This window comes from Paraburkholderia steynii (genome assembly GCF_900100565.1).
Taxonomy (GTDB): Bacteria; Pseudomonadota; Gammaproteobacteria; order Burkholderiales; family Burkholderiaceae; genus Paraburkholderia; species Paraburkholderia terrae.
Genome location: NZ_FNDI01000016.1, coordinates 1 through 57,671, shown reverse-complemented (window position 1 = coordinate 57,671; position 57,671 = coordinate 1). Strand labels below are relative to the sequence as shown.

Genomic DNA, 57,671 nt, shown 5'->3' with positions numbered 1-57,671 from the left:
GGTGTTAGCCGCTTTCTTTTGCCTACTTTTCTTTGCGGCGGCAAAGAAAAGTAGGTGCCGCCCCGCACAGGGGCGACGTTTGAAGCACGCTAACAAACCGCGGATGCCAGCGCAGAGGCAAAAAGACCAAACCGCTTGCGCACCAAAACACCGCAACCCAACAAAAACCCGCCGCGAGAATCGTCCGGCACGGCGTATGCTCGGAAATCTTCAATCCGCTGGTCCGCCGCATATCCAGCGAGCACCCCGCGCACCCGCTCTGCGGCGGGCTGAACAGACGAATTTGCCGACGCCGTCAATTATGTCGCGCCGGGCAGATCGTGGCGTACGCTCAATACGGGGTCGGTCAGCCAGTCGGCGGGTCAGCCTTTCCATTCTGTTCACCGGCGCGCGTCGAGTTCGAATACTCCTGCCAATGCGCCCGTCCCTTCCGCGCTGACATCCGCGTAGACCAGCCTCTCGCCGTTCCAGCAGGCAATCACCGTGTCCGTCAACTCCGCGACGGTATCCGGCCCTGCGTCGCGAAGTAGTGCCGTCAACTGCTGTTCGAAGTCTTCACGTTGCATGCTGAATGTCTCCTTTTAAGCTGTTGCGGCACATCGATTGCGGACTGCCTGTAACACAAGTGCAAAGGAGCGAGTCATGGCAGCGCAATCTGTCGAGACCGAAGAGGCTGTCGAAGGCGCCTTCTTTCCAGCAAGCGACACGCCGTCAAAAGGCAAAGACGCTTCCGATGCGGGCGCATGTTCAGCGCAATGAGCGCCCTGCAGACCTTGCTAACCGAAACGATGCGCCGGCTGCCGCCAACGGCGGCGTCGGCAGCGGCGAATCCGCATGACCGATACTACGAGCCAAACCGTGGCAAATGTACTGCTGGTCGACGACGACGCGGAGAACCTCTGGTCGCTGCAACTGGCGCTTGAAAGCGACGGTCACCACGTGAGCGTTGCTGGAGATGCCAACTGCGCACTGGATATCCTGCGTCGGGAATCGTTCCAGCTGATGATCACGGACTACGAAATGCCCGGCATCGACGGCGCCGAGTTGTGCCGTCTGGTGCATGAGCAGCCCGCTCATTCCGGGTTGCCGATCGTGCTGTTGTCGGCTGCGGCAGAGCCGCAAAGCTTTCCGCAATCGTGGACGCGGTTTTTCCGCAAACCGGCGCGCATCCAGGATCTGACGGCCACGCTCGACGCCCACCTCGCTGCGCACCAGCCGGCCATGAGGCCGCTGCACCCGAAAGCGTCCGTGCGCGCGGCCCTGAGATGCCAGAGCCTGCCCGCATCGCGCTGGATTCCCGTCGATGCCGGCTGCTGGCCATAAGCCGTGCTCCGACGGTGGCCGCTGTCGGCGCTCGTGCAGAGATCGTTCAGCGGGAGCGTAAAATCGGCCATTGGAACCCGTCACCGGATAGTCCCAGATGAGCGACACTCACAAGACGCACCATACGGCGCGCGAGACAGCGGAGCAATTCCGCATTCTCGTACAGGGCGTCACCGACTACGCGATCTACATGCTGTCGCCCACAGGCATCGTGACGAGCTGGAACGTCGGGGCCGAGCGGATCAAAGGGTATAGCCACGCCGAAATTCTTGGCCAGCATTTCTCGTGTTTCTATACGGACGAGGATAGAGCCAACGGCGCGCCAGCCATGATTCTCGCGACGGCAGCGCGGGAAGGCCGTGCGGAACGCGAGGGATGGCGCGTGCGCAAAGATGGCAGCCGCTTCTGGGCGCACGTGGTGGTCGATGCCATTCGCGACGAACGCGGCGAGCTGGTCGGTTTTGCCAAGGTCACGCGCGACATTACCGAACGCAAGCAGTCGGCGGCTGCGCTGGAAAAGGCAAATGTCGCGCTGTTCCAGGCGCAGAAGATGGAGGCGATTGGCCGGCTCACGGGCGGCGTCGCGCACGACTTCAACAACCTGCTCGCGGTGCTGTCCAACGGCCTGCAGGTGCTGGCCACGCAGTCGCGCACGCACCTCGACATGAAGATGATCGACGGCATGCGCCGGGCTATCGATCGCGGCGCTTCGCTCACGCAGCAACTGCTGTCGTTCGCGCGCCAGCAGCCGTTGCGGCCGGAAGTGCATGATCTGAACATGCTGATCCGCGATTTCGAGCCGATGCTGGTGAAAGTCCGCGCCGATAACAGGACGAAATGCGAACTCGGCCTGGCGGGCGATCCTGCGTTCGCGCTCGTCGACGCCGCGCGGTTCGAGGCGACCCTGCTCAATCTCGTTGTCAACGCCGTGGACGCGATGCCCGACGGCGGGACTGTGACGATCGCGACGACTACCGTCGAATCGGACAGAGCGGTCACGGCCGTGTTGGCGGCTGGCCGCTACGTACGGATTTCCGTATCCGATACGGGAACGGGCATGCCTCAGAGAGTGTTGGAACAGGCTTTCGAGCCGTTCTTTACGACGAAGCCACCGGGAAAGGGCACGGGACTCGGGCTGAGCCAGGTCTACGGGTTCATTACCCAGTCGGGCGGCGATGTCGTGATATCGAGTGTCGAAGGAGAAGGCACGACCATCGATCTCTATCTGCCGATGGCGCAGCCCGTGGAGTCGGCGAGTACGTTTGTCCCTTCGAAAGTCGAAACAGTTTTACTGGTCGAAGATGAACCGGACGTGCTGGGGCTTGCGACGGAACTGTTCCGCAGCATCGGATATGAAGTCGTAGTGGCGAGCAGCGCATCCGAGGCCGTGGCGATTCTGAAGGAACGCGACGATATCGACGTCGTCTTCACGGATATCACGATGCCCCACGGCATGAGCGGCATGGACCTGGCGCATCATATTCGCGCAGGGTATCCGGCCGTCAAGGTGGTGCTGACATCGGGCTACCCGCTCGCCACCTTGCGCGACGAGTACGGTGCTTTCAACGAGTTTCCGTTTGTCTACAAGCCGTACCGGCTCGCCGATCTCGCGAAGGCGCTGAGAGCATGACGCGCCTTTGATCGAGACACCGATCATTGCTTTGCCTGTGTGTCCAGACATCGCCGCATGCGAACGCGCGGCGATGCTGCGAACAGTGCCTGAAACGGCTCGCGCTTAACGGATGTTGTAGCGGGAAGCGGGCTTGCCTGATTGCGTGGCCTCGAAGAGCTTTTCGCGAGCCGCGTCGTATTCTTCCCAGAGCCGGATGTCTTCCACCGAAGGCAGCGTGACGGCTTCGCCCTTCGCAAGACCGGCCAGTGCGGCATCGACGAGGTGATCGACGCTCATCACGCGCTCCTTGCCCAGATTCTCGACAGGCACGCCCGCGATATCCCAGATCTCCGTGTCGGTTGCGCTCGGCATGACCAGTTGCACGTTCACGTTAGTCCCTTCGACTTCCTGTTGCAGGCCGCGAGTGAAGCTCGTCACAAACGCTTTGGTGCCGCTGTACACGGTGCTGATCGGCAACGTGTGCAGTGAGAGCACCGAACCGATGTTGATGAGCACCCCGTTATCCCGTTGCTTGAACAGAGGAAGAACCGCATAGCAAAGCCGGACGAGGGCATTCACGTTGAGATCGATCATCGCTTCGTGTTTGCTGAAGTCCGTATCCGCGAAGCCCGCGAGCGTTGCCACGCCTGCGTTGTTGACGAGCATCGTGATGGACGGGTCTGCCGAAATCGCCGATACCACGGCGGCAACGCCTGCGTCCCTCGACAGGTCTTCGACAAGCGCCGTGGCGCGAATGCCGTATTGCTCCGACAGGCGCTTCGCCAGTTCATTCAGGCGCTCGGCGCGCCTTGCCACCAGAATCAGGTCGTAGCCTTGTGCAGCGAGACGATCTGCGTAGACCATGCCGATGCCAGCCGATGCGCCCGTGACGACCGCAGTACCTTTGATTGCCGCGTTGCTATTCATAGAGTTCACTCGATCAAGACGTCTGCCAGACGGCTGTCTGACAGGGTTCAAAAAGTGCGCAGGCCTTGTTTGTGTTCCCGGCTTCGCGCCGAAGACCTCGCGGTTGTCGCCATCAAACACGACGTTCAGTCCGTGTGATGCGAGTAATGATGGCGATCGCAATCAATAAAGTCAAGAGAAAACCGGCGGATACCGTTCAGGGAAGGTGCGTTTATGAAACCGGCGTGCGGACGTGAAACGCGCCGGCGTGTCTGCATCGGGCTAATAGAAGGCTTGCAATGGACCGCCGACGATGTCGTACCATGCATGAACCCTCGCTCGCGAACGACGCCCGTCCGACATCATGTACGACACGTTCCTGCTCGCTTTGCGCAATACGCTCGGCGCGTTCCGGGCGGAGCTTTCGCGGCGCACGTTCCGCGCGCGAATGCGGCGTTGCACGGAGGCGGTGCTCGCGACGCTCATTGCCGTGTGCGCAAGCCGCTATGTCGGCCTGCCGGAAATCTGGTGGGCCGCCATTTGCGCGTTTTCGCTGACGGGTCTCGCGCTGGGCGCCGCGCTCGATCTCGGCGTGCAGCAGATCATCGGCACGTTCGGCGGGACCGTCATCGGCCTGCTGCTGTCGCGCTTTGCGGCCGACGACGTTGCGCAATTCGTGATGCTGATGGCGCTTCTATCCGCGGCCGGACTGTATCTCGCGACGAAGCGATCGGCGGGGTACATGTGGATTCTTTCTACTGCGCTCGCCATTTTCATCGTGACGACCATGCACGCCGAGCCGGACACCGACTTGCGAGGCGTTGCCGAGGCGCTGTGGATCAACGCTCTGATCGGCACGGCGGCCTATCTGGGCGTGACCCTGCTGGGCGCGGCCCTCATGTCGTTGCGAGACGCGCGCGTGCCAACTGCCGAAGCACCGCGCCCCGCCGTTGCACACGCGTTGACCGACCGCACGCTTGGCCGCGTGCCGCATACGATGGTCGGCACGATCACGCTGTCGGTGCTCGCGTATCTGGCATGGCGTTATCCCATCGAGGGATTCCCGCAGGCGATGACGACGGCGCTCGTCGTTCTGATGGTTCCCGTCGATGCCCAGGGCACGTGGTCGCCTTACGGCGTCGTGCAGAGGATGTGCCATCGGCTGCTGGGTTGCGCATTGGGTTGCGTGGTGGTGTTCGTCGTGCTGCCGCTGACGGCTGGCAGTATCGTGTATTGCCTGTTAGCCGTGTGCGTGTTCGTGTGGCTCTCGTGCTATCTGCGCTTTGGACATTCGGACATCAGCTATGTCGGCACGCAATTCGGCGCGGTCGTCATCCTGACGTTCGTTCACGACCGCGTGTGGCTGAGCGACGATGTCGCCGTTGCCTATCATCGGCTAGCGGGTGTTGCGGCGGGGAATGTCGCGCTCGCCGTCGTGCTGCTTCTGGTGACGGCGGGCTGCGCCGTGTGGGCGAAAAACCGGGCGAATGAGCGCGCGAAATAGCGAATGGATCGGCTGCGCGTCAGATCGCCGCCTTGCCAATCGATGCGCCACCATCGACATACAGCGTCTGCCCGGTGATGAACCCTGCCGGCTCGGAAAGGAAGAACTCCACGCTCGCCGCGAGTTCATCCGGCTTGCCGAGGCGCTTCATCGGCACGAGCGACAGGAAGCGCTTCTCGGCTTCGCTGCCGACAGGGGTGTTCTCACGGAACATCTCGGTTTCGGTCGGTCCCGGTGCCACGGAATTGACGGTGATGCCGGAGTCGGCAAGCTCGAGCGCCCATGTGCGCGTGAAGCTGATCATCGCGCTCTTGGCGGCAGCATACGTGCTTCGCTGCGCGACGCCCAGCACGACCAGGCTCGACAGATTGACGATGCGTCCCCAGCCTTTCTCCTTCATGTTCGGCAGCAACGCCTGCGCGGTTTGCACGGCGGGCGCGAGGTTCGTGCTGAACGTGCGATCCAGATCGTCGAGTTCGATCTCGCCGAGCCGTGCGAGCTTGACGAAGCCCATGTTGTTGACGACGCCGTCGAACGCGTAGCGCGAGGTCAGTTCGCGCAAGCCTTTGTCGGTGGCGTCGCGATCGGCGAGATCGATGCTCACCAGCGTGCCGGGGAAGGTCGGGTCATCCGTGCGACGTGCGATGCCGACAACCTGATGGCCTGCGCGGGCGAGCCGTTCGGACAGCGCGCGGCCAATGCCTTTGCTCGCGCCAGTGATAAGAAAAGTACGTTGCGTCATGATGCTTTCTTCAAAAGACAAAGTGGATTTGCACGGTCAGTTGGCGTTCTCGCATGAACGTTTCTCACCGCGCGACGAAAAACTCATTTGCTGCGCTTGCTGTTCTCCGCCTCCCGTAGGCGCGGCAAACCTAGCGTAGCCAGCGACACTTCCACGGCCGAGCGCAGCAATTCGACATCGGGGCCGATGCGCGCGAGCACGCGCATGCCTAGCAGCAGCGTGAGGAGATGAGCGGAGGCGTCATCGGCGCTAATGCCTTTCGGAATGTCGCGGCGCTTCTGCGCGGCAACGATACTCCGATGAAAGAAGCCCTTTATCTCAGCAAGCTCGCTTGCGATGGCTTCCTGCAAACCGTCCGCATGCTGGTCTTTTTCCAGCACGGAGTTGACCAGCATGCAGCCTCGCTGGCCGATATCCGATCCGCTGCGTTGAATGATCTCGGCAAAATAAGCGGTGACGGCGAGAGCGGGCGTGAATTCATCTTCCAGCCTTGCTAGCCGGCTTCTCAATGTGTGATCGAGGTAATGTTCGAGCGCACGGCGAAACAGCGCGCGTTTGTCGCCGAACGCGTTGTAAAGACTGGGCTGCGTCAGGCCGGTGTATTTCACCAGGTCGCGCGTGGACGTGCCTTCGTAGCCGTGCTCCCAGAACGCGTCGCGCGCCGCTTCGAGCGCGCGCTCTTCATCGAACTCTCTTGGCCTTGCCATAGTTGTGCTCCTGCTTGCACGAACGTCTCGGTGTTCGTGGATGTGGCGCATTATATATCGAGTGATACAAAACGCAACCGAGGGCATACATGTGACAAAACACTTGCGTGCGCATGTTCGAAATTCCGGCTATTCTTATCACACGTGTCAAGATTGACTTAGATGTCAATATTCCCACGGGGCCGCAGCCAGCGAGGTCATTCCGGCCTGGTGCAGGCAGCGCCTACGCAACCGTACAGAGCAGAGGCACAACTGAAATGAACCCACGAAAACCCGACGAAAATGCAATCCCCTACCAACTCCCGCAGCCGCAGGACATGACTGCGGACCTCGTCCATCTGGGCGTGCTCGACGCGTATCTGAAGGACGACAACCTGTGGGTGCCCACCACATCCACGGTTTCATTCAAGCCGCTGCTGCTGAACGCCAGTCAGGGCTATTACGTGAACCTGCTGCGCGTGCGTCAGTCAGGCGTGCTGTCGCGTCATCGTCACACGGGGCCTGTGCATGCGCTCGTGCTCAAAGGGCGCTGGTACTACCTCGAGCATGAATGGGTCGCCGAACAGGGCAGCTACGCGCATGAACCGGCGGGGGAAACACACACGCTGTACGTGCCCGAAGATGTCACGGAAATGATAACCTGGTTCCATGTGACGGGTGGTTATACGTATGTCGATCCAGAAGGCGTCGCGGTCGGCTACGAAGACGTGTTCACGAAGATCGACGCGGCGCGCAAGCACTACGAATCGATTGGTCTCGGCGCGGACTATGTGAAGCGCTTGATCCGCTAATCAATGAATGCGCAGAAAGGAGTGATTGAAATGAAACGATTGACGGTCGATGTCGCGGGCACCCAGACCAGCTACCTTGCCGCCGGTGAAAGCGGTCCCGTGATACTCATGCTTCACGGTACATATTGGAGCCGCGTCTGGCAGCCCGTGATGGACGATCTTGCGCGTGCCGGTTTTCGGGCGATTGCAGTTGATTTTCCCGGACTCGGCCGTTCGGGCGGTGAACTGACGGTTGAACAGGCCTCGATTCCCGCTCTCGCCGATTGGGTCGTCGAATTCCTGCGGGCGCTTCGTATCGACGAGCCAATTCTTCTTGCGGGACACGATATTGGCGGTGGCGTTGCGCAGCACATTCTCGTGGACGAGAAAATTCGCGTCGAGAAGCTCGCGCTCGTCAATGCGGTGATGTTCGACTCATGGCCCGTGTCGGGCGTCGCCCGGTTCAGGGATCCTGCTGTAGCAGCTGCGACGACGCATGAAGATATCCTTGCCGCGCGCCGCAAATCGGTGATCACCGCGCTTGGCCGTCCGGCAGGAGAGGACGAAATTAGCGAATACCTCGATCCCTGGCAAGACGCGCGGGTGGCGCGTTCGTGGCTTGCGCTGGCGGGCGCCGCGTACAGTCGCTATACGACCGAGCTAGTGCCACAGTTGCGCGTTTTGCAGACACCGAAGTTGCTGATATGGGGCGAAGACGATACGTTCCAGCAGGTTGAAAATGCGGAGTACTTTGTCTCGCAGATTCCGTACTCCAGGCTGGTGAGAATACCAAAGGCTGGACATATTCCGATGGAAAACGATGCTTCGGCGGTGGCGCAGGCAATGATTGAGTTCTTTGCTTGATAGTTGTGATGCAAGTGCAAGTGTTGGATACGCTTGCACTTGTTCACGATGTCGATGCGGGTGATATTCCCGTGCCGGACCTGCATACCTGTCATCCAAAGAGAAGTGACATACGACTGTGCATCGTAGTCGAGACTTGCGTGCCGGGCTTCGCGCGCCGACGCGCATGTATTTCATGCCGTTTGAATTCGAGAACAGGTGCGTCGCACGCGCTATCTGATGCCGCACAAAAATGTCTGCACGCATTTGCATCGTAAGTCTTTGATTTGGCAGGGTGGGGCAGTAACAACCTTTCGCAAGAGTTTGTACCTGGTGTTCCACGACGCGCACGAAACACGCACAAAGAGTCCGGCCTGCCTTGCCTAGCGCGGGTGGCCGGACTTCTGTATGTCACTTATCGGTGGTCGGCCGCGGATCAGGCTCGGCGCGCAACGACCGTTCGAGTCGTACGATCGCGTCTGCTGCCTGCGGTAGCAGGTACCGTGGTTGAATGTTGGCGAGACGCCGGAGGTTGAAAGCGTTCAAGGTTTCACCGCTGGAGGTCAACTCTTGAGCGGCAACTTCGAGGCAGCGGGTCTGGAACTGCTCCATCGACTCAGTCAAATCTGCCAATGCGGTTTTACATTGAGGAAGTTTATTGCGAACGTCCAGTCTGTTGACCTCAGGCAGGCGGGCTTCAGCACAAATGGCTCTTACCGTCGCTCTGACAGGCCTTCCCTTAAACGTCTTCAGCCTCGCTGCCGCCCGACGCAATTCGACGCTCCACAGATGGTCGCGCGCACTCCAGTCTCGCCTCGGTTTTGCCAGGTTCGCGTCTCGTTTGAGAGCGGACCGCGTGGCCGATGCTTTGAACCATTCACAGTCATGCAATGCTAAACGGTTGAACAGCTGGGTGTTGCGAATACGAGCGCCTTGATGGCCGGCCGAGCCTACTTTTCGAAGAAGCTCATTGAACTGCTTGCGCCATTCAAGTATCTCCCTTTTGCTGGGTATGTATTTATGGCTCCCAGTCTTTCGTTTCAGGATTCGCGCCACCTGCTTTCGCGAAATCCCCATCTCGTTCGCGATGGCATCGTTTGACATTCCGTCTGCCCTGAATTTCCTGGCGGCTCGATACCAGTCATTTCCGAATACAAGGATGCGTGAGATTTCTGGTATCTCCGTACTAGGTCGACATCCTTCGAACCAAAACTTGAGACCACATTTGCATGACGCTCGGCCTATGCGAGAGCCATCAGTCTGTTCGTGGACGGATACCTTGTCAATATTGTGAGCAGGCCCGTGCGAACCGTAAGGATTAGGGCAGAGGTACCGTGCAGAATTTGTCAATCGAACGATGTGGCCGCTTACCCGTCGTTGTTTTAGGAAATGGTCGAGAAGAATATGCTGAAGTGGCTGTGTGTATTTTTCGGATAACATCATCCGGGTTGGCCAGATCGAACTGAGGGAAGGAAGGGCTAATCCAACTTTTTTCAAATATTCCTCTTCGTACATCGCGGTCATGCCGGTACGTAAGGCTTGCACTTTCAGATAACCGTTTGGGCTTACAAATCCCGCCGCGTCAGCGTGAGATAGATAGTACTCGTGTGTCGAGGGCTTGAGGGGCTGCGGCAGTATAGTGAGAAGGTCTACCGACCGGATCATCGCTGTCAGAACGTCCGAATTGTTCATCCACGAAAATTTGTCGTTGCAATCATGCGCGATGCAATCCGTGATCACGTCCCTGGCCGCATACCATCGGGTACCGCTCTCCCGCATCAAATCGGCAGGTGGTGTTCTTAATAGGGATTTGTGTTTAAGGCAAATGAACACGCCAGGCAACTGATGAGCCCGCCTCCAGTACGGCTCACCGACACGCGCAATATCTTCTGTTGCGCATTGCGGGCAAAATCTAAACTTGGTTGGGCGATCGACTCGGGTGTAACCCGTGATGCCCAGGGACGCTGCAGACAAAGACGTTCTTCTGCTGCTGGCGACCGAAACAAGAGCTGCCTCCTTTCGCTGTTCGGGCGCAAATGCGATAAAGTACGGTAAGAACGTGTGGTATTGCGCAATCTCATAGGCTGAAAGATTCCATGTGTCGTGAGTTTGACGTGCCAGCGTATCCAACCCAAAGATCAATTCGACCTTGGGCGTCACGCTCCTTCCAAAGAGAAGGCGCGTGACCTTCGATGGCGTGTCGACGATGGTTGCTTGCATGTAGCGAGCTATAACGCTGTATAGAAGCTCATCTTCGTATGGTTGCGGCAGAGCGACTGTCATTTTGCTTTCCTCCGCTCATGAACGTTTTGCTACTGATTTTGGGAGAGGAAGGCGGATCGCGTCTTCCTCCGTGCTACCCGGTGAGCATGCGCCTGATTCGCGCGGCGCAATCGGGCAAGACACTACTACGCACGCTCAGTGCGTCCGTTGATCCTTATTCGCGCAACGAGATGTAGAGCGCCACGCCTTGCGTATAGATTCGGAAAAGTCGCTGGTTGTTCGCTCGATGAAAGACGGCCGACCAAGCGTAAGGAAGTCTCCGCCTGTTGCCGTTCGAGGAAGTGGCCGAGCAAGATATGTTGCAGAGGGTGAAACCGCTGACCCTCCCGCCTCATCATTCTCACGGCCCACCAGTCGATTGGGGCTCGCGAAGACATCGCACCGATAGCGCCCAGGTACTCCCGGCCATACATCTCCGCTATGCCATCTCGGATTGCCTCCGTATCCAAGTAGCCGCCGGGCGTGACGAAACCTCGTTTTTTGGCGAGAGAGAACCAGTGCGCTGGGGTAAGGGGAAAGGTTCTGGCGAGGCCGTTTGTGGAGAGGAGATTGAGCGACGCTCGCATTACATTCAGAACATCCTCGTTGCATGCTCTCTGAGCGGCATCGTGAATGGGTTCAGGGACGCTTGACGTAGGTCTATCTGGGGTGTCGGGAAGGCTGCGTAGCAGCCTTCCGTGTTTCTGGCAGAAGAATACCCCAGGAAGTTGATGAGAACGTCTCAAATAGGGGCGACGTCCGTTTAGAACGTCCTCCGTTGCGCATTGGTGACAGAACATCAGCGTACACGGGCTAGCGAGCGCACACGCATGAGCGCGCACGAGCATCGACGGCGCGGGCTTCCCGCCGCCAGCGATTGCCTCGTACGCGGCGGTCTGGCGCTCGTCCGTCATATACGCTAAGAAATACGGCAAAAGCGTGTGCCGTTGTGCGATCTGCAGCGCGGATAAGCCCCACGCGTTATGCGTTTGTCTGGAAAATTCTGCCAGCCCGTTTATCAGATCCATTCTGGGCTCGACACGTCGTTGGAATAGATTTTTGAGGACCGTCGAAGGAGACGAAACCTCAGTTTCCTCCATGTATCGAGCGATGTCGCTGGAGAGTAGTTCATCTTCGTAAGGTAAGGGCAGGGCAACAGACATTTCTTCTACCTCCTGCGACTGGCGTGGAGTATGTATTTTTTTTGACCGCCGTCGATCTGCTAAATACTAGCCATGAACTGAGATGCCTCTCGCGGAAGGCTTGCGCGATACGCGAGAGGGCACCTCCTCAGCGCAGAATTACTCGCCTCGGGGCTTTAGCGCGCCGTCTCCGACGACCAGGCCGGCTCGACGAAGTAGTTCAAGCGCCTCTCCGGGGCTTTTCGCATCGCGGACGATGTCCGGCAACGATTGTTGTTCCTCCGGGTCCCCCGCATAAGAGGACTCCATGGTGATGCCTGCCTTTTCGCATGCTGCTCTGACCAGAGCTTCGCCTGTGAGACTGTCATCCTCCGTCAATGCTGCGATGACTGCTGTCAGTGCCTGCGATTGCGGTACGCCCATGGTGATGAGGTCGGACACAGCAATCAACTGGACTGAGTTTTGTTGACGCTCGCGGACCGCTTCAGCGATCTTGGCGGCTGCAGCTTGCTTTTGGATTTCGTCATCCAGGCCAGCGAGTGTTTCGACAAGCAGATCGTCGTACAACTCAATGCGCCTCTTCTTCTTGCTTCTCAACGCAGCCATCATCGGTTGAACCGGTCCGAAACGGTCTTTTGCTAGCGCACGCAAGAGCGTGATGCTCAACCTTTCGCTACCATCCTGGATCGCCGCAATCTGAGCAAGTTGAAACAGTCGAACTACCAGTGCATGGATACCTTGCGTCAGTTCGTACAGCGTTGCACTGAGTCTCTTGCTGAATTTACACGGCTTGCGGATCCACTGATATTTGAACAGGTGCTTCAGGAAGAAATCCCATTCCGCATCGAATGCCATGTTTGTGAAGATTATGGCTCCCTGATCGCTGCTCCGTCGCGCAAGACGGAAGGATTTTTCGAACAGGCTTAGGGCTTTTGGGGTGCCGGCAATAAGTAGCGGGACGCCGACGAGGTTGGTAAAGGTCACAAAGAAATTCATGAAGGGATCGCCACGTCTTGCTGCCCCGCTGGCGGCGAACTGGATTTCGTCGATGACGATGATGCCGGTGTGATGGTACTTCGCAACTGCGGCAACCTTGTTCATAAGTTGATCAAGTCGGACGTTGCTCGGAAGCTCTTCGTCATAGTGCGTTCCAAGCACACGATCGTATTCAAGCAACATCCAGTGAAAAAGTTGCTTGATGCTGCCGTCCGGAGGACAGTCCACTTTGATCCAGACTACCTGGAGGTTGCTACCGCTCAGATCCGGATGTCGGACGACTTGCGGCAGGAATGACAGTATCCGATTCAATGATGTAGTCTTCCCTACACCCGACACACCGAACAGTGCCAACCCTGCCTCATGAGCTGGGCGCGCTGGAATGATCGAAATCATTTTCGATCCGTTCATACTCTCGGCATAGTGAGCGCTTACGAATTCCTGAGTTTTGTCGCGTGGGTTTCTCCATGCGTACCCGGCTGTTATCAGTCTGAATATCGACTCGATGAGCACGGGGTGACATGTCAATGGTTCCACGTATAGCCTCAGTGAGCTGATGCGGTGCACGCGCGCGTTCGCGGACTGCCGGCGGTGAGTGAGAGAGAAGGATGGAAGGCTGCGGAAGGCGACCAATACAGACTTGACGCTTACGTAGGGCGGAAGTGCGCGGATAAGTGGGTTATCTACGCCAAGATCTTCGTCCCTCGGGGAGTATATGGCGTCGACGATGGCAACGCCGGGACTCGCATCCTGCAATGCCTGAGGTTGAGAAGGGGTGAAAGAGGATTCCATTATATGCTCCTTAACAGTTTGGTGAGGTCCAGCGTTTCCGCTGTACCTCGTTGAAAAGAGCCGTTGATTTGTTTCCGTCTTTTTTGCGGCCCGGTTTCGTTGGTTTGTTGGGTTCTTTGACGAGGAGGTGATGCGCGTGTGGGACCGTTGAACAAATCGAACTCCGATCCCACCGCTCGCATCCGCTTTAGCGTCTCTTCAATGTCGGCGGCACCTCGAATGTTGTCCATCGAGAGCCTTTCGATTCCTGCGTCTTTCATCGCATGAGCTTTTTCTTCGAGAGCTTTGCTGACGAACAGCAGGGATACGATCGTCACGCGGACCGACGTTGGGCGTCGTCCCTCCCGAGCGCGCAATATTCAGTGCCGTTGCTTTCCCAGTGCCTGAACGACATAACCAGGGCAACCCCGCCGCGTATGAAGGGCATGGAGGAATGGTTTGCACTATTTGCGTTTTCGTCGCACTCCCGCGGCGAGGAGCGCTGGAGAACTGCCGATTGTTGTCGCGGGGGTTTCGGTATGCGCAATTGGCGGTTATGAGTCTAAATATCAATTCAATGAACATGGCGCGCGACAGGAACGGCTCGACGTAAAGGTCCAGCGGGCGGACTCGATGTACGCGACCATTCGCGGACAGGCGTAGATGACCGGGAGGCAACCTACGGATCCGATAAGCCACCAAGGTCGAGTCAACGCTCACGTAGCAAGGTAGCGCACGGATGAGCGGACTGTTTACGGCAGGATCCTCGTCCGTAGGAGAGCATCTTGCGTGGACGATAGCGGCGTCGGGACTTGTGTTCCGCGAGAGTCTATATCGACGTGAGATAGCATAGGTTTCCATTATGTGCTCCTTGCCTTTTTGATAAGATCAAGCGCTTTCGCCTTTCCTCGTTGCGCTATGGAGGCTGGGTTGGGTTCATCGGTTTCGTACGGACGTGGTCCGTTCGTTTGCCGGGGAGATCGGCGGGGCGAAGCTGCTGCAGCCGGACCGATGGAAAGGTCAGAGTCGGGTCCCGCTGCACCGATGCGATCGAGCGCTTTTTCACGAGCGCCTGCATCTCGGATGTCGTCTGTCGACAGCTTTTTGAGTCCAGCGATTTTTAATGCGCGGGCTTTCTCCTGCAGAGCCTTACTAACGATTTGATCGGATGCGAGAGTTACTTGCACGCGCGTGGGAAGATGTTCATCCTGCGCGCGAGAAAGGTTTTTAGTGGCCTGTTCCTGAAAGACTTCCCACTCGACGAGAGATACGCCATTCGGGTCGATATCCAGAGCGTTGGTACCCGCTCGTGTGCACTCTTCGAACATCCCTTTTTCACACAGCCAGATGAGCCCAAGATCACGTGGGTCATAGGCGACGGAGACGCGCCACCTTCTTCCCCGCGCCTTTACGAGCCAGTCGCCCTTCGCTGCAGACGGACACTGGTAAAAGTTCTTTCGAAATTCAATCCCTTTATGGGTAACCGTTGCGGTATCTCGAGGAAGGACGTACCTTCTGATCTGGCTGATTGAGTCGTTCCGGAGGTTGCCTGAGGCGGACTGAATGCCGTAGTTCCACAGTTCGACAGGAGTTGGAGCTGCGCCTTCGGCCGCCATATCTGGAGTTGAAGGGAAGTCGGAAATCGGCGCGGAGTTGTGCTGTATCACTGCGAGAATCATCAATTGAGTGAATTCATACAGCGTCAGCGCCGCGTCAAGCCGATAGTCTCGTGCTCCGCGCTCGTCGAAGTCCTTTTTTACATAGCCAGGTGCGAAAGCGGCCCATTTCCGCTGAATCGTGTTGAACCTGAGCTCAACAATTGATTTGCAATCGGGGCGACCGGAGGGCGCATTCAGGATTCGGATTCCCAGTTCGCTGCTGAGAAGCTGGCCGCCCTGGATTTTCATCATTTCGCCTTTGTCACCGAAGAGAGTGGTTGGCATGCTGTGACAGGGCCATTGATCTTCGGTGATCTCGACACCGAACTGTGCGCAGTAAGCTACTTTTGGGGTAACGACGTTGCACATAAGGATCATGGCCGCTACCCAGGAGGGCGGCTCGAAACCTACATAGATTCCGACGATGAGCCGGCTATAGATATCAATAGCCAGGTAGACGGTGGGGCGGCCAACGATGGTGGTCCTGTCGAACTGCGACAGGAGATAAATGTCCGCAATCGTTGCGTCGAGGACAACGTGTCCCGGGCAGGGAAAATGCTGGTCTGCCCTGCCATGAAATGCGCGGCCGGTGAGGTCGAAACCCTTCACACCTAGTTGTGCGCGTCTGCGTACTGCGTAAGAGTGGTCCTTGAGGACGAGATCCTGCAACTGTCGGACAGTGGGTTGCAATGCAGGATCGAGGCCTACGACGACTTGGCACCCTTGTGGGTCGATTACCTTGTGAACATTGCCGAAGGACACTGCAATCCGATCCAAGGCATCTTGGTAGGTCCTGTGTGGGCGATCGGCGAAAAGCCAGTCCGCTGCGATCCTGAGCACCTTGCGAACTGTCTCGGTGAGGGGTGCACCGGGATGTGCGTCTTTCCGACGTCGACCGTTCTTCTTGTCTGCGAATACCTTGGGCTTGCCTTTCCCGCCGCACTTGTCCATATCATCCATGAGTGCGTTACGCGACAGTCCGCGCTGCCAGTAGCGCCTCAAGACACGTGTCAGCTTCTGTCGGGTGGTCCGGTTCAGCTTCGCATGCTCGACCAGTATCGTGTTGCGATACTGCGGAAGCATGACCCGATATGCGACAGGTGGCCGGACTAGCGGCTGTATCAGCTGCCAGTCGCGTTCGAGTTTTACCTTGTCATACTTTGGCCGCGGCGGTCGCAGCAAGGGCGACCACGGATCGTCGAGCTCGACGACAAGCTTCTTTTCTGCCGGCGTTTCGGGCCGCAGGCGTTGTTGCACCGCCTCGGTGTCTCCTGCGAATGGCCAAGCGTTCTTGTCGTCGATGTCGTACAGCATCGCGTCGAAGCCTGCGCCTTCCGGCGTTACGATGCGGAACGTTCGGTTGCCGTTCGCTTCACGCAACAGCATGCCCAACGACAGTGGGACTACGGTGTAATGCTCGTTCATGATTGATCTCGAAGGATGCGAGGGGTTGATTGATCAGCTTGTTGCCTTCCAGGTTTCCGCGGAGGATGTGCGCGAAGAAGAGAAAGCGCAGTGCTGTCACGTGAGCGCCCGCGGCGGATCCATATCGCTTATCAAAGTGCCGACAGGCCGTCCCGGCGGGCTCGGGATGGGACTCGCGGACCGCAGCAAGAAGCCGCAGCACGCAGTCCATTTGGGGGCGCACGTTCCCTCGGATCAAAAGTTCGTAGTTGAACAGCCAGTCCAGATTCAGAGCACGAAAGCCATTCAAACCTTCGTTGACCACGAGATACCAGTCGACACTCAGATTCCGCCAATAGCGACGCTCAATTTCGAGCTTGGCCATGGCTCGGGCGCTAGTCAGTTGTCCAAGATCTTTGACAGCCCATGCCGTGTAGGCAACGTCGTCTCCCCGGCCCTTGGTAAGCAAGAGGTCGGTTGTCTGGTACAGAAGAATGCCGGTGTGCGGATCTTTCGGGTGCGCTACGCCCAGTTGGCCGGCGATTGTGAGGGTTCTAAAACAGGTTCAGTGGGTATTGCTCGCGGATATCCGTGACGGATTCGTCCCACCATGCTTCCAGGAAAGCGACGTACTCGTGGTCGGACAGGAAATGCATCGTTCGGCGCCCAGTCTTATCGCATGCGACGCGCCACGATCGCCCTCGAGAAGGGACGTCGGATACCATAAGCCACGGGCGATAGTTCGCACCTTCACCTTGGCCTCTCCGCTCTCGGATGAAACGTCGAAGCTTTGCCAAGGTCATTGCATATCTGAATCTGGCCATGAGTTCTCTCCTGCCGCAGTTCCCCTTGAAGTACAGGTGGCTGCTCTATTCGCGATTCGCACTTGCGCGAAGTTTCGGACGGGTTCATCGAACGACGAACCCGTCTAGCAACTACTACCGTCCCAATCACGCGTCTAAAGCGCGTCGTCTGTTTTGCGTTAAAGGCGCTGGTTCGCTGACATCAATAGGCGAGGGACACGCGTCATGTATGGTCCGCGCTCGTGAACAGGCGCGAGCGGCAAGAGCGAGCCACTAGGATGTTGCGCGCGCCAGTCTGGTCGCATTGAATGGAACCGACGCTCCTGCTCTTCGAATTCTTTGCGCGCAACGTACAATTGATAACTTGGAATCCGGCGAACCGCGTCCCGGAAGGTCTCAAAGACCTGTGGGTCGATATTCGACTTACCGGTGGTTAGGTTGAGGAAATAAAACCTTAAGAGATGGTCAACGAGATTTGACCATTCCCTGTGCAACCGCACGTTTGATCCGTTCATTTCAGGTACCTCCTATGAATCGCACGCGTGACGAAGCTCGATGCAGCGAACATCGTGAGCAGTTGACGACAACATGAGCCTCGCGCGCCTTGATGAAGGCGCGATTGGCAACGTCCGTGTATGGATCGAGAGAGGCTGGCGCCCTAGCTGTCTGCGCTGGGCGTGAGGTAGGAAGTGACGATGGGGAATGCGCTGGATAGGCGCGAGTTATGCCGTGCCAGCAAAACTTGCCAAGGCGCCCGTGAGGGGCGTGAGAGGTCTCGCATCGCCGCTAGATCACTGCCAGGTCGATGCGGTCTAACTGAAATCGAGCACATTTGTGATGGTCTCAGCGTTCGTTCAGGACACGCGAACCCTTTGACGCCGGGCGGCGCTCGTGAGAGCATTGGGTTGCTAGGCCGTGGTTTTCTCACGAGACCACCCACGTCGGTAGGTTCTGGTTTGCTCGAGCTTATCGACCCTTTTGCATTTTCGCGATGAGGCGAGGACGGGCGGTAGGCTCGGGAACTTCCGGGTCTGTCGATTCGGGGTTTTGATGCTACATCTTGGCCTCCTAGTTCCTCTGCTCCTGACCTGTTCCAATTCTACGGTCCGGATCTATTCATTTCCAGTCGGCGGAAATGCTCGATTGAGGGTCAATTGAGAATGCGTCCCAATACATCTGATAATTTAGGCGTACAGATGGAATGCCGTTTTTTCATTTTTTTGCAGGCTTGCGAATTACGATTTTCGTAGATATCGAAGTGAACAAAAAAAACTATATTAGGAAGGTGAAATCGATTCGGTGTGTAGCCGAATATGTTCGAGTTCGGTACAAGATGACGAACGACATGCTACTCGTCACTTGGATGGCTCGTTTCCAGTAGGCGTGACAATATGCCTTCAAATCTAGGTGCAAAATTGATGTTCGTCGTCTCGACCCAGATTGCTCGATCGTTGTATTCGGAAGGAATCGCACTGTGTGAAGCATCGACAATAGTTATCTGCGAGGGTGTGCGCTTGTGCACATCTTCACGTAGCATTTCTGCTCTTGCTTGGTATGCTATTGGACGGCGATGCAGTCTGTTTCCGTGCATCGTCGCGCCGATTGTTTTTTCCGCGATGCGTTGAGGAAGGATATGGATTACTTGGCGGAAACCATAGTCGGCCACGAACCAGCTATTGAGCACGATGCAGAGCTCATCGTGGCGAGCAACGACCGTTACGAGAGGTTCGAGAAGCGGAAGCGGTTCGAGAAACGATGTCGGTCGCACCGCTCGATGCGAGGAGTGGCAATGAATGTGATCGCGGAACAGGACACCTTCGATGCCGAGGTAAAGGATGGGATTCATGGCGGCCATTCTCCGAGCCGCACGGGTTTTGTAAGGCCTTGCTGGCCTTCAATGCATGGGTGCGGCGAGCGAGAAACCCCTTTCCTCTGATGTTTTGCCTTGTTTGAAAGGGCCGCGTGCGATTTAGCACACCATAAACGATAGTGCACATCTGCAAAAATGCAAGCGAAACAGATCCAGTGCATAAATTCGGATTGGGCGAATCTCGTCTCGAGAGCCATCCATCTTGTGTTGGCGCGGCAGGAAGTCGGCTACGCCCAGTTGGCGAGTGAGCTCTCTCGGAATGGCATCACTGAGTCGGCGCGTTCGGTCCAAGGAAAGGTCCAGCGAGGCACCTTTAAGTTCGCATTTTTTCTGCAGGCGATCGATGCTACGCGTTGGTCTCCTTTGCCGCCCAAATGGGAAGCGGCGCTGAGCCAGGAAGAAAGGTCCTGGGAATATCGTGCGGCCGAGCTTTTGATGGGGGAGCTTGCGTTACAGCCGTGGATCGGATGGGATAGTCTTAGCCGGCGACTTGAAGATATCGGCATTCACTTGCCGCCCGATGCGCTCGGCCTTGAGATAGAGGACGGGAGCTTTACAGCTGCTCTTTATTTCCAGTGCGCGACGGTGTGTAACTTCGACAGTAGTTCGACTTTTCTCGATATGTTGTCGGTCTACGAAGTAATCAAGGCGTGCCGGTCTGCGTCCTGAAGTGAAGCTGTTCCGTGAAGTTTCACTTGTACTTTTGGTATAGCAGACTACTGTTAACCGTGTGCTGTTCAGCACGCGCCTCGGTGAAAGCGAAAAGTAAAATTACATTCTGCTTTCGCCGCACTATTCCATCGGCCCCCAATGCAGCCACTCCTATATACGCGAGAGGATATGTGCTGGGGACCGGTTCCGCACTGAGGCAGCTATGCCAATCTGGGCCCTACCACCCATTTGCAGCGAGCCGATTGTGGGTTTGCTCAAGTGGCGTGTCTTCGAAACTCTTCCGGAAGGAACACGGCACTTCGTTGGATTGAACGCCAACGACAGAACGGGACGCGTCAGTTCTGCCATTCGGGAGGTTGATCTTAAACACTTGCGCGGCACGACTGAGTCTGGCCGCATATACGAACTCCTCGGGCCTAGTGGGACAGATCCCGACGCGCAGTTCGTGTGGGAGCGATGGTGTACGTTGAATGACGTTGCGCAATATCGAGACGTTACAAACGACCTGGCGGCGACGAGCTCGACATGACGACCCCCAACGAAAGAACGCGAGCTGTTGTCGGGGCTCGAGATCTCCTGACGATTCTCTCAGATGGGCGCGGCCCTTATTCAGGAGATCTCGTACGAACGCTCGCGATGACGCTGCTCAGACACTACCCGCTTGAGGTCGACATCTCCGTCTCCGCGGCGGCGTTGCCTGGACTCTGGGCGGACCCACTGTCTGGGCGCGAGGGCCGATGACAACGCTCGTGCCTCCTCGCGTTGAATCTCTGCCGTCGGGTGGTGTGCGATGCGCGTCATGCGGAGGTCTGTCCGGCCGCTGAGGTACAGGTAGGCATGGGCCATGGAAACGGACGGCGTCCCTGAGGATTTCCCGCTTGGCATTTCGGCCGTCGTTCCTGGCGCACAACCGAAGCTTTGCGTGGTGCGCCGCGCGGGTCTTTATGTGGCTGACCAAGAGGACGATGCCCGTCGGGAGCGCTGGCTCATGTGCGAAGACCTGGCATCTCAACTCGTCAGTGTCGCGGTGAAGGACGATCACGGACGTCCGGTCCCACATGAAGAGACGCTGCATCGGATACGGCTAGCAGTTGCGCGCAAGGGCTGGGTCTCGATGGCCGAGCTGGACTGGCTGATCAAGCGGTTGCGCGAATTGCTCGCGTGGTAAAGGGTGATTCGTTCTGAGAGGCGGCTATCGCGATAGCCGCCGCAGTCGCAGCGCAAGAGCAAGGAGGCGCCTTCCCCTACCAGAGCGCGATGCCATCGCGACTCCAAGACGCGCCGCGTCAGTGCGTGCCTCGTCTCATCGCGGAGGCTGCAGGTGGGGCTCGACGGAAAGTCGGCACACACGCGTGCGAAGCGCATCGACTAACCGCTTGGCGACAGCGGTCTTTGCTGGGCCAGGTATGTGTCTTTTGACGCCTCTCCGCTGCGCAAAGCGGTAGCTCGGCGCGTAATTCGGCCGATCGGCGACTTGTTGCAAAAAGTAGACACTCAAAAATCTCCAAGTGAATAATAGGGGATTTTAAAATCAGAAAACTATTTTAGGAATTTGCCCGTTTATTAATAGACTTTGATTCCGTCTGAATGATATAAATTCGCCAACGGGCAAGGCCTATTCGGCCTCCAGCGCTTACCTGACGGGGCTTTCGGCGTGTCGTCATGGTGGCGATTTCGCTCTATACATGATTGCATTTCTATCGACTCGCATATGGCGGCGCCGATAGGGAGTGCATTAATCAACGCACTCGAATCACGATATTCGTGTCGAGGAAACTATTCAGATGGGAAACATTATGGAAGGCATGGATAAAATTCGCGTGGGCGCAGGTCCTGTAGCACTTGGCCGGCTTGAAGAGCTTCAATCGTTCGACGAACGTCCGCGACTGGCGGCCGGACTGCCCGGCAACATTCCCGTTTTGACTTTCCCGTTGAAACCGAGTGAAGCGCAATGTCTCTCGCGAAATTATCGTGGGTATCACTTTGGATTTGGGCACGTCGAGACGGGGGACGGCATGCTGCTGACGATGAGGCTGCAACTGGAAGGAGTGCAGTTCTACTGGATCGCGCAAATGACCGATCCTGAACTGTGGGCTGCCATCGACATGTGGCGGCGCGAACAGCGGATCCCGATTGCATTGAAGATTCAAAACGGAAAGGCGTGGGACATTGCGTTCATGGTCTTGGATGTGTCGTTACCGACGCAGTTGACCGCGGAGAAGTATCGGTGCGCTCCGCGGCGCATGGTCACGCCGCATGACTGGAAGTGCATGGCGGCTTTGACGGGCGGTCTCATGCAGATTCAGGCAACGTCAGATATTCCGGGCACACCGCTGGAATATGTCTTCGCAAGTGCGCTGCTGACGCAGCAGTTCGAGGGCGTAGCCGGCAAGGAACCTCTGATAAAGATGCCTATGGTCATTAAGGCGCCTCACCAACGTCATGTCGACATGTAGTAAGGCAGAGCGTTACCACTCTCAAATGCGCGACGACTCGGTCAGTCGCGCATTTTTTTGCGGCCGTGTCGGAGCGAAGCGTGAGAGCCGCACCGCTAGTGCAGGAGCCGAGATCGCGCATCTTTTTCTCGCGTTCGCCGGGACGATGAGCGGCTCTCTGCCGTCACGTTCTGACGCGATCGCCGGATACTTCGCAAAGTCCCAACGTCAGTCAAGTCCTTCCACCTCAACCGTCCTGGCGCGCCACCCGGGCGTAATAGCTTGTGAGGGCCGAGCGGCCATCGCCGTCGTATTCGGCGACGGCGTCCAGAAGCGTGGTTAGAACTGCACGGTAGTGAAGCGACGCACCACGCTTCATGCTCAATCTACCCAGCGCGGTGAAAAGATGGGCATGCCCTCTACCATTTCGCTTACTGTCCTTCGAATGTCATCGACTGTAGTAGCGTCACAGGAATGAACCAATAGACGACCGACCAGGCGCACTATGTGTCGGAAGAAATCCATATCCGAATCGCGGGTAATCATGGCGCGAGAACCCAGCCTTAGCCCTGATGTTTCGGAGGCGGGGCGCTTCTCGCCGGGTATGACATTCCTGTTGGAGGTTACATACTCTCATCCCGCCGCGGAACGCGTTCTCGGACGATGTGGGAGCTGCTTTCGGTGCGCAGCGAAGCTACTTTACTCAGTCGGTCACATCGCTCGCTAGCCTTTTCAGACTCGTGCTTAGAGCAAACTACCGCTCTGGACGAGCCGATCGATCGTGTTCGTGTGGGGACCGTCGATACCATCGTTCGGCGTTATCTCAAAGCTAGCTTGAGCCGTGTGAGTTGGTGCCCTGGGGCAGCGGTCCGGTAACCAGCAAGACGTTGTTGACTAGGTCAGTAATCATATCTTCCGCCTGAACGGCAGTAAACGTGGCCGATGAAGGGTGAGCAGCGGAGTTTCGGCGATTTAGCCGCTCGGTCAAAATCTTGCAGATCGTCGCGCTGAAGATTCGCGCTCCCCGACATATTTCTATAACTTGCCTTTCGCCATAATCCTCGAAGTCGGTCAGCTTGGTAACTGTTGGCAACTTGGGATAAACCTTAGCCCTCTGTTGCTCAAAGTCTTGCAAATGAGCATCGAAGATGCGGCCAAGGATATGCGAATAGGCAAGATTCCATACCATCACGATCGCTGCGCGATATGCATGATGGCGAAAGCACAGAAGCGCCTCATTTAGGAAAACCTTGTGTGTGGGATTCCTGACCTTGCTTGTTAGATCGTTCAGAAGAGCCGTCGTGGCGGTAGATGTAGCTCGCTGAGGAAGTCGTAGCGCCAATTCCTTTCTGGCGTTCTGATGAAGCCTGTAACCCTTCGAATCTTTGATCAGCCGCGGTGGATTTTTTTCGCAAAGCCGCGTCAGGACGAGAGATACATTAGCCGGACGGGACATGTGCACCTCATCAAAGCACGGCCCAATATCCGACGTTTGAAAGCGGTCCTTCAGCTTAATCTCGTGCAAGTACCAAGCGAAGATTTCAACGACAAACGGGGCCGGCTTCGAGGAGAAACCGGAAATAGGATCGATGAAGCGCTCTAATGCGTTCAAGATTCAGCCTTGCTCATTTCTTGAACTCGACGTTCGCCAGCGTTGCTGATCGTAGACGTACCCGTGGTGGAACCCGGAACAAGCCATTGGCGCTTCGCGTGGCGCAAATCGCGTATTGGAATTGCGGCATTCGGAGGAAGGCTCCAACTATGCGTCATGTACGCGGTAAAAAAGTGCTCGGTAGTTAAATCTTCCAGCCCTTTGTGGTGTTTAAACCAGTACGCTATGCAGAGATATTTATTAAGATCTGTCTTTGGATTTTTCTCGTTTACAAAATCTTTAAGCGCTGGTTCAATATCATCAAAATTTAGATCTTTTATGATCTTATAGTTCGGAGCTTTCTTGGGAGACGTCGCCTTCTTCACAGGCGGATGAGTGAAGGATGCTGCGTCTTCCGTATCGGAATTGTCGTTTGTTTCCTGCGGAAACGAACCGGTTTCTCCATCTTCGAGCTCTCCGGACAACTGTTTAGCGGGCGTTGACCGAATCTGCTTGACTTCTGGGACTGCGGCAGCGAAGCCTGCCTGCGCAAGAGCAGCCCTGATCGTATCGAGGCCCTTTTGAAGACTCGCGTCCGAGCCTCGCATTGTGAATTTGACCATCGAGACCGAAATTTCGCCTTCTTGTTCTGGAGTTGCTCGCGACGTCTTACCCATCCTTTTCCCCTGAAGAATAGATCTATCAGATGCCGTCTGCGGCTTGGCATCCACACTTTAGAGACCGAGTTCGACTTATTCTACACATAACACATTACTCAATTGCATCCTAGCTGCATGTTTTGGAGGCTAAAACGTGCCGGCTGACGCCACCCAGCAAGCTTACTCATCGGTAGCGGAGCAAGCGCTTACATCGAGGGTTTTGCGCGCGCCTGACCAAAGTTATTTAACCGTTCGCCGATTGATTTGGCCCTTATAAAATGACGGTACGACTGAAAAACGGTCAGCACACTGGTTTTCGACTCGCCGCTCGCGCCGCATCGCATACTTGAAGTTGGCACGTGCCCGTTCCTGGAATACTAGGCCTTCGCATTGCTATCGCCTTGGCGAGCGCGGCCGAACGTGTGCTGGACAAAGTACGGCGGGCGCCGGCAAGCAGGGGTCCCGGATTAGAAGTTTGCGGCGGCTCGGACGCACGAAACTCCATGGTCGGCCGCTTGTTTGTAAGACCTTCAGGCGCGCGTTGCGGCTCATGGCTGCGCCGGCTGATAGGGCGCCAGTGAGATCGCTATTTCGCAACGCCACTCAAACCGTCGCGCGCGGCGACGTCTCAACGGCGTCGGTCAGCAAATTCGCGCATTGAACCATGATGTCCACCGTATAAAAACTCCCTGCGCGGCAGGCAGTTTTCAGGGGAGCGAAAAACTCCCTGCATATGAGTGAGATTTTAATGGCTGTGAAATTAGCCATTAAATAACATTAGATTTTGAAAAGACCAATTTATTATAGAAAATTGTCGAGAATTTAATGGAATTCGGTCTTCCCGAGATGGTAAAAATCATCTGTCGCTTGTTGCAGAGTAGTATTCGCTGCTGTTCTTGATCTGATCAATTGCCCGAAGTGAATTGCAGTCCATGGCCCGAAGCAATGGTCGCGTCAGGCCTGTGCGACAAGCCTTGCAGGCTGTCCGAGGAAGCATGTGCTCGTAGAATTAAACCTTATTTAAAGGTAATTCGTCCATTGCATAGATTTCGTATCAGGTCATGCTTTGCGATCGAGCTATACACATTTGCAGGCGAAATTAATCTGGAGTGAGCGAGATGAACTTCGTATTAGTTTTCCTGTGCAATCTACGTAATCGTGGCGCCAACCGCGCCAAACTAAATTTACTGGAAATAATCATGGAAGGTATGAATCGAATCCCCGCTGGTGTGGTCCCTGTCGCGCTCGGCCGACTGGAAGAACTCAAATCGTTCAAGGCGACCTTCAAACAGGCGGCCGGTCTGCCCTGTGACATTCCCGTATTGACGTTCCCGCTGCGGCAGAGTGAATTTCGATGCGTTTCGCAGCAGCAGGGCGCCGGAAATTTCGGTTTCGGCCGCGTCGAGCTTGAAGACGGCTTGCTGATGTCGATGCGCCTCCAAATGGGTGGTGTGCAGTTCTACTGGCTGGCGGAAATGACGGACCCGGAACTGTGGGCAGCGATCGACATGTGGCGACGTTATCAACGTATTCCGATCGTTCTGAAGATCGAAAAGGGCAAGAACCTTTGGGACATGGCGTTTCTCACCATGGATATCGAGGCGGAGACAATGCAGGACGAAAAGTATCGCTACGCACCGCGGCGCGTGGCGACACCGCACGATTGGGAGACCATATCCGCTCTAGTCACTGGCTTCATGCAGATGCAGGCAACTACGGACATCCCGGGAATCCCGCTTGAGCATGCTTTCGCTGCCGGGCTCCTTACGAAGCAATTCGAGGGAGTGGCAGAGCAAGAGCCGCTGGTGAAGAAGGCGGTGATCGTAAAGACGACTGATGGGGGGCGTATCCTCATCGGGTAGGCAATACGACAAAACTCTCACAAATGCGCGACTGCGACGGTCGCGCATTTTTTTCCCGAAACTTGCCCGTACTACCCCTAACCGTTTCCCGCCTGTCGGACGATGAGATATTGGGCGAGCAGGGCACGAATGTTTTCTCTGCCTACCGGGTTCGCGCTATGAACGTTGAAATGAAAGTGTGAAGGGATGTAGGTGCCGGCCGCATCAAGATCCAGTTCGATGAGTCTTTTGACGACGGGCATGGCCGTATCAGCTCCTCCCAAGTCGTGATCGAACGAAATCTCGGCCGGGCAACCCTTTGCCTCGATAATCGCGATCGCTGTGGCCGAATCCCGAGCGATAACGCAGTCGGGCGACGATGGGTCTCGTATGTCGTCAATGAAGAGCCGGTATGTCATCGAGCACGGTAATCAGGTCGTCATAGAGATAGAGCACATCGCATTGGCAGATCGACCTGGCTTTTTCGCGGAGCGCTCCGTCCGAAGTGAGGACCAGGAGCCGCGGACGGCTCCGCCCTGGAGTCCGGCATCGATCAGCGCTCGTATCATATCTGCGCCAAGTCGGACGTGGTCCTTCGTTTCGCGTAGATCGCCGCCAGCGTTGACGACCTTGGGCTGCAGTTGTTCTCGGGCTTGATAAGGCATGTTCGACTGTGCAGCAACCATCTGGTCCGTTCTCTGTGGTCAGCGCACTCGAATGCCACTGACGACCCGAAACAGGCACGCTGCGCTGAACCATGATGCTGCCGGCCGCTACGCCGTCCATCGATAAACCGAAGAGGCGACGAGCGGACTGGCCTTCTCTTTAGACTCAATTTCTATGAGAGATGTCATCAAATCGCGAAGCTCGTGCTCCATCCTGTTGCGGGGCCGCCGAGATACGCTACACCATCGACCCTGAGACCTCTGTCGTCGAGCAGAGAAAGGATGCCGCCGGCGTCGTTTATAAAGTCATTGCTCAGCTCGACGGCAAGTGGTTGGCCGGGGGCGATGGTTGTGTCGGGGATCTGGAGCGAAGAGGTCGGCGTTGTTACTGACCAGCCGGAAACATCGAGTGGCTCTGTGGACATATTCGCGATCACCAGCTTCCCGGTCCCATCGGAAAGTCGATTGAGCGAGGTGAGCTCTGCCTTGGGTGACGGGGCTGGCACTAGATTGCCAAGGCCACCGTCGGCAAAATCGTAGCGTGGTGCCTCGAAACCGGTGGTCCCAGCTAACTGCTGCCCGTGCGAGTCAGTTTGCCAGGACTGTGTCTGGAAGGCGAGGAAGATGGCCGTGACACGGTCGGTATTCGTACTCAAAAGGAAGATAGCGCCGTCACGCCATATGCCGTTTTCGTGAAGCCGTGAGTCAATGTCGGGCGGATCGCCCTGCGCCATATGCGTGTTATCGATGCCAAAGCGGGGAGTCTCTCCGAAGACAGCGTCCGTCTGGTGTCTTGAAGTTTGAAACTGGCTGCCGAAGATAACAATATCGTCATTCTGGTCTCGAGCTAGCGCAAGCAACGACGAAAGACGGTGGACCAGATCGTCTCCGCCGCGGCTTTGGCTCGGCAGCACCCGCATCTTCCGCGGATCGAACAGATTGCCTTTGATGTAGTCAAGTGCTCCATCGTTGTAGCTGCTGCGCTGGTTTTTAAGGCCGGGCTCGAGGCCACGTATGCGGTCAAGAATCGGATGGCTATAGTCCTCGTCGATAAAAAAGTCCAGATACGTCTCAGCAACTGGTGAGCCTGGTGCGTCTTTGGAAGATTGGACGTTAACCGTGGCAAAGAACGAATCCCCACCGATGTCGACGAGCATCCATAGATGAGGATTGCCCGACGGTGCAGGCTTGAATCTGTCAATCTTCCCTTTCAGATAGCTGTATTCGATGTGTCCCATCGTAAACTCCGGTATGCATGCAGGTTGCTGTCAATTGAGCGTCGCAGGCAGATCGCCCGCTAGGAGGAGTTGTGGCACCTGGGAGAGTTGCCAGATTTCGCCGATCAGATCAAACACCCAAACCACATCGAACCGACTGTCTGGCCATCCAGGAACATGGTCGCCTTGGGGGACAAGTAATCTCGCTATGCCAGGGATTCTCTTGTGTTCCCACGCGATTAGCACTGGTCCGTCCGTAGCGAGAACTTTCTGGACAAGGATCTCGAGGTCGTCTTTGCGCACAGAGTCGTCGATTGCGACCGCGAGATGCGCTGCCAGCGGTCCAATCGTTTGATAGGGACGTTTGCTGTCGTCGTCCGACGCAGGATCGTAATTCGCCGCGAACAGATACTCTGGTCGCGCAAGCGGTGCCTGAGGCTCACCTTCGATGCCCGGAGCAATGAATTGGACTAGTGCACCGGCGCGCTGCCAGCCTTGCGGCGTTAGCGATTCCTTGTCCGATTGTCCGTTCGAATCGACGCCGGTGGCAAGATGGTCAGGTTTCTCCGCATGGCGGATGATCATGATTTTCTGCGTAGTCATTTTTGCACCTAGGAAGATATCGTTGCCGGTCTTTGCCGGGTATCAGTCCACCCAGAAGCTCAGTTCTTGTGCTCGAGAGCCGTTGGGCTTCCACGCATCAAGCGGCTTGTAAATCTGATTCGGATTGCCACCTGCGTCGACATAATTGCGCCAGGAGTAATGGTCGTAGACACCGTTGATATGAATTGCGTAGGCTTGGGCCAGCCGCTTGTTTCCCCGAATGATGACGAGATTTTCATCGTTGCGTTCGGACGCGCTGAGTGAAAGGTTATGAGAGCCGGTGATGACCGCGCAGCTATCCGAAAAGGGGTCTATGACGATGGTCTTCGAATGGACGATGGCGATCATGTGCTGACTGAGCATCTCCTGCGCTGTAAACTCCGCCTCTGCCCATGAAGGCTTGTTGCGGTCCGTGACGCCTGACGGTAACAGGACATCCCGGTGAAACTCGCTTGGGTCCGCGCCGGACTTCACAACTTGACCTCCCACCTGGACGATTTCCGGGTTGCCCCGTGCTGGTTGCACACGAGAAACGACTCCACGGACATAGATCTTGTTTTCCTGTGCTCGCGCAAGTAGATCTTCAAGCAAGGGCGAGTTGCCCGGGGTGAACATCAGGAAGAGTGCGCCTTGTTGTGCGTCTTTGATCAATTGTCGTGCGGTGGCGAAGTCCTGCTGGTCTGGAGTCGCTGCAAAGATCACCGAAACATCTGTGTCAGAGGTCGGATCCGCATTTGATGCTTTGAGCGCGTCCGGCATATCGTCGCCAGCGTCTACGAGCTTTTGCCACTGATCATGAAAGCGGGCCGCAATCGTCGGCCGCGACACGATCAGGACGTTGTTCAACTGGGTACATAGACCCGTGGTGGTAAAGTTGGTGCTACCGGTTAGAACGCGAGTGGGTCTGTCGCCCGCAACTTCGACGACGAACTTATTGTGCACACTCGGGCTGGAACGACCAGCACGAGACAAGTCACGATGCCGTACGTCGACTCCCGCTGCAACGAGCTCGGGCGCAACCCAACTTTCGGTGCCGTCCCCGTTGCCGATCAGAATATGGCCGCGAGCACCGAACGGTTTCATCGCATCCACCAGCTCGCGATCTCCAATCTCGTATATCGCGGCGAAGAATTCGCTGCCGCGACGATCGGCATCCGCCAGGAACTGGAGGATCTGTGTACGGGCCTCACCTGATAGGTATCGTCGCGCCGGAAAGCCAGGCGTGTTGAGTTTCGACCGAAAATCCTTGAGCGAAGCCTCAGTGACATCGCCAACCACAAAGCGACTTACAACTTGCGACATCAAGGTTCCGCGATTGAAATAGGCTTCAAGGCCGTCGCCCACATCTTTCTGGATAGCAACTGCTTTGGTCCAGTCCGACACACCCGCAGGATCCGACGCATAGCTCTCGCCATTTTCCACGAGTGCAGTCACGCGATAGCTAACGTTATCGGTTATGGTCAATCCGTAATCGTTCCAGACGCAACGACGTATCGGGGATTGTGCGGAGGAAACGCCCTGGGCGGATACGATAGGGCCATCCGCTGTTGGTGGAATTCGATTGGCGACCGGGGTCACTGTGCCGTTGGTATCGTCGCGTCGCTCCAGCATGAAGCCGACCCAGGTGTTCGACCATGATTCGGGGCTCCAGGCGATAAGCACATCGTCATCATTGGCATACGCTTTCACGACTATCGTCACGATAATCTCCCTGAGATATGCGATACGAAGCTTGAGCCGCAACGCGACTGAAGGACTGGTAAACGGGCGCGAAAACGACGTGGAATCCGGTGTCGACATCAAATGAAGAGCTAGGGCAAATCGAAGGATAGGCACATTGGCCGACGATCCAGGCAAACGTTGGTTCGTTGTGTGCGCTTAGCCACATTCGATTTTTTGAACACAGACATGCTCAAAGAAATAGCCGTTACTGGTCTTGATGCGGGCGCGTGAGTGAGCGCACCGACTGCTGTACTGTTCGAGCAGCAATTCCCTAAAGGCGTTTGCGACCACGAAAGTATGTAAGTCAATTGCAAAGTGAGGTAATTCACTAAAGCGTACCGTGGGTGTTGCGGGAAATGTCAGCGGCCTCTCGACTGGCATGGTCAATCAAATAGAGCTTGCTATTTGGGTGGATGATTCACCTAGAATGTTTCTAGGTCAGATGTACTCGACAGTTCGCGACTTTCAATAAGGTAACTAAAATGGCTACCAGGAAGACAGGCAAGTCTGCAGTAAGTGCGTCGAACGTCATCAACGACCCGAAGCAGACATTGCAGACGTTCAGGCTTACGAATCTGGAGCAGTACACCTCCGAAGGAGCCTACTCTGCCAATGCAAGCTCGGATGTTCATCTCTTTTACGTCGGCAGAGATGATGTCCACGACATCCTCAAATACATCATTTCGCGTGTGAGCATCTCGTTGTACATCAACATGTACGGGTACGATGATAGCGAACTTAATGACATTCTGATGACTCTGGCCGTGGATCCGTCGGTCACGATGCTTGTGACGTTGGACCGATCGCAGGCCAAGGGTGTCGCTGAGGCAGGTATTCTTAACGCGGACTTCGTTAAGGATGCGGCCGATTTCAATACGCATTTTATTATTGGCGAATCACCCACACATCAGATTAGTCACACGAAGGGGTTTGTGGCCGATGGACGAGTGGCCGTGGAGGGCTCTACCAACTGGTCGACAACGGGAGAAGGAATCTTTGTGGTAGGCGCAGACGGGAAGGCCGCCGCGAGCGGGCCGAAGTTCAAAGCGCAGAACAACACAGCTTGCGTAATCACCGACCCCGACACCATCACTCGCTTCCAGACCGAATTGATCAGGGAGCACATGGCAGCACAAAGCCAACCAAACTCGTCGCCTGCCGAGTTTTTCGCCAACTTTAAAGAAAAATCGCCTGCCAAGACCAGCGCAAAGACGAGCACAAAAAAAACGACATCGTAGTCCGCCAGCGTTCATTTTTACTTCGCCTTTTCGCTGGTCGCAATAGGCGCAAAGCTACGGTCAAGGCCTTGGGGTTTTCGCAGCACCCTCAGCCTATGGCTGCCGCGCTGGGCGGGCGAGGATGTTTCTGGCAGCGCCGACGTCGCGGTCGTGGATCGTTCTGCAGGTGTGCATGTCAATCCTCGCATTTCAAGACCTGCGACAGCGACTCGATGACGATCCACGGAGGTGTAGCCTGACGTGCTCATTACCGCGAGATTTCGATTCGAACGCAGGTCCGATACTCAAGTAATTTTCCCCCAAGGATCGATGGACACTTCGATTCGAGAAAGCCTTGTTGAAGCGGTGGAGGACTATTGCCCTCTGCGAAGCTTTCGACGATGCAAACGTGCTGACTGGCAACGGTGTTGACGGTCAGATTGCATACGAGGGTCTTTCCCGTCAACGCGTCCGGCCAGTTGCGTATGCGTACTGTGGACTGTAACTACAGTCCGGACTAACGTCGTGGGTGGATCATGCCGACTATACTTTGAGGCATGTGCTCCAAATCGTATGTGATACGAAGTCCTTAGGTAACTAGGTTTGCCGATTCAAAGAGGGAGTTAGCTATGAGCACTTTTGCGCAACCAAGGATTCAAAAACGGAAGACGGTGTTTCCAGAGGAATCAGCGAAGGCTCTGATTTGTGTGGTGGTCGTTCTTTCGCTTCTTGGCATCCTCGCGTTCTGGATATGGTCTATCCGTACAGGTCAGCTTGAGACCGACTTGCTCAGGCTGACCTTCCAGTTCTTGCTGATCGTTGTAATCGGTGGTGCCTTGTCGTTTGTCTACGATGAATTCCAGTATGCGCGGGACATATCTGCGAAGCAGTTTGAGGCCGACAGCGCGGTTCGCGAAGCTCAGCGAGTATTGCAGAGGGAGTTTCTGAAGGATGTAATTCAAGCCTACAACGCTGCCAAGAAGGTGAGACGACTACTTCGAGCCAGGGCTATCCACAAGGGAATCGTCTATAAGGAAGCTTACGATGAGCACATGCAAGCTCTTATGGACATCCAGCTTGAATTCGAGGCATTCAGAATTCGTACGGAGAATCAAACGCTTTTTCCTGGACTCGAAGGAAAATTGAAATCAATCGAAGAGTATCTAGGCAATGTTCTTCGCGATTATGAGAGGTACTTTTCGTCGTTCGCCGGGCAACCACCTACGCATCCGCTGGCGCCTCTTCAAAACCTCGAGGAATTCACTGCGTCGTTTAAACCGATGACGCGCTTCAGCGAGCAGTTTAAGAAACCATTTCATGAAATAGTCGACGCTCTGCAAAACCTTATCGTCACCTGAAGGGATGATTGTCGGATACGTCCGTTTCCGAGCGGCAGTAAACGCGTGCCTTGGGCAACCGCCGTCGCGTTGGACGTGCGGCCCTTCCCGCCGCTGGAGTTCAGCCAGGCCTTCAGCCCCAATTCCGTGAGCAAGGTTCGAGCGAGGAGTGCGGCCTCGTGAACCTTGCTCCTTATCACATCTTCACCGGGGTCAAGGTCGAAGATGACCCGGTCGGGCTTGTCGAGCCTGCGGACCGTTGAGTTCCACGTATGGAATTCGACGACGTTCATTTGCGCCGCGGCGAGGAACGCGTCCACCGTATCTACCGTCAACAATGGCGGATGCTTTGGCCACAGCTCGCGGTCGTGGGCTGTCAGCCCCGGCATCCCGGTACGCCCGGCGTGCTTTTGAAAGAAGAGTTCACCGGCGATGCCAGAGGGGGGCGCGGACCATCGCCACGGGCCTGTCCTTCAGGTGAGGGAGCATCCACTCTGCGACGCTCGCGTGATAGCGAACGAGGTCGGCTTTCGCGATGCCAACCGACGCGTCAACGATCCGCTTGTTGATGCGGGCCAGGAGCCTATATCCATCCAGCTTTGTCTCCGTAATCCAGTCGCCGCCCGTCGGCAACGAGGTCGCCACGGTCGGAAGTTGCGGCTCCAGCTTTGACGGCATCGGTGCGCGCACTGCAGCGGACAGGTCGACTTCCGGTTCGGCGCCGTGTATGGGTCTGGCAATCTTCGGCTCGCGGTCTTCCACAAGTCCGAGCGGATTTGCGACCACGCTGTCAGGGAACGCCTTGATGACGTCGTATTCCGTAAGCGGGTGGGCCCATTCGTCGCGCTTCTTGAAGAACATCCACTGGTCTTGCTTGTCATCCGGCTTCGAGATGCGCACCAGTTCCCACAGGCCGGCGAGCTTTTCACCGTGAAGCCGGAGGACGAGCTTGCCGGCCTCCATGCCCTTGTCGGCGTCACCGACCGGTTCCCACGTGCCTCGGTCCCAGACGATGACGGTGCCGACGCCGTACTGTCACTTCGGAATCGTGCCTTAGCTGCATAGGTGACCGGATGGTCTTCAACGTGCAAGGCCATCCGCTTTTCTTTTGGGTCGTAGAAAGGACATTTGGGTACCGCCCAAGAGAGGAGGACGCCATTGAGCTCAAGACGGAAGTCATGATGCAGCCGGCTCGCCCAGTGCTTCTGCACAACGAATCCTGGATGTCCTGCGCTATCGGACGTGCTCGGGGTTGAAACCGGAGGTTCGAGCGTGACGAGGAAGTCCCGCTTCTTTCGGTGGCGGGACAGTGGCGGAGCCGTCGAGTCACGGGAAGAGGCCATCGTGAAAATCTTAGGAGGCGCAAAGAACGAGTGGTAAGCGTCGCGGACGCCAAAGCTATCGGACCTCCGACCAACCATTCGCAGCAAGGCATGTTCCGAGGCAGCCGGTCGTCTTTGCCAGACTATCGCTATTCGGGCCCGCGCGCAGGGGTATCTCCGCACCGCGCGGAAATGCAAGGACTGCAGGGCTGCAGCTAGTAAGAGCCCTTAACAAAATGAACGAAGGGGCTGTTTACTCTCGATGAATCCTGTTAACCTTTTCATTGTTTCGACGACGAAAAGGACATGGCTAAACCCATACTTGACGACGAACTTTGGGCACTCATCGAACCGTTGCTGCCCCCTCCCAAACCAAGGCGAAGCCGTTATCCGGGGCGCAAGCCGCTCGATGATCGTGCGCTGCTCACGGGCATCCTGTTCATCCTGCAGACGGGCCTGCGCTGGGACCTGCTGCCGCGCGAGATGGGCTGCGGCAGCGGCATGAGTTGCTGGCGCCGTCTGCGGGACTGGCAGGCGGCCGGCGTCTGGGACCGACTGCATGAAGTCCTGCTCGCAAAGCTGCGCGCGGCTGACCAGATTGACTGGTCCCGTGTCGTCGTCGACTCCTCCTCGATTCGCGCAGTGGACGCAGGTCAAAAACGGGACCGAATCCCACGGACCGCGCGCGACCCGGTTCAAAACACCATCTCATCACCGAAGCGCAGGGCATCCCGCTCGCGGTAATCCTCACTGGCGCCAATCGTAACGATGTTACCCAGCTTCACGCACTGGTTGGCGCCATCCCGCCCATTGCTGGCAAGCGCGGCCGGCCTCTTTCGAAGCCCCGCATTGTTCAGGGCGACCGGGGCTACGATCATGACAAATACCGCCGTCCACTACACACAGCCGGCATCGTGACTGAAATCGCCCGACGCGGCGAGCCACACGGCAGCGGACTGGGCAAAACACGCTGGGTTGTCGAGCGCACCATTTCATGGCTCCACAACTTTCGACGACTGCGCATCCGCTTCGAACGTCTCGCATTCATCCATGAAGCCTTCATGAAGATCGCCTGCTGCATCATCTGCTGGCGAAAACTGCAGAACTCATTTTGTTAACGCTTGTAAGCGAGCAGCCTTGGCTGAAGGCGAGCAAGTCGAGAATGTCATCCTGCAGTTCACGCCGCGCGATGGGAGCAGGATGCTTTTAGCCTGCCTCTGATCGAAATGGACGGCGCCTGATGAGCCGGGCCTGAATTCTTTTGCAGCTCTCACGGACAAACCGTCGCCGGAAGTTGCGGAAGCCGGCCACGACCGTTGCATTGTTTCCATCGGGCCGGAAAACGTAGCTGTGCGGCTTAGCCTGTTAGCTGCCGACCAACCATTAAAGGCAGCATTTGCGGTCGATCCGAGTTACATTCAGTGCATTGTAGAACAAGATCAGTCGGTCAGATTGCTGGACATTACTGATCGACTGCACCGAAAATCTCCAATCTGATGAGGTCAAGGACGTTAGTCGACACGGGACGTGCACCGTTGATCGAAATGAAAAGCTGACAGTTTTTTTTCTCGGGCATAGGCGTGTAACAGCACGCGCCTATTGCGAAAGCTGCATTGTCGTTGAGAGAGGCGGTACTCCCGCCAAACTTGCCGAGCAGTGTGCCAGGACACGAGGACGGCAGCAACAGCCGCTCAGCCGCTATCGGGAGACCTGGGTGGCCGTCCGGACCACACGCTTTTATGGCCTGTCCAAGGCAAGCCCAAGATCCGGTTGCCGCAAACCGCAGGATCGTCCAGTCACCAATGATCTCCGTAACGAAATACCACGGATATCCAATTGGAAGATCCTTTTCTTCTAGAGTACAAATGGATTCCCAGTCATCGCGGATCATTTATGGTCCTTGCCGCAGGCAGGCTTGAAGAGAAGATTTCCCGGACTCGGCTTGGCAGAGAGCACCGCTGAGAGTTTCGTTGCATCTGTCGGAGCAACCCGCACGAGTACAACGCAAAAGTTATCCTGCTGGCCTCCATTACAAAAGAGTGCAACAACTTCTGCCGGAGACAGTGCAGTACCCTCGTCGCAGATTTGCCCTTTGCTCTTCGGATCCACGTCTTTATGAGCGGCCTCTGCCGGCGTCTGCACCGCAAACCATGGATAGCTATCCGTACCAAGAAGCGGTACGGACGCGACGTCGTCCTTTTTTATCAGTTCCCCCGGGACTACATTCATCCGAAGGTACTTCGCCACCAGATCCCGACCTTGACTCTTCTTCAGATCTGATGTCTGAATCAGGTGATTCATTGGCATTTGACGTTTTGCAATAGTCTGGTCGTCTTGAGCACGCTGAAGAATAATTGCGACACCAACTACAACGACTGCAAGCCATATTCCTGCGGCAGTTAGACGCCAGTTCATTGTTTTGTATGCCTGTACAGTACCTTGTTCTCGGGAGCGGAATATAGGGCCTTCTGCAATTCACTCCACGCGGCTTGCTCTTTGGCGAGTGAACTTGGAAGTGGCAAATGAAGTGCCTGTAACAATTCGAAACGCAGACCGTCGATTGCCATAACCGTCACAGCGCCAAACGCTTGTTGCGTGGCATTAACCAACTGATAAAACAAAACGACCAGGGCTGGCCCTAGAATGGCCATCAGAAGAAAAGTCAGAACTGCTTTTCCAAAAAATATCAATGCTACGACCCACGTAAGGGTGGATACAGTGCACAGAGTGGTCATCAGTACGGCGAAGTCGAGTTGCGCGGCTGCGGTTTCGACGGCGCTAAAGACATTCTTGTCTTTTTCAATCACGAGCCGCAACCGTGGCCAAATAAAATGAAAATCAACTCCGTAGGCTACATGCGAATAATGCTCAAGTGCCGCTCGCGAGTTAGCGAGAGGCGTCGCCTTAATTGCATCCGTTACGAAGCGAAGCCGACATTTTGCATCGGCCTCCTGCATTGCCTGATAGGCTGTCTCTACCAATTCATCAAGTGTAAACAGAAAATTGAGCTGCATATGGTCGACTTTATTGAAGACGTGAAGATCGTAGCCGGGAGTCTCAGTTTTCATGGGGTAATGTTCTAGCGCAATCCGGATAGCATCCATTGCTATGTCCACCGTTTCTATCGGCGGCAGCTTTTCCTTACTTGCTTCTTTGCCTGACCGCTCCATAATCGCTTCTTGAAGCGCTTTGAATGCCTTCTCCGCTCGATCACACATGCTCATATCGTCACAATTTCGGGGGTGTGAGGAAGCGTTTCGAGCATCCCCAAGAAGGTCTCCTGCCTGACTTTGTCTGCGTCGAAGGTCACTCCAACATTCCCCGGTCTTTTTTAGGTCGTCTTGAAGTCCCTTAAAAATACGCACATGATGTCCTATGAGCCGATCACGCGTCTTTTGAGGGAGGATAATCGCGCCCTCGAGGATGGAGCGAAAGACTGGAATGAGTGGCGTCAAAATAAAGGCGACAATTGTGATTCCAACAAAACCAACTACAAAGATAGTAGTGGTGCTGGTGGAGTCACGCGACAACATTTCGGTAACAGACGATTGAAAACCATCAATACCGAGATAAGCAACCAGAAAATTCAATATCGAGAAGACGAGAACTGGAAAGAAACTTCCAAGCAAAAAGGAGCGCGAGAGCAGTGCCTGAACCTTCTCGATAACGGTCCCGAACATGGCGCTGACTCAGCTCACGATTCCACCATCTTTTGTGCGACAGTATCGTACGCCTCCAACAACCGGAAGCGCCTTAAATGCCGCCGCGGTATAGATGTGGGCCGAGTATTTGCTGCAGCAATACACGCGAAGCGCGGCGCCAAAGTCGCCCGCCACGTCGTCAGGCAAACCCGCGATTATTGCTTGTCCCTCCAGAAGTTCCAGGATTGCGCCATCGGACCCGACGGCATCTGCCTCGTCATCAACCTGAGGTAACCAGTGGCCCCCTCTAATCTCCCGCATTGGGAAGCCGGAGCGATCATCCAGTTGGACCTCTAAAATGTCGGCCCGGTAAAGGCGAGGGCCGTCCTCATGTGCAACTACTAGCGCCGATCTACCTGACGCCTTCAGCGCATCGTATGCGTCTGTCAACGAACTATCTTCGCCGACGACGGGCAACTCAACGATAGCCACGGTTTTCTCCTCGGACGAGAAACATATATGGGGCCTGCTCGTCAATAAATCGTAGGAGCATGCTGCGGACTGTCAAGGACTCGATCATTATTCTTTTGTCCGATAAATAACTATTGCGTCCGGCAATTTCCAGCGGCTTACGCAGTTCTTGCCGCTCGGATGTTCTTGCTGCGGCACATGCTGGGATACCCGTCAGCTAACATGTAGGCGCGCTAGGATCTGCAGCGAACTGACGCATACGCGAAGGTCTCGCGCTTGCCGTAGTCGACGTTTTTGAGGATTTCTTTCCGGGGCTTTCGTCGAATCCGACTGTGGTTCGCTTGCAATTGTGAAAGTTCATCTCATAGAAATAGTAAGTCGAGACTTCTGCGTCAGCAATGTGGCGAAGCTGACGCCATCTCCATCGAGCATCTGGACGGCACTTTCTCACGCTCCCGACCGACCCACACCCGACGTAACGGCGATTCCTTGACGGTGGCGCCTATGACAGCAGCTTCTGGGGTTCGCAGCGTGCAAATCTCGTCGAAGTTGCGCAACGTGCCGATCAACAGGTGCGAGTTGCTCCGTTCTCTGACTTCGTCGTCCATGAGGCCGCACGCGTCTAGCCCGCTTCAATGTCAGCAATAGCCGAGTTGCTCACATCGATCATGTGGCAGGTTGAGGAGCGAATCGGCCGTAGAAATGACGGCTTGGGGTGTTGCGTGAACGGCAACTATTGGGAGCCGTCCGTAGCCTTTTGCTGCGGTTTTCCGATTCTCTTGGGAGACGGGGTCCGGTGGTTCAGGGGCGACGCCTCTTCAAAAGGTAACGCCAGCGGGTACCGCGAGCACGAAACTGTCAGTTTTTTGAGCCGAACACAATTCAAAACACTTGACTGTCCGTGTCATAAGTGTGCGGCACGCCACATATCCAGCCAAAAAAGCCATGTCTCATCAATATACGATTTAACGTATCGGAAAAGTTTGAATGTCTTCTCGCTAGATGTCCCTAAAAGGACTTCCCTAGCGACCGGTGATCGCTAGCCTCTAGAACAGCGCAATTGAATCCTCCTCCTTGCATTCCTGCGCCATCGAAATTCTTGTACGTCGATTAAGAATTCGCGGAGGTCGCGTAACCGATAGGGAGATGCATATGCTAAGCATACTTACATTGGAACTGGTTGACGGCCAGCTATAAGGGTCGCCCTTGCTTTCCCATATATCGTTGAGAAGACGCTCGACTTAAGGCTAACTTGACTATCGGCAAACGACTGGGAGTACATCGTATGGACGATCGACGCAAAACCCAGTCAGGCACTGTCGATGTTGAGACTCGCACTGCAATTGACGAGGCCATCAGAGATTTCGATGAAATAGCACAAAAGCGCTACCAGACCAATATCAAAACCTTAGCGTACGATCCCGACAGGCGGTCCGCACGAACGCGTATGCGACAAGTCCTTGGCGTCGCCGTCAAGAAGGAGTACAGCCGAGAAATCCCGCAATACAACAGATCGGGAACCTTGATTGATTACCAATGGGAAATCGACGAAGCGCAGCTAGATTCGATGCCGGATTCGGCATGGCAGTTGACGTTGCTGCAAATGGTTGCCGGTCAGCCAATCGGGGAGTCCGGCCGCGAAGTAGCGCTCCGACTTCGGCGAGAAACTCTTCTGCAGCGAGCCTACTTCAAAGGAATTCACTTTTGGTTATGCCAGTCGCCGGAAATTCGGCGGCAAATTAAGCAAGTACTCAAGGAGTGTGGGCTTGGCGAATTTGCTGATTTCGCGGGACCCAAAGGGATGTTGAAGGTCGGAGCAGCTAAGTTGTACATCATCCTTACTGGGATATTTCACGCTACTTTGCCTGCGGCGGCAATTGCCGTCACAGCGGTTGCGGTATGCGTGATTGGCTTGAATAGCATCTGTCGGGACGCCGCAAAATCATAGATGTACGCGTAGGGGTAACTAAAAGTCCGCCGAAACGGGTGCCCGGGCGACGACGTGCTAGTCACGTCGGTCGAGCAATTGGATTTTTCCGGCTTGATGGTATCCAACAAAAGGGGCGACGTGAAATCCCCGTGGCATTTCGCTGCACGGTGAGGTGACGATCGGCTGGTCGATTTCGCTTTGTAGGTCGGGCGATTATCGCCGACATAGTCACGACGATGCGCGCCATAGACCCGCCATCGTTTAAAACGAGGACCTTTTTCGCGTCCTCTAATAGGTAACTTGCGTTAGTTTTGCCGCAGGCAGCAAAGTGCTGCTTGGCCGCAAATGCTGGGACCGGTCTCAAGGAGGCTAGCGTCTAATGGCTAACGATGATCACCCGCCTGCGCTGACTTTCGAGCGAGAGGACATCGAGCGCGTCATCCGAGATCCTGACACGCGCGTACAGGCCGCAGAGGCGTTGGAGCAGATCCGTGTCGGACGTGAAGTCGCTATTCCGAGCCCTGAGGCCTTGGACGCCAGCGCGGATACCTTGCACAAGGAACGGGCGCATTTCTGGGTGATGATGCTCGAGGACGTGCACTGCCTGGCTACCTTCGTAGCGGCATTGCGCATGCGCGGCCTAGCCACCGAGCCGGAGGAGTTCGACTACAAGCAGGTGATGTTCGACGAGACTCTGATGCCCGGCTTCATCCATAGGGCAAACACGTTTCGGTGCAAGGTCCGCGTCGCAGGCATCGTCAAAGGTTCGGGCATTCTTGTCGGTCCGAGTTCGGTCTTGACGGCGTGGCATGTGATTGCAGTGGCCGCGCCGAACGAAGTGACGCGGGTACAACCGGACGTGGACGTGGTCCTTCCGGACGGGCGCACGATTCCGGCGATCATGCTGCCCGGCGCGTCTCCCTGCGCCGATGTCGAGTGGCCACCCGAGGGCGGACGCGCGCCGACCAATGATGAAGAAGTCCTTGACCGTCATGACGTGGCGCTGCTGCGGTTAAAACAACCCGCCGGCATCCACTTGACGTTCGCAACGCTGGCGACGCCGCCGTACGCATATCGCGGCCCGGCGGCGATCGTGCTGATCTCCTACCCGGACGGTGAGTGGCGCGGTATAGAAGTCACCAAGCTGCGAAAGCTGCGCAACATGACGGCGCGATGGGGCTATGATGCCTTGGGCACTAGCGGCGGCTCGTCGGGCGGCGGATGTTTCGACACGAGCTTTTCACTGGCCGGCATTCACCAGGGGCGTGCGGAAGGCGCTGGCCGCTTGGTACCGTTGATCTGCTTCGACAGCATCGTACGGAAAGTCATCGCGGACGACGAGACGCCCGAAAACCTCTGGTCGCTTGACGGTACGCCCGAGAGCGGGCTGGTGGTCGGCCGGGACACGTTCTTCATCGGCTATCACGCTGCCATGCGGGGGCCGGTGCGCGCCCGCGGCGTGTGGGTTCGCCGTGTTGACCTCACGCACGACATGGCGGGCTTGCCCTTTTCCTTTGAAATGCTGGATAAGTTGGTGGCGCGTAGGCCAGATACCCGGCTGATCCGTGTCAGTTTCGACGCCTTGGTCCCTGACCTACCCAATGAAATCGCCCGTCGTGCCGCGGACGCGCGTATTCAAGTACAACTTCCGGAGGCCATGAGCGGTGTCGGGGCGGACCAGACGGAGCCCGAGGCTGTGGTTGCCGACCGTAGCCGCCGGTTGGCACAGTCACTAGACGAGAAGGCACGGGAGCTTGGCATTCTGCTTTGGGTATTCTTCGACCATCCGGCGGTGGTGTTTGGTGACGAGTCTCGTTGGGCGCTGACTGCATTTGTAGACCAGGCGCTTCGGCTCGAGCGCTTGCGCATAATGCTCGCGGGCTACGAGGCCATCCAGATGCCGGGTGATCAGTTCGACACGCGGGTCGACGCCGAGGGAGAGGGTTCTCCGGGACTCTTTGTCGAATATCTCACCGACGTTAATGCCCAAGACGTCCGCAACCTGATCGAAAGTGCGGCCAAAGAGATGCATTGCACGATCAGTACCGAGCGCGTTACTGAGTGGACCAACGAGGCGCTCAAGGACCTTAATCAGGTCAATGGACGCTACGACAGCGTCTATCGGACTCAAATCGCTTCCCGGCTGCAGCCGCGACTCAAGCAACTCCGTGACGAAGGAGGCAACGAATGAATCCGGACGACTCCGCCCTGGATCCAGCACGGCTATTCGCAGCGCTGTCCGGCCCTTTCGCTCCGAAACAGGCTCTGCAGCCGTTGGCATCCGCCGACAACGTAAACCGCCTCGTCATGGCGGCGACGCGTCTCGCAGAGGTCTGCGACACCAATCCGGTTGGCGGCAGCGACCGCTGGTTGATGCGCGCGCCAGCGCGGCACTCTTTGCTCAAGTCGCTAGACTCATCGCAACTCGCCGACGCCATAGAGCAGCGGCGCAAGAGTGCGCCCGACGCAGAAACCGCGGATCTATTGGCAATACTGCTCGACGAACCTCCACTCGCGCGAGCTGACATCCAGGCCATCATCGATGCCCCCAGCGACCGGGCGATGCTGGAGCGAGTCATTGTTGCCCTCGACCGCGCAGGTGATGTCGCGCCGGCCAAGGATCTGGTACAGGCTGCGCGCTCGGCTTTGGCGGAGTTCTACCGGGCGGGGAACCGTCGTCGCGTCGTCGAACGTGGCTTTTTCGGGCGTGAGAATGAGTCCGCCCAGATTGCGGACTGGCTGTCGCGTCCCGTCGACGCGGCACCTGCCACATGCCTGTTCGTGACCGGCGGACCTGGGATAGGCAAGTCAACACTGCTCGCTGAATCGGTGCGCCGCCATTACGACGCGCACCGTCCGCTAATCCTGCGGTTGGACTTTGATCGGTCGGGCCTTGACGTTCAGGATCAGCTTGGCCTCACCATGGAGGCAGCGCGCCAACTGGCGGAGCAACTGGGTGCCGCCGGCAGCGATCTGCTAGACGCACGGCTCGACGCCGGCCATGTCTATGACTTCACCGCAAAGACGCAACTCAGCCTTCGGCAGATCCTGCCTGAACAACTCGCGATGGAACTCGGCAAGACGGTGGCCGCGTCAGGCCGGCTCGTGCTTGTCGTGCTCGACACGCTTGAGGTGCTGCGTGGTCGGGGCGAGACCCATCCTGGAACCCTGTTCAGATGGCTTGACACCCTCGTGTTCAGGGGCGTGAAGCCGATGGTTGTGCTTGCGGCTGGCCGGGGAGATGCACTCGACAGCTTGCGACAGATCGGCACTTCAGGTTTCGGTAGCGCGGCGGTCGGCAACCAGCCGGAACGTGTCAAACGCCTCGAGCTTCATGGTCTGGAGGACAATGCGGCGTTGGCCTTGCTAGCCGGACTGGGCGCGCCCCCCGACCTTCGACACGAGTTGCTCGAACTTGCCCAAGGCAACCCACTCAAACTGCGCCTTGCCGCCGAGGTCGCCAGGCGGGCAGGCGTCGAACATCTGCCGAAGCGCAAGCGAGGCCGCGAGGTTGATGCGGCGTTTCTCTATCGAATGCTCCTTTCGCGCATTGAGGATCCCGACCTGAGGCGGCTTGCTCATCCTGGGCTAATCGTGCGGCGCATCAACGCCGAACTCGTCCGTAAGGTGCTGGCTCCTACACTTGGACTCGGTTCGATCACGGAGGAGCGAGCGAATGAGTTGTTGATTCAACTGGCGACCCACCACTGGCTGGTTGAGCAGGACCCTGGCGCCCCGGGATTCCTCAAGCACCGCAGCGACATGCGCATGTTGCTCTTACCGCTGCTTTACCGCTCGTCGCCGAAGCAGTCGTCGCGGATCGATGCTGCAGCCCTGCGCTGGTTTGCTGCGCTTCCTCAGCCTTGGGCGCAGATCGAGGCTGTGTACCACCAGTTGCAGCTGACTCGCGTCGGGCGTGCCGTATCGAGTGTGCCGGTCCAGATTGCCAGTCAATTTGACGACGAAACACTCGGCGAGTTGCCTTCTGCAGCAGCAGATCTCGTGCGGCTTACTCGTGGCGAACGAACCAGTCAGTTCAGAGGACCGCAGGCGATACCGAGCGCCGCCGGGGGTGGGGATGCTGGCATTGCGCGCGAACTGCTGGCGGTGATCCAACGCCAGGATTGGCGCGAAGGGGCGTATCTCGTGCGCAGCGTCATGGACACCGGGGGGCTGGACGTTCGCTCAGAGGCGGCCGATGCGATCCGCACGTTCCTGTGGCGGTCGGGTCAGTGGGCGGATGCGCGCAGCTGGTTGGACGAACGCGATCGTTTCAACGACTCCGACGAGGACTTGGCCGGACTTCCAGATTCGCTCGCGCTGGCCAGATTGGAGATGCGGGCCGAATTTGATCCCGAGGGGATGCGCCGCCGCTGGCCGGCGTGGCGACAGATGCTCCATCGGCTAGAGCCCGCGGCCGTCTCGGCTACCGACAGTTGCGCGCGCCACGGTGCGCTGGCGCTGCTCCTTGCGACCTCGCCTGAACCGTTCTATTTCTCACAGACTAATACGCGTGAGAGCAACCCGGCCGCGGCCGCTAACGAACACTGGGGCGGCGTTCCGGGCAACGAGGCGAAACGCGCCTTTGAACTGGGCCTCGAGAAGCTTCGTCGCGTGGCACCCGACGCGATGCATACTGGCACGCCCCTCTTCGGACTTGTGCTCGCGACTCACACGCCATACTCGATCTTCGCCGACAACTTGTCGGTCATGGAAGGTCATTCCGAATTGCGTGACACGGTAGCGTCGTCCGTGGAGACGATCTCAACGGCAAATGCGCTATACGGCGACCGGCAACTGACGTTCGTCCCGCCGGAGTCGGGTAGCCAGATCGGGGCGCTCGCGAGTCTTGGCGTGTTCGCCGAGTGGGTCGAGGCCTTGGCCTATGTCCGGCGGGACGACGACCTTAAACTCATCGGCCGAGCCGCCGAGCGCTGGCGGCGGACCATGGCGGGTGACTGGTCGATTGGCCGTCGGCGTGGGGAATGGCGTCGGCTGCCGTCACTCGATGAGACGCTTCGAGAACGCCTGCGTGATCTCTCGGACGAACCAAACTCTACTTACCGAGCGCGGAACCAACTCGATATCTGGGCACGAGCCCTTAGAGCCGACAATCTGATACCGCGCCTTGGCCGACGGCTGCGCGGGATGCTGTCTGAGGCGTCCAGATCCGCGGCCGAGCTCAATGCACTTGACGTCGTTACCCGGCGGCTGCTGGCGCGCGGTGTGCCGGCAGCTTTCGCACCTCCGTTGGCGGTGCTGATCGTGCACCACGAACTCTAAAGGAAGACGCAATGACTAACGAAGAGAGACTCGATGCACTGAAAAAGCGGCTCACCCCAGAAATGGAGACGGCTGTGCGCGCAGCATTCGACGCGGGCCGGCTTCCGCGCTCGCTGATGAGCGCCATGTCCAGGTCCAGCGTGGATGCGCTGAAGGCTGGACAGGCGCTGGAATCGGTCGCCGTCGCGGGAACGGCTGCGCTCGAAGGCCTTGAAGCGATTGTGCTTCTGGTCGGACGCCCACCGCTGCTCGTTCGGAACGACACGGTAGTGTTGGAGCCGATGCCGGAATTGCCGCAAGAGACTTCTGCCTTGATTCGGGGCGTCGAAAAGTGGGTCCCCTCCGTCGGCCGTATCGAGTTCCGCAATAACGACATGGCGTGGGGCGGAACCGGATGGGTGGCTGAGCAACGAAAGAAAGGCGCACTGGTGGTAACGAATCGCCATGTGGCACAGATCGTCGCCCGTCGAAAGGCGGACGGCTCCGCGGTGTTTATGCGCGCTCCTTCCGGCGCTCGCTACGGCGCCGCGATCGATTTCGGCGAAGAGGTTGAAAGCAAGGCCGACGACAACAGCCGAACAGCCGAACTGACTCGCATCGAGTACCTTGCCGACGACGCTTCGGCCGACGTGGCGCTGCTATGGATTGAGGCGGCGGACTTCAAGCTGCCCAGCCCGTTTCAACTCGTCGGCGATAAGGCAAAGGTGGCGAAGGCCGACCTGGTCGCCCTCATTGGCTACCCTGCCTACGATTCGCGCAACGACGCCGACGCGCAAGCGCGCTACTTCCGCGACCTGTACGAGGTCAAGCGCCTTGCGCCGGGCAAGATCCTGCAACCGCCGGGCAACGGCGTCCTCACTTACGACTGCACTAGCCTGGGCGGCAACTCCGGCTCGCCCCTCATCAGGCTCGAAGATGGCAAGGTCATCGGTCTGCACTTCTCGGGTGTGTACGGCAAGGCGAACACTGCGGTCAGCGCCCAGACGCTCAGCGCTCTGCTTAAGGGGGGGCGGCCCGTCTCAGTTCCGCTGCAGGCCGGACGAGAAGAGGCAAAGGACGGCAGCCACGCGGCCACGTACTTTCAGGACCGGGAGGGGTTCGGTACCAGATTCCTCACGAAGAAGACCGGTGGTCGCGCGGTGCCTACGCCCTGGCCGGGTCTTCCCGCGGACCTGGCCGCGGACCTGGCCGAGCCGAGCGACCAGCCATCGGAGCCGAACGAGCTGCGCTACACCCACTTTGGCGTCAAGTACTCGGCAAAACTCAAGCTGCCGCTTATTACCGCGGTCAACATTGACGGCGATGCAGCGGTGCGGATCAAGCGCGGTAACGACAAGTGGTTTACCGACGAGCGCATTCCAAAGTCCATTCAGTTGGGTTCGAAGAACTTTCAGGATGCCGAGATCGATCGCGGTCACATGGTACGGCGCGAGGACCCAAACTGGGGCGAAGAGGCCGAGGCGCAATTGGCCAACGACGATACGTTCCACTACGTAAACGCGGCCGCGCAACACGCCCGGCTGAACCAGGGCAAAGCCCTCTGGCAGGGCCTGGAGAACTACATCCTCGACAACGCACGTACGCATGGATTCAGGGCCTGTGTTTTCACCGGTCCAATCCTGCGCGACCCGGACGGCGAGGAGGAGGAGATCGAAATCGACGGCGCGATCGCCCCGCTCGAGTTCTGGAAATTGGTGGTAACACTGGACGTGAAGGACAAGGCGTTACACGCCACCGCCTACGTGTTAAGCCAAGGGCAACTCATTCGGAAACTGCTCGAAGCGCGATCGAGGACTGAAGCGCTCGAGGGCTTCGTTTTAGGAGCTTACCGTACGTTCCAGGTGGCAATTGCTGATCTGGCGGCTGCTACAGGCTATGACTTCAAGGCCTACATCAAGGCGGATCCACTGTTTAAGACAACCGAGGGGCAGGTGGCTCTCAAGAGCGGTGAGCCGGTATTTGTGCCGATTGATGAGGAGACGGACATCATTCTGTGAGGGGCTAACGACGCTGAAGGCGGCGGGACGATTTCGATAGAGCGGCTTCGCCTCCTTCGCAACATTTTTGATTAGATTTTAGCCACCGGGAGTCGACCTTTCGGCAAGCTCCCATGTGTCGCTGAGAGACTCCTTGGTTGGACCGATTCCGCCAAATAAGACCATCTTCTTTCGGTTGCTGTCAAAAGCCATTGCATGCCCAGAGCGTGTTTGTGGGCCGATGTTTTGACGCTGAGTCCAAAATCGACCATCCCACGACCACGTATCACCCAATGGGATCAGGGCGCCATCAGTCCTGTTAGTCTGGAATCCTCCACCGAAGAGAATGCCTTGTGTTCCATCGAAGCCTATTGCTGCGGAAGCGCGCCCGCTTGGGCCGAATCCAGAAACACGAATCCAGGTGGCTCCGCTCCACTCCCAAGTGTCGCCAAGATTGACTTCGGCGTCGGTTGCGCCCGGCCTGATGCCACCGAACAAAACAGTGCGAGGAACGATAACGCTTACGGGCTGATCTATGACCGGTCACGACGGTATGCCGAGAGTGATGAAGCCGCTACTGCTACTGCGTAGAGCCTATAAGCGCTGCCCTACGTATCTCGGTCGGCGGCCGCCGGCGCTCTTGAGGCTTGTCGCATCAACTCGGACGGACGGTAGTTGTCGGTCACAACTTGGGGGCATCGCAGACAGGCTTCTTTGCCTTCCTCTCGCCACCACCGGCAGTGAGGACGGATTGAGCAAATCGGGAGCTTTTCTTCTACTACCGGCAACCACTTTACGATCCGAGTTGCCAGGCTGCACTTGGCATCGTGAAAATTTGGACAAGCGCCGCATGCACAGGGTGCGGCAAACCGAAACACTTCGGTAGGTCGGACCGGCCCAGACAACTCCAGTAATTCTGCAGTCACAGGGATCGGCTTGTCGAGATGTCTCAAGCGTGGCTCGTCTGCGGTGCCACCGACAATTCCAAAAGTAACGCTCCCAGGCATACTCGGCTCGGCACTCGGACAAAGAAGCGGCGAATCCTCGTTGGGCACGGATGTGTTCATGTCTATCCTTGAGCGGCGCCGCCGCCGGCTATTTGGCCGCCTGAAGGAAGTTCACGAGGCCCGATAGACTGCGTAATTTCTGCCGGGAAACCGCAGCGTATGTGCACTTCCACGAAAAAGCCTTCTCCTCTTTGAGGAAGCCGCTGCCGGGCCTCCAGCGCACGCAGAACACCTTCGCTCGCCGATGTGATGACATCATCAAGCTGAATGCGGGCGCGCTCCGGTCCGGTCTTAGTATCTGTGGCCATGATCAAGTCCATCCTTCGTTGATTGGGAAGATGAGGGGTTATGAAATTAACGTTCGAATCGTGGCACACGACTTCCATTCGTAGTGGACATACTTCTCATGCACCAATCTGTACAGTGAACGATGAACTCGATTAGTTATTTTTCTATTTGCTGTTCTCCGGTCAATCAGAACAAGCGGCGAGCTTGATAAAGCTTAGTTCTCGAGTAAGAGATGTCCAAGAACTACTTTTGCAAAATACGCGACGTGCTGCAGTTCTTGGCCGAAGACAGGAACGATGAAACGGACCGAGAAACACTTGGGCTGAATGTTTCATTGGAGGAAATTGCAGGTTTGGATACACAAAAATCTTAAGGCTATGCATACCTGTTACGACAATCCGTGCGAATAATTCTCAAAGATTGTGGTCCATAGAAACGCATTCAATGGTCGACCAACTCCGTGGACGGACAGACATACGCTCATTCTTCAGTGAGCGTACCAATGTCGTTATCTTCTTCATGATTTCCCTTGCCCAAAGTCGCCCAAAAGAATCCCCAATTCACGGAGTAGGGACCAGAACCGTAGTTAACTGTATACGGCTCATATAGCACGAAGTCTCCACGGTCGGTCCTTAAAGCTATTGATGGCACAGACGAAACTGCTCCGCTTAACGCAGTTTCATTCGCGAGATTCGTCGTAAGCGTCGCAGTGTCTTGCGTATAGTTCGCAGCATTTGCTGGCGTTGTCATGATGTCAGAGACTGCGCCAACGGATGAGTTCGTAACCAACCCATCCTGATCGTCCATAGCTGTCACAGCCAATGGATATGTTCGCCCTGCCGTGAGGTAGGATCCGAATCCGATCGACGAGTGTGCGACGTCAAAGAAAGCATATATCTGATTCGGCTCGAAGCGGGCGGTAATGATATGGCGGCCCGCGACGATCCGCACTCGGCCCCTCCCGACCTCGTTCCGGTACCCGGAACCTGTGCTATCGCTGAACGGCAACGCCGTCGTTGTATCGGATTCAAGCGAGATATAGACTTGCGCGCCTGAATAATAATGTCCGCCCAACGTTACATCTGATAGTACATACCCAGTGTAAGTGATTGGATCGGCCAAGGCATGCCCCGCCCCGCAAAGTACCGCTCCAATCACAATTAGATTCCCAAGTCGTTCCATACAACCTCCGATATATTCGAGTAGACGGATCGGGTTGAACGCTGCGCTCTTCGATTTACTCGCCAGGCCGGTTGGAGCCGTGTGTCACAGCTGAAAATGTGCCACCCATTAATGCGTCGCCGAATCCAGACGTCCGATACTTCTGATATAGAAAAAAGTCTCCCTTATCGGTCTTTAGCGGGTCGGCTGGATGCGCGCAGTCTCTATTGTCCAAGAAGTCAAGGCAGATCCATGCACGTCCGCTGAAGCTTGTCGAGTGCTTAAGGTCGGTCGGTAGCGTGGCGAGCTCGTCACTTAAAATGGCGCCATTGTCGGACGCGTCACCCGAATCGATCATTCCGTCTTCGATACCCAGCGGATAAGTTGGATTCGGGCCAGACGGCCACTGCGAGCCAAAACCGACCCCACGGCCAGGGGGGGTGTTGGCGTCAGGACTGCCCAGATCGACGCTCACAAAAATCTGGTTCGGTGCGAATGTCGCACGTACTTTTTTTCCGTTACTGACAACAATGACACGCGCAGTCCCCTTCGCATTGAGGGCGACATCGGCGGTCCCATGACCTGGCACGGGAATTTGAAGTAACTGCACATTGTTCGTGTCGCTCTCGAGCGTAAGGTAGATCCGCGCGTTATGAAATTCCCACGCGCCTAGCTTACCGTCGGCAATTGTAAAGCCTGAATAAGTGATGGGCTCTGCATGGGTGACGGCTGTGGTCAGTGCAGCGCCGATCAATACAACGATGTCCTGGATCTTCATGTTCTCGTACTCCGCGTTGTCTAGCGGTCTGTTGAATTACCTCCTGCGCATGTCGTTCGCGCGGGAGGGGTAGACGTTGAAACAAAGAATCGGGCAACACTGAGACTAAAGCGATGCGCGGAGCGGACGGCTATACCGAGTCGATGTTAGCGATGTTCAGGCTGGATGACTTCGTTCCAGCCCATCACCCGTTGCGACCGATTCGACTGTGGTTGAACGATGCGCCCACTCGCATGGATGCGCTCTTTTTTGCGTACGTACTAGAGCGATGCGAAGGGAGGTAGCCCGAGCATCGCGCCAGCAAAGCTGATTCCGGCACTGTTGCCGCAAGTGATGTATTCGATTCGCAGTGAACGGATGCTGATGGAGCGAATCTCCTACAACAATGTAGTGTGGGACCACTTCGCCTTCAGCAAGAACCCCGACCGATTGATGGCCCACGACGTCATTGTCGGCCTGTTCAATGAGGCGGTCCAGACGGCGCGCGTGCGTGGCTACCTGTCGGGCGAGCACTTCAGCGTGGACAGCACGCTCAGTCGGGCCTGGACCGGACACAAAAGCTTCGTGTGCAAGGCGAACTCTGACGACGCCGCGCCACCTGATGGAGGTGATGGCACTCACGAGAATTGGCATGGCGAGAAGCGCAGAAACGACTCGCATCAATCCAGCACGGAAAGTCAGGTCCGGTGGTTTCGCAAGAGTCGTGGCACGGGCGCGATGCTTTGCTACATCTGGCATGTGCTGACTGATAACCGGCATGGACTGGTGGTGAACGCACAGGTAACGCAGGCCAACGGCACAGCCGAGCGACACACCGCGGCCGACATGCTTGTGGATGCTGCGCAGTTCGTCGGCGCATCGATTACAGTAGGTGCGATCAAGAACTACGGCATGGCCGACTTTGTGGGAACTTATCGCGCACATGGCGTGACGCCTGACATGGCATAAAACGATGACCGCGCCGGCGGCTCGGCCATTGACGAGCGTACGACGCGCTGGGGCTTGCGCACACTTCCCGCTAAAGCAACGTAGGAGCGAAAAGCGGCGAGAAGATGGCATTGGTTTTCACCCGAATTAACGACGACCAATCTTAAATCGGCATGAACCAACATGGTGCGGCGCCTGGTTGATACGACATTCTGAATATCGGCGAGCTGTATTCCAAACCCGGCTGTCGGTAATTCAACATGCAATTCAGTAACTTAGTTATACTATATAACGTCATTTTAACTTTCGATTTGCTTACCGATTTCTATGATTGAACGGAAACGTGGCACAGCAACGTGTTGCGTTGCTGGATATATCGCAACGCGAAGAAGACGACAACAGACAGGTCGTCAGAAACGCACTAGTTGGTCAGATGGCCCAGAATTTATTAACTTTTTCAAAAAAAAGAAGGCAGGCAGATAATTCAGCTGCAAGTTCATCCTAGGTTATGCATCGCAGATGTCAAGACACTCCGCCGGTCCGATCGACTTCAGGGGGTGATTACACCCTGCCGCATGACTTAGCTCGAAGACCGCTTGCGGTGCTCCGAGAGACCATAGTATGCGCGCTCTCGCGGACAACGATCACGTTCACTATATCGCGGCATGGAGTCCTCCGCTTTAGCACGGTCCGATCTCAGAGAAGAGAGAGGGGATTGCCGAAGCAAATTATATGCTTTAGCTGTGCAGACCGCTGGTGCGACTGAGAACCGGGAAGCCAGTCGTCGCTGCGCGTCACCTGACGCGGTTCTCAACCGGGTTATTGAGCAGCGTACAAATTTCAATTTACTTCGCGATCACTGTGATCTTTTTCGAATACACCGGAGGATTGTGCGGGACGTGATTCTCGTCTCCCATTAACAATTGCAACGTGTGTTTGCCGGGCGGCAGTTCGATCGTGGTTTCCGTTTGGCCTGCACCGTAATGCAGATGCTGCCGGTCGGAAGGAATCTCCTGATCCATCGGTGGCAGGTCGGTATCGATAAGCAGGTGATGGTGGCCCGTGTTAGGGTACTTGACGCCCTTGGGTGCGACGCCCATGTAGCGCAAGCCAAACCACACGCGAAACGGCTTGTTAGCAGGCACAACCTGTCCATTGTTCGGATAGCCGATATACGCATACGAATTATCCGGCGCTGATGTCGGGCCGACGGATGCAATATTCGCCGCGGTCAACCAAGCGAAGGCGCCGAGCGCCGCGGCAGCTACGATCCTGACCATGGTTGATGTTCTCCGTCTTTGAGTGCTGAGCGCCGGAGTTCCGGTGCAAAGGCAGCGCATGCTCACTTCACGATGATGGTGATTTTCTTCGAATAGACGGGCGGATTATGAGGCACGTGATTGTAGTCACCGAGCAGCAATTGCAGCGTGTGCTTGCCTGGCGGCAATTCAACGCGCGCATCCGTTTCCCCCGCACCGAAGTGCAGGTGCTGGCGATCCGAGGGAATCTCCTGGTCCATCGGCGGCAGGTCCGAGTCGATCAGCAGATGGTGATGCCCAGTGTTCGCCACATTCACGCCTTTTGGACACACGCCCATATTTCGCAAGCCCATGCGCACCCAAAGCTTGCCGCCGGTGATAACGGTGCCGTCCGATGGCCAGATGATGTATGCCTCAGATCCGGGCGGTGAAGGTGTCGCTCCTGCGAACGCCTTCACCGAAGCGAGAATAAGTGCGCCAGTAGTCGCCAGCCTTATTGTTCTTTTCATTGCGCATTCTCCAAGGAGGGGGCATTGCTGCTTGCTTATGTTTCAGCTTAGGACGTAACTTGTCAAAAAGATATGCGATCCAGACTAGTTAACCATACTGACTTCCCCAAACGCGTGCTATCGTTGAGAAGGGTGGTCCGTGCGTGCAAAAGTAGTATGCGCACCGCGAGGTACAGCAAACGAACGGCCGTCGCCTCAGATGCGGCAGACGACTGCTTTGGTTGTCGCGCCAAATCGTCCATAGCGAGGTTCTGGCAAGAACTTCCAGAACAAGCAGGATATGAAAAATGTGGCGAAAACTTCTCCTGTTCTGCATGGTCGGTGCACTCCAGGCGCACGAGTCTGCCGCACAACCACTAGCACGCGGTGAAAGCGCTGCCACCAACCAAGCCCACACGATCGTTGGTGTTGCAGGTTCAACGCGAACTCGACCGGGCCCAAGGGTCGCGCTCGTGATCGGCAATGCGGATTATCAAGTCAGCGCATTGGCAAACGCCGCGCGTGACGCGCAAAGCGTCGCCGACACGTTGCGTGCGCAAGGCTTCGATGTCGTGTTTCGAACCGATGCGACGACACAACAGATGCGCGACGCGCTCGCCGATTTCGGACGCCGGCTGCATGCGGGCGGCACGGCTGTGTTTTATTTCGCGGGACATGGATTGCAGGCGGGGAGTTCGACGCTACTCGCATCCGTGAGTGCGGATCCGCGCGTCCCATCGACGCTGATGACCGCGAGCATCGATTTGTCTAGTGTGCTCGACACGCTCTCTGCGCCGCGCCCGCATGCGCTCAATCTGGTCGTGCTCGATGCATGTCTGACACAACCGTTCGCACCGACCGTTGCGGCGATTCAGTTGCCCGCGCAATCGCTGGTTGCTTTCGCAGCAGCGCCGGGCGCGCGAGCCGCAGATGGTAACCGTCACGGCATATTCACGGGGGAATGGCTACGAGAAATGGCCAACGCGCCAGATGAGTCGGTTGATTCTATGTTCGCACACGTGAGAAATCGCGTGACGCAAGCAACACGCGGAATGCAGAGACCTTGGACCGTCTCGACACTGACTGCGCCCATGCACGTTTTTGCGTCGCCTGATCTGACGCTATCCGAAGACGAATCGCCAAATGCCGTTGCGCCATTAAACAGCCGCGGCGTCTTACCTACGGACAGTAACGAACAATACGAATTGTCGTTCTGGGATTCGATCAAGAACAGCAGTTACGCGAGCGACTATGAAGCATATCTGAAGGCCTATCCGAACGGCCGCTTTACGCCGCTCGCGAACGCGCGCATCGAAAGACTCAAGGCGGCGGGATCGACCACGCCGCCCGACACGCACGCTGCGTCATCGCCTGCACCGAAGGCCGCGACAACGCTTCCATCCGCTCCAAATGCGGCAGCGACAGCGACCCCAGCCGCTCCCGCCCCAACTCCCGTATTCGCCGCAACAGGCGCGGAGAGCAAGGACTGCGCTGCCTGTCCCGCGATGATATCGCTGCCCGCTGGCTCATTCATGATGGGCAGCAACATTGGCGATCCCTCTGAGAAGCCGCCGCATCAGGTGACCATTGTCGCACCGTTCGCGATCGCTAGATACGTTGTGACGGTCGGGCAATGGAACGCATGCGCGGACGTCAACGGATGCCCGAGGCTGTCGACTGAGAACGACAGCAAGAAGAACGGCCCCGCGCGAGATCTCAGTTGGGACGACGCACAGGCATACGTTAATTGGCTGAGCAAGGTGACGGGCAAGACCTATCGCCTCCCGACAGAAGCCGAATGGGAATACGCGGACCGCGCGGGCACTACGACGAAGTACTGGTGGGGCGATCAGATGCGCAAAGGCGTGGCCAACTGCAAGGATTGTGGCGACCCTTACCACAAGGAGGCACCGGAACCCGTCGGCTCATTCGCGGCAAATCCCTGCGGACTGTATGACATGAACGGCAACGTTTGGGAATGGGTCAGCGACTGCTGGCATAATTCGTACAAGGGTGCGCCGATTGATGGAAGCACGTGGGATACGCCGGGCTGCAACATGCGCGTAATTCGCGGCGGCTCATGGCGTGAAGGGGAGGACTACATGTTGAGCTCCACACGCTTCAAATACAGCCCGAGCGTGCGTCAGTCACAGAACGGCTTTCGTGTGATCAAAGAACTAAAGTGACGCAAAGCCGCTGGGTCCTACTCTGCAGGCGCGCTTTTTCATTCAGTCACGGACTGCCCTTACTTTGCGCTGTACCGACGGGGTACGCTCTAGCGCCTTGGGCCAAGCGACCTGAAGGGACTCCGCGTCGAACTTCTCAATTGCAGCTGTCACTGCATCGTCCGCGGGAACTGACGAGGCATTCTCGATCGGGTCAAGGCGCGGCCTGAACTCACCCCAAAGATACGAGCGTCGTTCGGCATAGCTGGGAAACTTGTTCTTGATGAACTGCCAGAACTGGCTAAGGTCGCGACGGGTATGTAATGGAGCTTACAACCTGTGAACGCAGGACACAGTGCCTAGCTCTGTTCAGTTTCGAACATCAACGGGCGAACATGAAAATGAAAAAATTGAAATAAGTTCCTATACTCCGACACACAACGGATCGCGGTTTCTCTCATTTCATTAGTTGCCGATCGTCGAAAGTGGGAACTTCAAAAGGCGAACAGAATGGTACCGGCGATGCAGGATGGAGCAGTTCTTCAAAGGGGACATTAAATGGCTGCCAGGAAGACAAGCAAGAAACCGGTAAGCGCTTCAAACGTCATCAATGATCCGAAGGTGACCTTGCAGACGTTCACTCTGCTGGACCTGGAGCAATACACCTCCGAGGGGAAGTTCTCCGTCAATGCGAGTTCAGACGTTCATCTTTTTTACGTCGGGAGAGATGATGTCCACAATATCCTCAAGTACATAATTTCACGCGTGAGCATCTCGTTGTATATGAACATGTTCGGGTACGACGACCCCGAGCTGAATGACATTTTGATGACGTTGGCAAAGGATCCGACTGTGACCATGCTCGTCACACTCGACCGATTGCAGGCTAAAGGCGCCACCGAAGCAGGAATCCTCACCAAGGACCTCACGGACAACTCGGAAGGTTTCAATACACATTTTGCAATTGGAGACTCACCGTTTCATTCAATCAGTCACACCAAGGGTTTTGTGGCCGACGGACGGGTAGCCCTCGAGGGGTCGACAAACTGGTCGCAGGCAGGGGAAGGAACCTTCGTGGAAGATGCTAACGGAAAGCTTGTCGCAGCTGGCCCGAAGTACAGGGCTCAGAACAACACAGCCTGCGTTATCACGGATCCTGACACCATCACGCGATTCCAGACCGAATTGATCAGGGAGCACATGGCTGTGCAAAGTCAGCCAAACTCGTCGCCTGCCCAGTTCTTCGCTGGCTTTCAGGCAAAAGCGCCAGCAAAGGCTCGTTCGAAAAAGGGCGCATCGTAACCGGTGTGGACACGCCCGTCACTTAGCCTTGTCGCTGGTCGCAATCGGTGTAACGTTGCAGTCAGGCCCCTTAGTCTTACTGTGTCATAAAAATAACAATTGTGATATTGCTTGTTTACCTACATATAATGAGGATACCCAGGCATAGAGCGAGAAGCAATGGATGCGCAAAGGCGGTTTGAGCAGTACATTGAACATCTGGCTGGCGGCCTGGGTCATGCGGATCGCCACTCAGGACTGAAGGCTTACTGCACAGGCCTGATGTTGCCGTTGACACGCAAGAGTGTCGAACCAATGGCCGCAAGCGTGGATCCGCTTCACGCCAGCGCGCGGCATCAGGCATTGCACCACTTCGTGGCCAAGGCCGACTGGTCGGACGACGAGCTACTTTGCCGGGTCAG

49 protein-coding genes and 2 pseudogenes are annotated in these 57,671 nt (G+C 56.7%); 21 read left to right on the top strand and 30 right to left on the bottom strand.

Going from position 1 to position 57,671, the window contains the following annotated elements; genetic code table 11:
* Positions 1-380: 380 nt before the first annotated feature.
* Positions 381-566 carry a hypothetical protein gene (locus BLT65_RS26485; RefSeq protein WP_244186619.1) on the bottom strand — a complete coding sequence of 62 codons (186 nt, stop codon included), beginning with the start codon at positions 564-566 and terminating at the stop codon, positions 381-383.
* Between the two features lie 292 nt (positions 567-858).
* Between BLT65_RS26485 and BLT65_RS26480 the strand changes: the two genes are divergently transcribed.
* Positions 859-1,323, top strand: a complete 465-nt coding sequence (locus BLT65_RS26480; protein ID WP_244186618.1) for a response regulator — start codon at positions 859-861, stop codon at positions 1,321-1,323.
* 97 nt (positions 1,324-1,420) lie between these two features.
* Positions 1,421-2,953, top strand: coding sequence for a PAS domain-containing sensor histidine kinase (locus tag BLT65_RS26475; RefSeq protein WP_091782861.1), 1,533 nt, complete (start codon positions 1,421-1,423; stop codon positions 2,951-2,953).
* A 105-nt stretch (positions 2,954-3,058) separates the two neighbouring features.
* Here BLT65_RS26475 and BLT65_RS26470 read toward each other — a convergent pair whose 3' ends face one another.
* Positions 3,059-3,862, bottom strand: a complete 804-nt coding sequence (locus BLT65_RS26470; RefSeq protein ID WP_091782859.1) for an SDR family NAD(P)-dependent oxidoreductase — start codon at positions 3,860-3,862, stop codon at positions 3,059-3,061.
* Positions 3,863-4,205: 343 nt separating this feature from the next.
* On the opposite strand from BLT65_RS26470, the gene BLT65_RS26465 reads away from it, so the two are divergent.
* The gene (locus BLT65_RS26465) at positions 4,206-5,345 is read left to right on the top strand and encodes an FUSC family protein (RefSeq protein WP_091782856.1); all 1,140 of its coding nucleotides are present in this window, start codon (positions 4,206-4,208) and stop codon (positions 5,343-5,345) included.
* Between the two features lie 19 nt (positions 5,346-5,364).
* Here BLT65_RS26465 and BLT65_RS26460 read toward each other — a convergent pair whose 3' ends face one another.
* Both BLT65_RS26460 and BLT65_RS26455 read right to left on the bottom strand, forming a co-directional pair.
* Complete coding sequence (locus BLT65_RS26460; protein WP_007584373.1) at positions 5,365-6,087, bottom strand: SDR family oxidoreductase; 723 nt, start codon at positions 6,085-6,087, stop codon at positions 5,365-5,367.
* 83 nt (positions 6,088-6,170) lie between these two features.
* Positions 6,171-6,794 (bottom strand): TetR/AcrR family transcriptional regulator, encoded by a 624-nt coding sequence (locus tag BLT65_RS26455; RefSeq protein WP_091782853.1) that lies wholly within the window; start codon positions 6,792-6,794, stop codon positions 6,171-6,173.
* Between the two features lie 257 nt (positions 6,795-7,051).
* Between BLT65_RS26455 and BLT65_RS26450 the strand changes: the two genes are divergently transcribed.
* Together BLT65_RS26450 and BLT65_RS26445 are read left to right on the top strand one after the other, a co-directional pair.
* A complete protein-coding gene (locus tag BLT65_RS26450; RefSeq protein ID WP_091782850.1) occupies positions 7,052-7,585 on the top strand; it encodes a 2,4'-dihydroxyacetophenone dioxygenase family protein in 534 nt (177 codons plus the stop codon).
* A 3-nt stretch (positions 7,586-7,588) separates the two neighbouring features.
* A complete protein-coding gene (locus BLT65_RS26445) occupies positions 7,589-8,428 on the top strand; it encodes an alpha/beta fold hydrolase (RefSeq protein ID WP_208545804.1) in 840 nt (279 codons plus the stop codon).
* Between the two features lie 390 nt (positions 8,429-8,818).
* On the opposite strand, the gene BLT65_RS26440 is transcribed toward BLT65_RS26445, so the two are convergent.
* From BLT65_RS26440 to BLT65_RS26410, 7 genes are all read right to left on the bottom strand, one after another.
* Positions 8,819-10,690, bottom strand: a complete 1,872-nt coding sequence (locus BLT65_RS26440; protein ID WP_091782847.1) for a TnsD family Tn7-like transposition protein — start codon at positions 10,688-10,690, stop codon at positions 8,819-8,821.
* A gap of 125 nt (positions 10,691-10,815) precedes the next feature.
* Entirely contained in the window at positions 10,816-11,832 is a 1,017-nt protein-coding gene (locus BLT65_RS26435) for a TnsD family Tn7-like transposition protein (RefSeq protein WP_091782844.1), read from the bottom strand.
* Between the two features lie 138 nt (positions 11,833-11,970).
* Positions 11,971-13,203: an ATP-binding protein gene (locus BLT65_RS26430; RefSeq protein ID WP_244186616.1), complete on the bottom strand. Its 1,233-nt coding sequence runs from the start codon at positions 13,201-13,203 to the stop codon at positions 11,971-11,973.
* A gap of 395 nt (positions 13,204-13,598) precedes the next feature.
* Positions 13,599-13,916 carry a hypothetical protein gene (locus tag BLT65_RS26425; RefSeq protein ID WP_091782838.1) on the bottom strand — a complete coding sequence of 106 codons (318 nt, stop codon included), beginning with the start codon at positions 13,914-13,916 and terminating at the stop codon, positions 13,599-13,601.
* Positions 13,917-14,438: 522 nt separating this feature from the next.
* On the bottom strand, positions 14,439-16,661 hold the full coding sequence (locus BLT65_RS26420) for a Mu transposase C-terminal domain-containing protein (RefSeq protein WP_244186615.1): 2,223 nt from the start codon (positions 16,659-16,661) through the stop codon (positions 14,439-14,441).
* Positions 16,609-17,136: a TnsA endonuclease N-terminal domain-containing protein gene (locus BLT65_RS48770; protein ID WP_425273153.1), complete on the bottom strand. Its 528-nt coding sequence runs from the start codon at positions 17,134-17,136 to the stop codon at positions 16,609-16,611. The genes BLT65_RS26420 and BLT65_RS48770 overlap by 53 nt, the downstream gene beginning before the upstream one ends.
* A gap of 1,655 nt (positions 17,137-18,791) precedes the next feature.
* On the bottom strand, positions 18,792-19,289 hold the full coding sequence (locus tag BLT65_RS26410) for an HAD domain-containing protein (protein WP_244186612.1): 498 nt from the start codon (positions 19,287-19,289) through the stop codon (positions 18,792-18,794).
* A 159-nt stretch (positions 19,290-19,448) separates the two neighbouring features.
* On the opposite strand from BLT65_RS26410, the gene BLT65_RS26405 reads away from it, so the two are divergent.
* The 4 genes from BLT65_RS26405 (at position 19,449) to BLT65_RS26385 (ending at position 22,441) form a co-directional block, all read left to right on the top strand.
* Positions 19,449-19,982: a DUF6471 domain-containing protein gene (locus tag BLT65_RS26405; RefSeq protein WP_091782826.1), complete on the top strand. Its 534-nt coding sequence runs from the start codon at positions 19,449-19,451 to the stop codon at positions 19,980-19,982.
* Between the two features lie 528 nt (positions 19,983-20,510).
* The gene (locus BLT65_RS48600; RefSeq protein WP_091782823.1) at positions 20,511-20,726 is read left to right on the top strand and encodes a BPSL0761 family protein; all 216 of its coding nucleotides are present in this window, start codon (positions 20,511-20,513) and stop codon (positions 20,724-20,726) included.
* Positions 20,727-20,829: 103 nt separating this feature from the next.
* On the top strand, positions 20,830-21,153 hold the full coding sequence (locus BLT65_RS26390; protein ID WP_091782821.1) for a hypothetical protein: 324 nt from the start codon (positions 20,830-20,832) through the stop codon (positions 21,151-21,153).
* A gap of 616 nt (positions 21,154-21,769) precedes the next feature.
* On the top strand, positions 21,770-22,441 hold the full coding sequence (locus tag BLT65_RS26385; protein WP_244186611.1) for a hypothetical protein: 672 nt from the start codon (positions 21,770-21,772) through the stop codon (positions 22,439-22,441).
* 808 nt (positions 22,442-23,249) lie between these two features.
* On the opposite strand, the gene BLT65_RS26380 is transcribed toward BLT65_RS26385, so the two are convergent.
* Both BLT65_RS26380 and BLT65_RS26375 read right to left on the bottom strand, forming a co-directional pair.
* Entirely contained in the window at positions 23,250-24,032 is a 783-nt protein-coding gene (locus tag BLT65_RS26380; protein ID WP_091782817.1) for a hypothetical protein, read from the bottom strand.
* On the bottom strand, positions 24,029-24,688 hold the full coding sequence (locus tag BLT65_RS26375) for a hypothetical protein (RefSeq protein WP_143036556.1): 660 nt from the start codon (positions 24,686-24,688) through the stop codon (positions 24,029-24,031). The genes BLT65_RS26380 and BLT65_RS26375 overlap by 4 nt, the downstream gene beginning before the upstream one ends.
* A gap of 1,100 nt (positions 24,689-25,788) precedes the next feature.
* On the opposite strand from BLT65_RS26375, the gene BLT65_RS26370 reads away from it, so the two are divergent.
* Positions 25,789-26,532: a hypothetical protein gene (locus BLT65_RS26370; RefSeq protein WP_244186609.1), complete on the top strand. Its 744-nt coding sequence runs from the start codon at positions 25,789-25,791 to the stop codon at positions 26,530-26,532.
* A 77-nt stretch (positions 26,533-26,609) separates the two neighbouring features.
* Here the strand turns inward: BLT65_RS26370 and BLT65_RS26365 are convergent, their stop codons facing one another.
* The 4 genes from BLT65_RS26365 to BLT65_RS26350 all read right to left on the bottom strand — a co-directional run bounded on the left by BLT65_RS26365 (position 26,610) and on the right by BLT65_RS26350 (position 30,697).
* Positions 26,610-26,930, bottom strand: coding sequence for a cyclic-phosphate processing receiver domain-containing protein (locus tag BLT65_RS26365; protein WP_091782811.1), 321 nt, complete (start codon positions 26,928-26,930; stop codon positions 26,610-26,612).
* A gap of 434 nt (positions 26,931-27,364) precedes the next feature.
* Positions 27,365-28,414 (bottom strand): DUF2278 family protein, encoded by a 1,050-nt coding sequence (locus BLT65_RS26360; protein WP_091782805.1) that lies wholly within the window; start codon positions 28,412-28,414, stop codon positions 27,365-27,367.
* A 30-nt stretch (positions 28,415-28,444) separates the two neighbouring features.
* On the bottom strand, positions 28,445-28,996 hold the full coding sequence (locus BLT65_RS26355) for a histidine phosphatase family protein (RefSeq protein WP_091782802.1): 552 nt from the start codon (positions 28,994-28,996) through the stop codon (positions 28,445-28,447).
* A gap of 42 nt (positions 28,997-29,038) precedes the next feature.
* Positions 29,039-30,697, bottom strand: coding sequence for a phospholipase D-like domain-containing protein (locus BLT65_RS26350; RefSeq protein WP_208545803.1), 1,659 nt, complete (start codon positions 30,695-30,697; stop codon positions 29,039-29,041).
* Between the two features lie 503 nt (positions 30,698-31,200).
* Between BLT65_RS26350 and BLT65_RS48010 the strand changes: the two genes are divergently transcribed.
* Together BLT65_RS48010 and BLT65_RS26340 are read left to right on the top strand one after the other, a co-directional pair.
* Positions 31,201-31,956: a phospholipase D-like domain-containing protein gene (locus BLT65_RS48010; RefSeq protein WP_244186608.1), complete on the top strand. Its 756-nt coding sequence runs from the start codon at positions 31,201-31,203 to the stop codon at positions 31,954-31,956.
* 608 nt (positions 31,957-32,564) lie between these two features.
* Positions 32,565-33,293 (top strand): hypothetical protein, encoded by a 729-nt coding sequence (locus BLT65_RS26340; RefSeq protein WP_091782796.1) that lies wholly within the window; start codon positions 32,565-32,567, stop codon positions 33,291-33,293.
* Here BLT65_RS26340 and ligD (BLT65_RS48595) read toward each other — a convergent pair.
* The 3 genes and pseudogenes from ligD (BLT65_RS48595) to BLT65_RS48585 form a co-directional block, all read right to left on the bottom strand.
* Positions 33,251-33,661 (bottom strand): non-homologous end-joining DNA ligase LigD, encoded by a 411-nt coding sequence (gene ligD / locus BLT65_RS48595; protein ID WP_244186607.1) that lies wholly within the window; start codon positions 33,659-33,661, stop codon positions 33,251-33,253. The two genes, BLT65_RS26340 and ligD (BLT65_RS48595), sit on opposite strands and share 43 nt — an antisense overlap.
* A gap of 34 nt (positions 33,662-33,695) precedes the next feature.
* Positions 33,696-34,286 (bottom strand): non-homologous end-joining DNA ligase LigD, encoded by a 591-nt coding sequence (gene ligD / locus BLT65_RS48590; RefSeq protein ID WP_341865840.1) that lies wholly within the window; start codon positions 34,284-34,286, stop codon positions 33,696-33,698.
* Positions 34,287-34,384: 98 nt separating this feature from the next.
* A pseudogene (locus BLT65_RS48585) lies at positions 34,385-34,615 on the bottom strand (DNA polymerase ligase N-terminal domain-containing protein); the annotation flags it as partial.
* Positions 34,616-34,900: 285 nt separating this feature from the next.
* Between BLT65_RS48585 and BLT65_RS26330 the strand changes: the two are divergent.
* A protein-coding gene (locus BLT65_RS26330; RefSeq protein WP_091782792.1) for an IS5 family transposase occupies positions 34,901-35,712 on the top strand; the annotation gives its coding sequence in 2 pieces (ribosomal slippage) (positions 34,901-35,249 and positions 35,249-35,712; 813 coding nt in all).
* Between the two features lie 344 nt (positions 35,713-36,056).
* Here the strand turns inward: BLT65_RS26330 and BLT65_RS46575 are convergent.
* The 5 genes from BLT65_RS46575 to BLT65_RS46570 all read right to left on the bottom strand — a co-directional run bounded on the left by BLT65_RS46575 (position 36,057) and on the right by BLT65_RS46570 (position 39,314).
* Positions 36,057-36,485, bottom strand: a complete 429-nt coding sequence (locus BLT65_RS46575) for a hypothetical protein (RefSeq protein ID WP_143036555.1) — start codon at positions 36,483-36,485, stop codon at positions 36,057-36,059.
* A complete protein-coding gene (locus BLT65_RS26320; protein WP_143036554.1) occupies positions 36,482-37,009 on the bottom strand; it encodes a hypothetical protein in 528 nt (175 codons plus the stop codon). The genes BLT65_RS46575 and BLT65_RS26320 overlap by 4 nt, the downstream gene beginning before the upstream one ends.
* Positions 37,006-38,274: a hypothetical protein gene (locus BLT65_RS26315; protein WP_091782786.1), complete on the bottom strand. Its 1,269-nt coding sequence runs from the start codon at positions 38,272-38,274 to the stop codon at positions 37,006-37,008. The genes BLT65_RS26320 and BLT65_RS26315 overlap by 4 nt, the downstream gene beginning before the upstream one ends.
* A gap of 9 nt (positions 38,275-38,283) precedes the next feature.
* Positions 38,284-38,727 carry a hypothetical protein gene (locus BLT65_RS26310; RefSeq protein WP_091782783.1) on the bottom strand — a complete coding sequence of 148 codons (444 nt, stop codon included), beginning with the start codon at positions 38,725-38,727 and terminating at the stop codon, positions 38,284-38,286.
* A gap of 371 nt (positions 38,728-39,098) precedes the next feature.
* The gene (locus BLT65_RS46570; protein ID WP_143036553.1) at positions 39,099-39,314 is read right to left on the bottom strand and encodes a hypothetical protein; all 216 of its coding nucleotides are present in this window, start codon (positions 39,312-39,314) and stop codon (positions 39,099-39,101) included.
* Positions 39,315-39,991: 677 nt separating this feature from the next.
* Here BLT65_RS46570 and BLT65_RS26305 point away from each other — a divergent pair.
* The 4 genes from BLT65_RS26305 to BLT65_RS26290 all read left to right on the top strand — a co-directional run bounded on the left by BLT65_RS26305 (position 39,992) and on the right by BLT65_RS26290 (position 47,916).
* Complete coding sequence (locus BLT65_RS26305) at positions 39,992-40,654, top strand: hypothetical protein (RefSeq protein ID WP_091782780.1); 663 nt, start codon at positions 39,992-39,994, stop codon at positions 40,652-40,654.
* 361 nt (positions 40,655-41,015) lie between these two features.
* Complete coding sequence (locus BLT65_RS26300; protein ID WP_091782777.1) at positions 41,016-42,827, top strand: trypsin-like peptidase domain-containing protein; 1,812 nt, start codon at positions 41,016-41,018, stop codon at positions 42,825-42,827.
* Positions 42,824-45,919, top strand: a complete 3,096-nt coding sequence (locus tag BLT65_RS26295; RefSeq protein WP_091782774.1) for an ATP-binding protein — start codon at positions 42,824-42,826, stop codon at positions 45,917-45,919. The genes BLT65_RS26300 and BLT65_RS26295 overlap by 4 nt, the downstream gene beginning before the upstream one ends.
* 11 nt (positions 45,920-45,930) lie before the next feature.
* Positions 45,931-47,916, top strand: coding sequence for a DNA/RNA non-specific endonuclease (locus BLT65_RS26290; RefSeq protein WP_091782772.1), 1,986 nt, complete (start codon positions 45,931-45,933; stop codon positions 47,914-47,916).
* Positions 47,917-48,964: 1,048 nt separating this feature from the next.
* On the opposite strand, the gene BLT65_RS26280 is transcribed toward BLT65_RS26290, so the two are convergent.
* The 3 genes from BLT65_RS26280 to BLT65_RS26275 all read right to left on the bottom strand — a co-directional run bounded on the left by BLT65_RS26280 (position 48,965) and on the right by BLT65_RS26275 (position 51,129).
* Positions 48,965-49,210, bottom strand: coding sequence for a hypothetical protein (locus tag BLT65_RS26280; RefSeq protein ID WP_143036552.1), 246 nt, complete (start codon positions 49,208-49,210; stop codon positions 48,965-48,967).
* Between the two features lie 460 nt (positions 49,211-49,670).
* Positions 49,671-50,372 carry a hypothetical protein gene (locus tag BLT65_RS46565; protein WP_143036551.1) on the bottom strand — a complete coding sequence of 234 codons (702 nt, stop codon included), beginning with the start codon at positions 50,370-50,372 and terminating at the stop codon, positions 49,671-49,673.
* Positions 50,373-50,427: 55 nt separating this feature from the next.
* The gene (locus BLT65_RS26275; RefSeq protein WP_091782763.1) at positions 50,428-51,129 is read right to left on the bottom strand and encodes a hypothetical protein; all 702 of its coding nucleotides are present in this window, start codon (positions 51,127-51,129) and stop codon (positions 50,428-50,430) included.
* Positions 51,130-51,242: 113 nt separating this feature from the next.
* Between BLT65_RS26275 and BLT65_RS26270 the strand changes: the two are divergent.
* Positions 51,243-52,074 (top strand): annotated as a pseudogene (locus BLT65_RS26270) (transposase); the annotation flags it as partial.
* Positions 52,075-52,901: 827 nt separating this feature from the next.
* On the opposite strand, the gene BLT65_RS26265 reads toward BLT65_RS26270, so the two are convergent.
* Both BLT65_RS26265 and BLT65_RS26260 read right to left on the bottom strand, forming a co-directional pair.
* The gene (locus BLT65_RS26265) at positions 52,902-53,336 is read right to left on the bottom strand and encodes a DUF4399 domain-containing protein (protein ID WP_091782760.1); all 435 of its coding nucleotides are present in this window, start codon (positions 53,334-53,336) and stop codon (positions 52,902-52,904) included.
* A gap of 62 nt (positions 53,337-53,398) precedes the next feature.
* Entirely contained in the window at positions 53,399-53,824 is a 426-nt protein-coding gene (locus BLT65_RS26260; protein ID WP_091782757.1) for a DUF4399 domain-containing protein, read from the bottom strand.
* Positions 53,825-54,111: 287 nt separating this feature from the next.
* Here BLT65_RS26260 and BLT65_RS26255 point away from each other — a divergent pair, with 287 nt between their 5' ends.
* The 3 genes from BLT65_RS26255 to BLT65_RS26245 all read left to right on the top strand — a co-directional run.
* Positions 54,112-55,989 (top strand): SUMF1/EgtB/PvdO family nonheme iron enzyme, encoded by a 1,878-nt coding sequence (locus BLT65_RS26255; protein ID WP_091782754.1) that lies wholly within the window; start codon positions 54,112-54,114, stop codon positions 55,987-55,989.
* Between the two features lie 537 nt (positions 55,990-56,526).
* Positions 56,527-57,270 (top strand): phospholipase D-like domain-containing protein, encoded by a 744-nt coding sequence (locus BLT65_RS26250; RefSeq protein ID WP_244186606.1) that lies wholly within the window; start codon positions 56,527-56,529, stop codon positions 57,268-57,270.
* 159 nt (positions 57,271-57,429) lie between these two features.
* Positions 57,430-57,671: transposase (locus BLT65_RS26245; protein ID WP_143036550.1), on the top strand; the 242-nt coding region annotated here is incomplete at its 3' end.

What these genes read in the sequence shown, in the direction of transcription:
- BLT65_RS26435 (WP_091782844.1), bottom strand. Translation starts at nt 11,832, where the DNA reads ATGTCTGTTGCCCTGCCCTTACCTTACGAAGATGAACTACTCTCCAGC.
- BLT65_RS26420 (WP_244186615.1), bottom strand. Translation starts at nt 16,661, where the DNA reads ATGAACGAGCATTACACCGTAGTCCCACTGTCGTTGGGCATGCTGTTG.
- BLT65_RS26300 (WP_091782777.1), top strand. Translation starts at nt 41,016, where the DNA reads ATGGCTAACGATGATCACCCGCCTGCGCTGACTTTCGAGCGAGAGGAC.
- BLT65_RS26460 (WP_007584373.1), bottom strand. Translation starts at nt 6,087, where the DNA reads ATGACGCAACGTACTTTTCTTATCACTGGCGCGAGCAAAGGCATTGGC.
- BLT65_RS26315 (WP_091782786.1), bottom strand. Translation starts at nt 38,274, where the DNA reads ATGTTCGGGACCGTTATCGAGAAGGTTCAGGCACTGCTCTCGCGCTCC.
- BLT65_RS26340 (WP_091782796.1), top strand. Translation starts at nt 32,565, where the DNA reads ATGAGCACTTTTGCGCAACCAAGGATTCAAAAACGGAAGACGGTGTTT.
- BLT65_RS26260 (WP_091782757.1), bottom strand. Translation starts at nt 53,824, where the DNA reads ATGAAAAGAACAATAAGGCTGGCGACTACTGGCGCACTTATTCTCGCT.
- ligD (WP_244186607.1), bottom strand. Translation starts at nt 33,661, where the DNA reads ATGCCGGGGCTGACAGCCCACGACCGCGAGCTGTGGCCAAAGCATCCG.
- BLT65_RS26265 (WP_091782760.1), bottom strand. Translation starts at nt 53,336, where the DNA reads ATGGTCAGGATCGTAGCTGCCGCGGCGCTCGGCGCCTTCGCTTGGTTG.
- BLT65_RS26280 (WP_143036552.1), bottom strand. Translation starts at nt 49,210, where the DNA reads ATGGCCACAGATACTAAGACCGGACCGGAGCGCGCCCGCATTCAGCTT.
- BLT65_RS26305 (WP_091782780.1), top strand. Translation starts at nt 39,992, where the DNA reads ATGGACGATCGACGCAAAACCCAGTCAGGCACTGTCGATGTTGAGACT.
- BLT65_RS26320 (WP_143036554.1), bottom strand. Translation starts at nt 37,009, where the DNA reads ATGAACTGGCGTCTAACTGCCGCAGGAATATGGCTTGCAGTCGTTGTA.
- BLT65_RS26455 (WP_091782853.1), bottom strand. Translation starts at nt 6,794, where the DNA reads ATGGCAAGGCCAAGAGAGTTCGATGAAGAGCGCGCGCTCGAAGCGGCG.
- BLT65_RS26360 (WP_091782805.1), bottom strand. Translation starts at nt 28,414, where the DNA reads ATGGGACACATCGAATACAGCTATCTGAAAGGGAAGATTGACAGATTC.
- BLT65_RS26430 (WP_244186616.1), bottom strand. Translation starts at nt 13,203, where the DNA reads ATGATTTCGATCATTCCAGCGCGCCCAGCTCATGAGGCAGGGTTGGCA.
- BLT65_RS46575 (WP_143036555.1), bottom strand. Translation starts at nt 36,485, where the DNA reads ATGATCCGCGATGACTGGGAATCCATTTGTACTCTAGAAGAAAAGGAT.
- BLT65_RS26405 (WP_091782826.1), top strand. Translation starts at nt 19,449, where the DNA reads ATGCAAGCGAAACAGATCCAGTGCATAAATTCGGATTGGGCGAATCTC.
- BLT65_RS26275 (WP_091782763.1), bottom strand. Translation starts at nt 51,129, where the DNA reads ATGAAGATCCAGGACATCGTTGTATTGATCGGCGCTGCACTGACCACA.
- BLT65_RS26485 (WP_244186619.1), bottom strand. Translation starts at nt 566, where the DNA reads ATGCAACGTGAAGACTTCGAACAGCAGTTGACGGCACTACTTCGCGAC.
- BLT65_RS26365 (WP_091782811.1), bottom strand. Translation starts at nt 26,930, where the DNA reads ATGACATACCGGCTCTTCATTGACGACATACGAGACCCATCGTCGCCC.
- BLT65_RS46570 (WP_143036553.1), bottom strand. Translation starts at nt 39,314, where the DNA reads ATGGACGACGAAGTCAGAGAACGGAGCAACTCGCACCTGTTGATCGGC.
- BLT65_RS26385 (WP_244186611.1), top strand. Translation starts at nt 21,770, where the DNA reads ATGGGAAACATTATGGAAGGCATGGATAAAATTCGCGTGGGCGCAGGT.
- BLT65_RS26465 (WP_091782856.1), top strand. Translation starts at nt 4,206, where the DNA reads ATGTACGACACGTTCCTGCTCGCTTTGCGCAATACGCTCGGCGCGTTC.
- BLT65_RS26470 (WP_091782859.1), bottom strand. Translation starts at nt 3,862, where the DNA reads ATGAATAGCAACGCGGCAATCAAAGGTACTGCGGTCGTCACGGGCGCA.
- BLT65_RS26355 (WP_091782802.1), bottom strand. Translation starts at nt 28,996, where the DNA reads ATGACTACGCAGAAAATCATGATCATCCGCCATGCGGAGAAACCTGAC.
- BLT65_RS48010 (WP_244186608.1), top strand. Translation starts at nt 31,201, where the DNA reads ATGGCTACCAGGAAGACAGGCAAGTCTGCAGTAAGTGCGTCGAACGTC.
- BLT65_RS26390 (WP_091782821.1), top strand. Translation starts at nt 20,830, where the DNA reads ATGGAAACGGACGGCGTCCCTGAGGATTTCCCGCTTGGCATTTCGGCC.
- BLT65_RS26255 (WP_091782754.1), top strand. Translation starts at nt 54,112, where the DNA reads ATGTGGCGAAAACTTCTCCTGTTCTGCATGGTCGGTGCACTCCAGGCG.
- BLT65_RS26290 (WP_091782772.1), top strand. Translation starts at nt 45,931, where the DNA reads ATGACTAACGAAGAGAGACTCGATGCACTGAAAAAGCGGCTCACCCCA.
- BLT65_RS46565 (WP_143036551.1), bottom strand. Translation starts at nt 50,372, where the DNA reads ATGGAACGACTTGGGAATCTAATTGTGATTGGAGCGGTACTTTGCGGG.
- BLT65_RS26250 (WP_244186606.1), top strand. Translation starts at nt 56,527, where the DNA reads ATGGCTGCCAGGAAGACAAGCAAGAAACCGGTAAGCGCTTCAAACGTC.
- BLT65_RS26445 (WP_208545804.1), top strand. Translation starts at nt 7,589, where the DNA reads ATGAATGCGCAGAAAGGAGTGATTGAAATGAAACGATTGACGGTCGAT.
- BLT65_RS48600 (WP_091782823.1), top strand. Translation starts at nt 20,511, where the DNA reads ATGACGACCCCCAACGAAAGAACGCGAGCTGTTGTCGGGGCTCGAGAT.
- BLT65_RS26370 (WP_244186609.1), top strand. Translation starts at nt 25,789, where the DNA reads ATGAACTTCGTATTAGTTTTCCTGTGCAATCTACGTAATCGTGGCGCC.
- BLT65_RS26375 (WP_143036556.1), bottom strand. Translation starts at nt 24,688, where the DNA reads ATGGGTAAGACGTCGCGAGCAACTCCAGAACAAGAAGGCGAAATTTCG.
- BLT65_RS26440 (WP_091782847.1), bottom strand. Translation starts at nt 10,690, where the DNA reads ATGACAGTCGCTCTGCCGCAACCATACGAAGATGAGCTTCTATACAGC.
- BLT65_RS26450 (WP_091782850.1), top strand. Translation starts at nt 7,052, where the DNA reads ATGAACCCACGAAAACCCGACGAAAATGCAATCCCCTACCAACTCCCG.
- BLT65_RS26295 (WP_091782774.1), top strand. Translation starts at nt 42,824, where the DNA reads ATGAATCCGGACGACTCCGCCCTGGATCCAGCACGGCTATTCGCAGCG.
- BLT65_RS26410 (WP_244186612.1), bottom strand. Translation starts at nt 19,289, where the DNA reads ATGAATCCCATCCTTTACCTCGGCATCGAAGGTGTCCTGTTCCGCGAT.
- BLT65_RS26475 (WP_091782861.1), top strand. Translation starts at nt 1,421, where the DNA reads ATGAGCGACACTCACAAGACGCACCATACGGCGCGCGAGACAGCGGAG.